Genomic DNA, 45,479 nt, shown 5'->3' on the forward strand with positions numbered 1-45,479 from the left:
CCCCCGGGGGGGGCCCCCGCCCCCCCGCCCCCGCCCCGCGCGCTGGGGGTGGGCCAGGGGGCCGTGTGGGCGGGTTTTTTGGGGGCCCGCGGCCCGCCCCCCCCGGCGGGGGCCGGAGGCTGACGCCTCCGGCCCCCGTGGCATTTGGCGCAGGTGCTTGAGTGCCTTCCGAGGGAACCGCAGGTGGCGCTGGCGGAGTGAGTGGCCAGCCCCTCACACTCCTCGGAGTTTATAGGCAAGATGAAGGGGATCGGGGCAGCCCTGCTTTCACTTTTCCGGAAATACTCCCGCCGGAGGCGTTCCTGGCTTTCATCGGAGCGAAGGGCCAGCCTCTCGCCCTGGATGCGCGGCAATTGCTGACGCAAGGGGCTAGCCTCTCGCGCCCCCTGGGATATTTGAGGCAAGATGAAGGGGATCAGGGCGCACTACCGGGCCTTGTCGCGCGCGACGCGCTCGGGATCCATGAAATGGGTCAGCATGGCCTCGGTCGCGGCGGCATAGGCCTGGTCAAGCGGCTGGGCGAGGTGGGCGTCGAGCGTGCGTTTGCCAAGCGCGATGGCCGGGGCGTGACGGGTGGCGAGGGTACGGGCGAAAGCGCGTACCTCGGGCAGCAGGTCCTCGGGCGGCAGGATGCGGTTGACGAGCCCGTGGGACTGGCACCAGACCGCGTCGAACATCTCGCCCGAGAGGGCCAGTTCCATCAGCGGGCCGCGGGGGATCTTGCGAGAGACCGAGACGGCGGGGGTCGAGCAGAAGCCGCCATTCGACACGCCAGGCAGGCAAGCGCGCATCGCGGGCGTGACGAAGGCCATGTCGCAGGCGGCGAGGAGCTGCAGACCGCCCGCCGTGGCGACCCCTTCGGCCAGGGCGATGGTCGGCCGTGGGCTTTGCGCCAGAGCCATCATCATCGCGCCGCATTCGGCGAAGAGGGTCTCGAGGTAGGCCCGGCCGTCGTCGGGATCGGCGCGGTGGGCCTTGATCTCCTTGAGGTCATGGCCGGCGCAGAACACCCGGCCGGGGCCGTGAAGCAGGATCACCCGCGCCTCGGGGTCCGATGCCGCCGCGTCGATCGCGGCCCGCAGGGCGCGGATCATCGCCAGCGACAGCGGATGCGCGGGCGGGGCGTTCAGGGTCAGCGTGAGCACACCCTCGGCGCGGTCGCTGAGCAGCAGGTCGTCAGACATGAAAAGGCCCTCCCCCCGGCACCATGCGCGGGGAGAGGGCCGGATGCAATCGGCGACGCCTCACTCGGAGGTTTCGACCACGATCAGCTCGCGTTCGGAGGCGCCCTTGGCGTGGCTCAGCGCCGCCTGGTACTCGGGGCTGTTGTAGCAGGAGACCGCCGCCTCGACGCTGTCGAAGCGGGCGACCACGTTGCGCGGGCGTTCCTTGCCCTCGAGCTGGACGAACTTGCCGCCCCGCGCGATGAATGTGCCGCCGTTCTTGGCGATGGCCGGGCCTGCCAGCTCGGCGTACTTGGCATAGGAGTCGGCGTCGGTGACGGTGACGTGTGCGATCCAGAGTGCAGGCATGTTATCCTCCCAATACCTGTTCGGCGGCCGCGATGGCCGCATCGGAATTGGCGACGTCCTGACCGCCGCCCTGTGCCATGTCGGGCCGGCCGCCGCCGCCCTTGCCGCCCAGCTCGGCCACGGCGGCCTTGACCAGGTCAACGGCAGACACGCTGCCCGTGAGGTCCGCGGTCACGCCCGCCGCCACGGCCGCCTTGCCGCCGGTGTCCGCGATCAGCAGCACCGCGCCGGAGCCCAGCCGCGCCTTGTGCTCGTCGATCAGCGGCGGCAGGTCCTTGCCCGACACGCCTGTCAGCACCTGAGCGAGGAATTGAACGCCGTTCACCGTCTTTGCCTCGGCCCCGCCAGTGCCGCCGCCGCCCATGGCGATCTCGCGCCGCAGCTGCTGAACTTCGTTCGACAGGGCGCGGCGTTCGTCCATGATTGCCTGCAGGCGGGTCAGCACCTCGGCGCCCGAGACCTTCAGCGTCTCTTCGATCCGGCTCAGCACCTTGTCGCGACCGCGCAGCTCGGCCAAGGCGGCCTGGCCGGTCAGCGCCTCGATCCGGCGGACGCCGGCGGCCGAGGCGCTTTCCGAGGTCAGCGCGAAGGTGCCGATGTCGCCGGTCTGGCGCACATGGGTGCCACCGCAGAGCTCGAGCGAATAGGTCTCGCCATCCGCGCCCTTGCCCGAGCCGCTGAGCGTGCCCATGGACACGACCCGCACCTCGTCGCCGTATTTCTCGCCAAAGAGCGCCTGGGCGCCGAGGCCGCGCGCATCGTCCGGCGTCATGATCCGGGTCTGCACGGGGCTGTTCTGGCGGATGAAGGCGTTCACCTCGGCCTCGACCTGCGCGATTTCCTCGGCCGTCAGCGCCTTGGTGTGGCTGAAATCGAACCGCAGACGATCCGGCGCATTGAGCGAGCCGCGCTGCGCGACATGGTCGCCAAGCGCACGGCGCAGCGCCTCGTGCAGCAGGTGCGTGGCCGAGTGGTTGGCGCGAATGGCGCTGCGGCGGGCGTGATCGACCTCGAGCTGTACGGCTTCGCCACGGGCGAAGCGCCCCCGATCGACGCGCACCCGATGCGCCGTCAGCTTGCCGCCGGCCATTTTCTGGGTATCGGTCACAGCGGCGACGTCGTCCTCGTCCTCGAGGCGACGCAGCAGCCCGGTATCCCCGACCTGGCCACCGGATTCGCCGTAGAACGGGGTCTGGTTCAGAACGATCCACCCCTCGGCCCCTTCGTCGAGCGCCTCGACCTGCACGCCGTCACACACAAGCGCAAGGATCTGGCCCTCGGCGATCTCGGTGTCATAGCCGAGGAAATCGGTGGCGCCGTGGGTTTCGGCAATGTCGAACCAGATCGCGAGATCCGTGGCCTCGCCCGACCCGGACCAGGCGGCGCGCGCCTTGGCCTTCTGTTCGGCCATGGCCGCGTCGAAACCGCCAGTGTCAACCGTGCGGCCCTTTTCGCGCAGCGCGTCCTGGGTGAGATCCAGCGGGAAGCCGTAGGTGTCATAAAGCTTGAATGCCGCCTCGCCCGGCAGCGCCGCGTCACCGGGCAGGCCGGCCAGTTCGTCGTCCAGCAGCTTGAGGCCGCGGTCGAGTGTCTGCTTGAAGCGGGTCTCTTCCAGCTTCAACGTCTCTTCGATCAGCGCCTGGGCGCGGCCCAGTTCCGGGTAGGCGGCGCCCATCTGGCGCACCAGCGCGGGCACCAGCCGGTGCATCAGCGGATCCTTGGCGCCCAGCAGATGCGCGTGGCGCATGGCGCGGCGCATGATCCGGCGCAGCACGTAGCCGCGCCCGTCATTCGACGGCATCACGCCATCGGCGATCAGGAAGGAGGTCGAGCGCAAATGGTCCGCGATGACCCGGTGATGGGTCTTGCCCGGCCCGTCGGGGTCGGTGCTGGTCGCGTTGGCGCTGGCCTCGATCAGGCTGCGGATCAGGTCGGTCGAATAATTGTCGTTGGTGCCTTGCAGCAGCGCCGCGACCCGCTCGATCCCCATGCCGGTGTCGATCGACTGCGCCGCCAACTCGCGCCGCGTGCCATCCTCGAACTGCTCGTATTGCATGAAGACGAGGTTCCAGATCTCGACAAAGCGGTCGCCGTCCTCTTCGGGCGATCCCGGAGGGCCGCCCCAGTACTTGTCGCCGTGGTCGTAGAAGATCTCGGTGCAGGGGCCGCAGGGGCCGGTCGGGCCCATCATCCAGAAGTTGTCGTTGGTCGCGATGCGGATGATCCGGTCTTCGGGCACGCCGGTCTTCTTCCAGATCTCGGCGGCCTCGTCGTCGGTGTGATAAACCGTCACGTAGAGCTTGGACTTGTCGATCCCCAGTTCCCTCGTCACCAGTTCCCAGGCAAAGGGGATGGCGTCGGTCTTGAAATAGTCGCCGAAGCTGAAATTCCCCAGCATTTCAAAGAAGGTATGGTGACGCGCGGTGTAGCCCACGTTGTCGAGGTCGTTGTGCTTGCCGCCGGCGCGCACACATTTCTGCGCGGTGGTGGCGCGCTTGTAATCGCGGTGCTCGACCCCGGTGAAGAGGTTCTTGAACTGCACCATGCCCGAGTTGGCGAACATGAGCGTCGGGTCGTTGCGCGGCACCAGCGGGCTGGACGGCACGACCTGGTGGCCCTGCTTTTCGAAGTAGCTGAGGAAGGTGCTGCGGATGTCGTTCAGCGTGCGCATGACTGGCCCCGGAAATCTTGGTTCGTGGTGGTTTATCCGCCCGTGCCGGGCCTGTCCATGGGGCGAAGGCTTGCTTTGCCGGATGATCGGGCCGCGCCTGGGCCGCCGCGCAGGGAAACGTTCGATCGCAGGGCCGCGCCCCTGCTTTCACTTTTCCCCAAATACTCCCGCCGGAGGCGCCTTTTGCCCAGGTCCGGAGTGAGGGGCCAGCCCCTCACACTCCCCGGAGTTTATTGGCAAGATGAAGAGGGATCTGGTGCCAAAGACAAACGGGGCGCCACATGGGCGCCCCGTGATGTCGCAAGCAATGGCGCCGGGATCAATCCTCGGTCAGGGCCTCGTCCTCACCGGCGTCGAAACCGTCGAACTCGAGCCCGTGCGAGGCGCGGATCTTGTCCTCGATCTCGAGCGCGATCGGGCTGTTCTCGCGCAGGAAATTCTTGGCGTTCTCGCGCCCCTGCCCGATCCGCTGGTCGCCGTAGCTGAACCAGCTGCCCGACTTGTCGACCACGCCAGCCTTGACGCCGAGGTCCAGCAGCTCGCCCATCTTCGAGATGCCTTCGCCATACATGATGTCGAACTCGACCTGCTTGAACGGCGGGGCCACCTTGTTCTTGACCACCTTCACCCGGGTCTGGTTGCCGACCACCTCGTCGCGGTCCTTGACCGAGCCGATGCGCCGGATGTCCAGCCGGACGGAGGAGTAGAATTTCAGCGCGTTGCCACCCGTCGTCGTCTCGGGGCTGCCGAACATGACGCCGATCTTCATGCGGATCTGGTTGATGAAGATCACCATGCAGTTGCTGCGCGAGATGGAGCCGGTCAGCTTGCGCATCGCCTGGCTCATCAGGCGGGCCTGAACGCCGACGCTCGAATCGCCCATGTCGCCTTCGAGTTCCGATTTCGGCGTCAGGGCGGCGACCGAATCGACCACCACGAGGCTCACCGCGCCGGAGCGGACGAGCGTGTCGGTGATCTCGAGCGCCTGTTCACCGGTGTCGGGCTGCGAGATCAGCAGCTCGTCGAGGTTCACGCCCAGCTTCTTGGCGTATTGCGGGTCGAGCGCGTGTTCCGCGTCGACGAAGGCGCAGACGCCGCCCTTCTTCTGTTCCTCGGCCACCACGTGCAGCGTCAGCGTCGTCTTGCCCGAGCTTTCGGGGCCGTAGATCTCGATGATCCGGCCCTTGGGCAGGCCCCCGACCCCGAGCGCGATGTCGAGGCCGAGCGAACCGGTCGAGGTCACCTCGATATCCTTGATGGCGTTCTCGCCACCGAGTTTCATGATCGAGCCCTTGCCGAATTGGCGCTCGATCTGCGCCAGCGCCGCATCCAGCGCCTTCTGCTTGTTCGCGTCCCGCTTGTTGTCCATCGTGAGAAGATCTGCCGTTGCCATGCTGTTCGGGTCCTTATTCCACATGCCGTTGCGGGCGGCAATGCTGCTGCGTTCACCTCTTGTTCGCCACACCTGCGGACAAAAAGAGAACATTACAAGTAAAATTTTCCTGTCACCACAGTAGACCGGGAAGTATTAAGGATGTGTTACCAACAGCGGGTCCGAGGCAAATGCTTGTTTTCTGGAAACAAAGGCTGGTTTTCCTGTCGGTCCCCAAGACCGGAACATCGGCCTATGCCCGGGCGCTTGCGCCTGTCGCGACGATGGTCATCACCGACCCGCCCGAGCTGAAACATGCGCCGGTCTACCGCTACAACCGGTTTTTCCGTCCCGCCTACGAGCGGGTTCTGAACGCCGAGCTCGAGGTCATGGCCGTGGTGCGCGAGCCGATCTCCTGGCTGGGGTCCTGGTATCGCTACCGGCAGCGGCCCTTCATGCAGGGCAAGGCCAACTCGACCGAGGGGATCACTTTCGATGAGTTCGTGCTGGCCTATCTCAAGGGCGACAAGCCCGCCTTTGCCAATGTCGGGAGCCAGGCCAAGTTCATCGAGCCCACGGGCAACGGCACCAAGGTGGATCACCTTTTCCGTTACGAGAACCAGGCGCGGCTGATCGATTTCCTCGAGGAGCGGCTGGGTGTGACCCTGGACCTGCCGCGCGAGAACGTCTCGCCGGTCATGGACCTGGATCTGTCACCGGAAACGGCCGAGAAGTTCCGGCGGAAATGCCCCGAGGAGTTCGACTGCTGGGAGAGCGCCGAATAGCTCAGGCCAGCTGGCGCTGCACCGTCTCGGTCAGGTCGGTCAGGGAAAATGGCTTGGGCAGGAACACCGAATGGGGAATCGGCTCCTGCCCCTCGCCGAAATTCGCCTCCGAGTATCCTGATACGAAAACCACGCGGGTGTCGGGCCTGTCCTTCAGCGCCTGGCGCACCCAGCTGGGCCCGTCCATGCCCGGCATGACCACGTCGGTGACGAAGACATCGATCTCGAGATCGCGGTCGGCGAGTTTTTCCAGCGCGGCCTCGGCCGAATCGGCCTCCACCACCTTGTAGCCGCGCATCTGCAGGGCGCGCGAGGCAAAGGCGCGCACCGGCGCTTCGTCTTCGACCAGCAGCACGACGCCCTCGCCCGAGGATGTCTCCTCCGCCTCGAGCTCGGCGGGGATCTCGACGGGCATCGGGCGGTCCGACGCGGTCTCGAGGATGGCGGGGAAGAGCAGCGTGAAGACCGTACCCTGCCCCAGCTCACTGTCGACGAAGACATAGCCGCCGGTCTGCTTGACGATCCCGTAGACGGTCGACAGGCCCAGGCCCGTCCCCTCGCCCGTGCGCTTGGTGGTAAAGAACGGCTCGAACACCTTTTGCAGCTTGTCGGGCGCGATTCCCGTGCCTTCATCGGTCACGGTCAGCTGCACGTAGTTGCCGGGCGGCACCTCGACGCGGTCCCGCTTCATCGGCTTGGACAGGACAAGGTTCTGGGTCTCGATGCAGATCGTGCCGCCCCGCGGCATGGCATCGCGGCCGTTCACCACCAGGTTCATCATCACCTGTTCCAGCTGCCGCTTGTCCGCGCGGACGCGGTTCAGCAAGGGATCGTGCCGCAGGTCGAGGATGACCTTTTCGCCCACCAGGCGGTTCAGCAGGTGCGTCAGGTCGGCCAGGGTATCCCGCAGGTCGAGCTTTTCCGGCTGCATCGTCTGCTTGCGCGAAAAGGCCAGCAACTGTCCGACCAGCGAGGCGGCGCGGTTGGCGTTCTGGTTGATCTGGACGAGGTCGGAATAGTCTTCCTCGTCGGGGGTGTGCCGCAGCAGCATGAGGTCGCAATGGCCCGAGATGGCGGTCAGCACGTTGTTGAAATCATGCGCGACGCCGCCGGCAAGTTGCCCGATGGCCTGCATTTTCTGGCTCTGGACGAATTGCGCCTCGAGCGTCTTGAGCTCGGTCGCGTCGTTCAACACGGCGATCAGCGCCACGTCGCCATCGTCCACCACCCGGCTGAGCGTCACCTGCACGAAGGTCTCGCGTTCCGTCCCGGTCAGGCGCAGGAACTCGGACCGGTGCAGACCCCGGCCATCCGCCGCCTCGGTCAGCCAGTCGGCAATCGGCCGGCCCAGCCCCTCGACGAGGCTGGCGATGGCCTTGCCCTCGACCCCGTCATCCTGCATCAGACGCCGGGCGTCGTGATTGGCGGTCAGGATCTTGCCCTCGCGCGCGAGGGTCAGCAGAGGCACCGGCAGGTTCATGAAATCAAGCCCGGCCGGCCCATCCGCCACTGCCGCGGGCAGCAGCCAGTAGTTGCGCCGCCCGGTGCCCGCCGTCACCTCGGCCAGCACGGCGCTGCGCGTGCCCTCGGCGGTGCGGATGCGGTTGATCTGGCCGGGCCGCGGCGGCATCTCGACAAAGAGATGCTCGAGCGACTTCACGCGGTGGCCGGTCAGGCGCCGGGCCGCCGCGTTCATCGACAGCACGGCCCCGCCCCGCCCGACGGCGATCATCGCCACGTCCTCTGGCGCGCCGGCGTCGGCCTTGCGCAGGGCACCTTCCTGGAATTCCTGGAACCGCCAGATGCGATGCCCCGCCTCGCCTTCGAAGACGGCGAGGCGCATGTGACCGTCCTGGGTCACGATGTCTTCATGCGCGGCACCATCCGCCTCGGAGCGGGCCTGGAGGCGCAGCAGTATGGCCGAAAAGTCGCCGTCGACGTCGCGCATGGCACGGGTCAGCCCGCCGTCGCCACAACAGTCCTCGCCAAAGCGGGCGCGGGCGGCGGCGTTGGCATGAATGACCTCGCCCTGGGCATCGGTCACCAGGCAGGGCACCACGTCACGGTCGATCACCTCGCGCCAGCCGTGTTGCGCCTGGCGATGGGGCGTACCACGGCGCATCAGGGGCAGCCCGACCGCCAGGAACACCAGGGTCACCCCGGCTGCCAGCAGGACGAAGGATGCCCCGGGAAACAGCGCGCCCGCGGGCATGACGGAGGCCCCGGCCATGACCACCGCCCCGGCCCCGCCGAGGATCGCCGTCAGGACCGCGACGCGGCCCGGTTTCGGTGCCGCGTTCGCCCCGCTCAGAGTCCCTGTGCCCGTGTCCACGCCGTTGCGGCCTCCTTGATTCGCCAAGAAGCATTACACGGGCGGACGGTTACCAAGGTGTTAACCGAAGCCTCGCCATGCCCGCATCAAGTGCGTAGCAACGCCATCATACACGCGTCAACTGTGCCATGTAGAACCCGTCGCCCTCGGGGCCGGGCAGGAACTGGTGCTCCTGTTCAAGCCGCCAGCCCGGATGGGCGGCCAGGAAGGCCGCGACGCGATCCCCGTTCTCGCGCCGCAGGACCGAACAGGTGACGTAGGCGATACGGGGCGCAAGCGATTGAATTTGCGACAGGATCATGTCCTGAACCGCGTTCAGGCGATCGAGGTCGGCGGGGGTCAGGCGCCACTTGCCCTGCGGGTCCCGGCGCCAGGAGCCGCTACCGGAACAGGGGGCGTCGGCGACCACGATCTCGTAGCCGGGCGCAGGGGTTTCGACCTGGCGCAAGGTCACCCCGGCGCGGGCGGCGCGGGCGGGAATGTCCACCATGCGGCGCGGCTCGGCATCGTGGACATCGACCTTCGCGCCGCGCGCGGCCAACGCCAGGGCCTTGCCGCCGCCGCCGGCGCAGTAATCCAGGACATGGGCACCGGGCGTCAGCTCCAGCCGGGCCACGACCGCCTGAGAGGCCGCGTCCTGAAGCTCGACCAGGCCGTCGGCATAGGCCTGCGACTGCGCGATGGCGCGGGCGCCCTCGGTGACGCGCAGCGCTGTTTGGGAAAGCGTCGCGATCTCGGTCTCGATCTCCTCGCGCGCCAGCGCCGCGCGGGCCGTGTCGCGGTCGGTCTTGCCGAGGTTCGCGCGCAGGAACACGGGGGCCCGGGCGCGCAGCGCCTCGGCCACCGCGTCGGCCTCGTCGCCCAGGCTGTCGTCCCAGTCGGCCAGCAGCCACTCCGGCAGGTCAAGCCGGTCGGCGCGGGTCGCGATCTCTCCGGTTTCCCAGGTTTCGACCGGCGCCGGGGCATGGCCCGCGCCGTTCAGCAGCGTGTCCAGATCGGCCCCCTGCTGGCGCAGCAGGCCGATCATCACGCCGCGCCCTGTGCGCGCGCCGCCCAACGCAGCCGAAGAGGCCAGCATCCGCAGCGCGTCGAAGACATGGTCGCGGATCGCCGCGCGGTCCTTGGAGCCGGCAAAGCGATGCCCCCGCGCCCAGCCCTTGAGCGCGGGTTCGGCGGCGGTGCCATCCAGGATCTCGTCCAGCACCTCCATCGCCGCGGCGATGCGCGCACCGGGGGTCATTGCTGAGCCATCACGTGAAGACCGCCCGCCAAGCCATTGATATCACGACAGGCGATAGTTCGGGCTTTCGCGCGTGATCTGCACGTCATGCACGTGGCTTTCCTTAAGCCCCGCGCCGGTGATCTTGACGAAGGTAGCGTTGGTCCTCATCTCTTCGACCGTCGCGTTGCCGGTGTAGCCCATGGCGGCGCGCAGGCCCCCGACCAGCTGGTGGATCACCGCGCCGGCAGACCCCTTGTAGGGCACCTGCCCCTCGATCCCCTCGGGCACCAGCTTGTCGCTGGCGGCGTCCTTCTGGAAGTACCGGTCGGCCGAGCCGCGCGCCATGGCGCCCAGCGAGCCCATGCCGCGATAGGCCTTGAACGACCGGCCCTGGTAGAGGATCACCTCGCCGGGGGACTCGTCCGTGCCGGCGATCATCGAGCCCACCATGGCGCAGGAGGCGCCGGCGGCGATGGCCTTGGCGAAATCGCCCGAGAACTTGATGCCGCCATCGGCGATGACCGGCACGTCCCCGGCCGCCTTGGCGCAATCCATGATGGCGGTCAGCTGCGGCACGCCCACGCCCGCCACCATCCGCGTGGTGCAGATCGAACCCGGCCCGATGCCCACCTTGACCGCGTCGGCGCCCGCGTCGATCAGCGCCTTCGTCGCCTCGGCCGTCGCGACGTTGCCGGCTATGATCTGAACCTCGTTCGACAGGCGCTTGGCACGCACCACGGCGTCGATCACGCCCGCCGAATGGCCATGGGCCGTGTCGATCACCACGATATCCACGCCGCTGTCGACCAGCGCCTGCGTCCGCTCAAAGCCCGCGTCGCCCACGCCCGAGGCCGCGGCCACCCGCAGCCGGCCCAACGCATCCTTGCAGGCGGTCGGGTTCAGCACCGATTGCTCGGTATCCTTCAGCGTCAGAAGGCCCGTGAGCTTGCCATTGGCATCGGTGACCAGCAGCTTCTCGATCCGGCGCTCCTTCATCAGGTTGATGGCTTCCTCCCGGTCGGCGGGTTCACGCAGGATGGCCAGGTTGTCGGATGTCATCATGCGCGACACCGGCGTGCTGTCCGAGGTGGCAAAGCGCATGTCGCGGTTGGTGACGATCCCGACCACGCGGCCGGCCTCGTCCACCACCGGGAAACCGGTGAAATTGTAGCGCTCGATCAGCGCCTTGGCATCGGCCAGCGTCTGGTCGGGGCGCAGGGTGACGGGGCTGTAGACGATGCCGCTCTCGAACCGCTTGACGCGGCGGACCTCGCGGGCCTGCGCCTCGACGTCGAGGTTCTTGTGGATCACGCCGATCCCGCCCGCCTGCGCCATGGTGATCGCCATGCGGCTTTCGGTCACCGTGTCCATGGCCGAACTCAGAAGGGGGATGTTCATCGAGATGGCGCGCGTCACCCGCGTGCGCGTATCCGCCGTGGACGGCAGCACGCTCGAGGCGGCGGGAACAAGCAGAACGTCATCGAAGGTCAGGGCCTCACGAATCTCCATTGGGGCAACTCCGGCGGAAGGGATCGTTTGGCGCTTCCCTATTGCATGGATGGCCCCTGGGGGAAAGCGCAAATGCCGCCCTGCGGCGATGCGGCGACCAAGGGCGTTTCAGCGCGCTCAAATGCCGGGATTGGGCTTTCCGTTCCCGCCGCGTGCTCTATCCTGCGCGCAACGGAAATAGAGGCGCGCACATGAGCAAGGATCCCCTGGTCGTTTTTACCCCCTCGGGCAAACGGGGGCGGTTCCCCTCGGGCACGCCGGTGCTCGATGCCGCGCGCAAGCTGGGGGTGGACCTCGATTCGGTCTGCGGCGGGCGGGGCATCTGCTCCAAGTGCCAGGTGCAGCCGAGCTATGGCGAGTTCTCCAAGCATGGCGTGACGGTGGCGCCGGATGCGCTGTCGGGCATCAACGCGGTCGAGGAACGCTATGACCGCATCCGGGGGCTGAAGCCCGGGCGGCGGCTGGGCTGCCAGGCGCAGATCCTCGGCGACGTGGTGATCGACGTGCCGCCCGAAAGCCAGGTCCACCGGCAGGTGGTGCGCAAGGCGGCGAGCGCACGGGCCATCACCATGGACCCGGCCACGCGGCTGCATTACGTCGAGGTGGCCGAGCCAGACATGCATGTCCCCACCGGCGATTTCGAGCGGCTGTCGACAGCGCTGCGCGAACAATGGGGCGTCGAGGGGCTGCGCGCCGACCTGGCCGTGCTGACGACCCTGCAAAAGGCGCTGCGCAAGGGCGCATGGAAGGTCACCGTGGCCGTGCACACCGACGGCGGCGCGCCCGAGCTGCTGGCCGTCTGGCCGGGCCTGCACGAGGGCGGGATCTACGGGCTGGCGGTCGACGTAGGCTCCACCACCATCGCGGCGCATCTCACCTCGCTCGAGACCGGCGAGGTCGTCGCCTCGGCCGGGATCATGAACCCGCAGATCCGCTTTGGCGAAGACCTCATGTCGCGCGTGAGCTATGCCATGATGAACCCCGGCGGCGATGCCGAGATGACGCGCGCCGTGCGCGAGGCGCTGGACAAGCTGGCGGCCGAGATCGCGGTCGAGGCGCAGGTGGACCCCGCAACCATTCTCGAGGCGGTCTTCGTCTGCAACCCGGTCATGCATCACCTGCTGCTGGGGATCGACCCGGTCGAGCTGGGCCAGGCCCCCTTTGCACTGGCCGTGTCGGATTCCCTTCGTCTGCCGGCCAAGTCGCTGGACCTCACCGCCCTGCCCGCCCAGGCCCGCGCCTATATCCTGCCCTGCATCGCGGGCCATGTCGGCGCCGATGCCGCCGCCGTGGCCCTGTCGGAAGAGCCCGGCAAGTCCGAGGACCTGGTGCTGGTCGTCGACGTCGGCACCAATGCCGAGATCCTGCTGGGCAACACCACCCGCGTGCTGGCCTGTTCCTCGCCCACCGGCCCGGCCTTCGAGGGGGCGCAGATCTCTTCCGGCCAGCGCGCCGCGCCGGGCGCGATCGAGGCGATCCGGATCGACCCGGTCACGCGCGCGCCGCGCTTCCGCGTGATCGGCTGCGAACTCTGGTCCGACGAGGACGGCTTTGCCGAGGCGACCGCCCAGACCGGCATCACCGGCATCTGCGGGTCGGGCATCATCGAGGCGGTGGCCGAGATGCGCCTGGCCGGGCTGATGGACGAGAACGGCCTCAACGGCTCGCCCGAGGCGACGGGCTGCGACCGGATGCTGGCCGAGGGGCGGACCTACAGCTACCTCGTGCATGACGGCAGCGCCGACGGCGGCCCGGTCTTAACCGTGACCCAAGGCGACATCCGCGCGATTCAGCTTGCAAAATCCGCGCTTTACGCAGGCGCGCGTCTGCTGATGGACGAGATGCAGACCGAGACCGTGGACCGCGTGGTCCTCGCCGGGGCCTTCGGCGCGCATATCTCGCCGCTGCATGCGATGGTGCTGGGGATGATCCCCGACGTGCCGCTGGACAAGGTGTCGAGCGCGGGCAATGCCGCCGGCACCGGAGCGCGGATCGCGCTGTGCTCCGTGGCGGCGCGGCGCGAGATCGAGCGGGTGGTGCGCGAGATCACCAAGGTCGAGACCGCGATCGAGCCGCGCTTCCAGGAGCATTTCGTGGCCGCCAACGCGATCCCGCACAAGACCGCGCCCTTCCCCGAACTGCACAAGATCGTGCAGATCCCGAACGTCGCCTTTGGCGCAGCGTCCGAGGCGACCGGCCGGCGGCGGCGCCGCCGCTAACCGCGATGGGCGTACACCCGGGGGCACGGATGCCCCCGGGCGACACTGTCCACGCGGGCCTTGCGGCCAAACCGGGGTTCTGGGGGCACGTGGATCAGCCCTGCGGACGATTGAGCGAGGCCAGCAGCCGGCCCGCGCCCATCGCCAATTGGTCGGGATGCCCGAATTCGTCGACCAGGACAAAGGACGAGCGGCCCTGCTCGAACAGCGCCACCGTGCGGCCGCGGTACTGGAAGGCGGTCATCGGGTCGTCCGCATCCTCGGGGCTGCGCGCCACGGCCATCAGCAGCAGCGGGCCAAGGTCGGGCGTATCGACCGCGATGGCCACGGCAGGCCGGTCCGGGGTGGCGACGATCTGCACGTCGCGCACGATCCAGTCCACGGGCAGCGGCGGCAGGTCGACGCCCAGCGCCGCGACGATCTCCTGCACGTTCAGTTCTGCACTTTCGGGCTGCGAGACCATCCAGTGCCGGATCTCGAGCGCGGCCTGCGCGTCCAGCGCCGCCTCGACCAGCGGCTGCGGCTGGGCCGGGCCCCGGCCCTGCCAGGCCATGTTGCCGCCCCAGCCCGCCGCGAACAGCACCACCGCCGCGGCGACCGGCGCCATGCGGCGCAGCAGGCGCCGGCCGCGCAGGCGGTCCTGCAGGCGCCGCGCCTCGGCCTCGAGCTGCGCGGGGGCAGCGCCCGGGGGCGCGCCCAGCGCCATGCGCAGCCCGGCGGCGTTGCGCGCATCGGCCAGCAGGTCGGCGGTCTCGTCCGGCCGCTTTGCCAGGTAATCGGTCACGGCAAAGGCGCGGCCCGGCTCCAGCCGCCCCTCGAACAGGGCCAGCAGGTCGGCCTCGACATCGACATCGGTCACGCGCCTATCGCTCATCGCGTCCTCCCACGATCCTGAGGGGCGACGCGACCGGCGCGCCATCCTCGAAGGCGCGCAGGGCGGCCCGCGCCCGGCCGACCCGTGACATCACCGTGCCGACCGGCACGCCCAGCACCTGCGCCGCCTCGGCCGCGCCCATGCCCTCGACCGCGACGAGGTGCAGCGCCTCGCGCTGGTCGGCGCTGAGCGACAGGAAGGCGCTGCGCAGCTGTGCCAGCCGCGCCGCCATCTCGCCCGACGACTGCACGTGGCCGGGCCGGCTGTCCGCCCAGGCCCGGTCGCGCGCCTCGCGCGCTTGCGCGCTGCGTCGGAGGTCGATGAAGAGGTTATGCAGGATCGCCATCAGCCAGACCCGCACATCGGCCCCTTCGCGAAAACCCGCCCGCCGTTCCTGCGCGCGGACAAAGGTCGCCTGGACCAGGTCATCCGCCGCCTCGGGGTCGCGCGTCAGCACCCGCGCGTAGCGGCGCAGCGCTGGCAATTGCCCGACGATATCAAGATCGTCCCGGGCCATCAGGCGGATCTGTCCCTACGCCGGCAGCTCATGCGGAGGCCTCCTGCCGCCCCTGCAAACCCGCGCGGTAATCCGATCCGGCCTCGCCGACAAAGCGCGCGTTTTCCTCGCGCAGGCGGGCAGCCGCGTCGTCGTAAAGGAACGGCAGGAAGGCGAACCTCCGCCCCTCGGTCACCTTGCTGACCTTGTGCAGCAGCGAGCAGGAGAACACCACCGCCCCGCCCGCCGGCGCCTTGAAGCCGCGCTTGCCGTACTCGGGGAAACTGACCTCTCCGCCCTCGAAATCGTCGTTGAGGTTGACCGACACGGCAAAGCGGCGATGCGCCGTGCCCTTGGTCGTGTTGTCGCGATGGGCCGAGAAATGCCCGCCGTCCTCGGACGCGTAGCACGACACGATGTAGCGCTCCATCCGCGTCACGTCGAACTCGTGCACCTTCTTGATCTCGGGCACGACGCGGCGGCGGAACCGGGCCTGCAACGCGCCGATCAGGGCGCGGTCGGCGATCTCGTAATCCTTGCGCCGCTTGAAGCCCGGGTCTGTGATACCCACGGTCTTGCCGTCGACCTCGCGCATGAAGCCGCTTTCCTCGCCGCCCTGAGCCTCGTAGAGCGAGATCAGGTGGCGGCAGAGCTCGGGCTCGAGCACCCGTGGCAGGTACAGGACCGGCGCCATCAGCTCGACCCCGGCAAACCGGCCCGGCGGCGGCTGGTCATCGAGCACGCGCATCACCTCGGCGATGTCTTGGCGGTCCTTGCGGAACGGCACGGTGGCGATCACGCGCATGGTGGGGTCGATCACCACCCATTGCCGCACCAACGAGATGGGCCCGGGCCCTGCCTCGGCTTCGGGCCGTGCGACGCCGTAGAGGCGCGAGGCCTTCAGGTCGAAGTCCCAGAAATGGCGGTAGCCGGGGATGCGGTTGCGCACCCGCCCCGTGGCCTCGTCATCCGGGTCGACGCTGACGCCGAAGAAACACGCCCTGTCGTCGTTGAAGATGTCGGGCCGATCATGGGCCGCCTGCACCGCCGCCTGGGCATGGGCATCGGCCGCGCTGCCGTAGAAACACAGCACAAGGTAGCGCCCCGCCGCACTGTCGAAGGCATAGCGCGGGTTGGACACGCTGCGCTGGATGAAGGTCGGGGCCGGCTCTCCCGGGGTCAGCAGCGTCGCCGAGGCGATCTTGAGGGGGTCCGTCATGCACATCTTCCCTGAGGTTTCGCCGAGCATACGATGGCAAAGGGCAGTTTCATCCCGGTCGTCGAAGATTTTTTTGCCCGTCTTCGGTGGTGTGCCCCTCTGGGGTCGGCGCGCGCGGTCGCAGGAGGCGGCTTGGCCAGGGTCGCGGGTGCGTGGCGGCCCAACGAGTCCGCTGGTCGCCTGACGCGACACTCATGCCATTTTGGACGAGCGTCCGCACCAGGGTTGGAAGGGACTGAAACATCGCGCCGACGGTCTCGCGTTTCACATCACGACTGGAGGTCCCGCAGCGCCGGCTGACCTCCTGGAACCACATCTGCTCGGCCGCGCTGGACGGCAGCCCCGTGGACGGGTGCCGCGCCGAGATGTGGCACTGACGCGGGGAGCGCTCAAGCTGCTGCACCCGCGCTCGGACGCCTTGGTCGTGCCGCGCCCGACCGCTGCGGGCGACGGGCTGCTGAAGCATCTTCCAATCAAGGCAGTTCGATTTCCGCACGCGGGCCGCAGCCGCGAAAGGTCTTGGCTGGGCAAGCGAGGCAGGGCCGCGGCCCTGGACCGGCATCTCTTCCCTAGGCGCCACCGCCCGTGCGATCCGAAAGCCCGCATCGAACGGCAGGAAGCCGAAGCCAAGCGTACTGCAGACGATGACCGCGTTATCGCGATCGTTTGCGATTCCGACCACCTCGAGGCGCGGCACCCTGGCCCACGCCCCGGGACTGCACAGAGTGTCGGTGCCGGTGTCCCCGACTTAGCCCGAGGTGCCGGCATCGCCGACATTCCCGATCGGGCAAAGGGTACCGGGCCCTTCCCCGACCACACCGAGATCCCTGTCCCCGTCGCTGTCCTACAGCTCGGGCTCGCCGTGAGTTCGGGGGCAAGCATCGGGAACGGACCTGCCACGCCGGTCTCAAGCGCAAAGACCGGCGCCACGGCCGCGTCGTTCTGGCCCGCGACGACGATCCTGAGCGTCCCCTCGGCCGCGCCGCCGTCCTTCCCGGCCGTGTCGCGCAGGATCTCGCTTCCCATGGCCCTCGCAGCCGCCCTTGGTACCGAACGAGACCGCGCCATCGACCATTACGTCCCTGCGCGGGCGGTTCGCGGTGCCGGGCCCGGTCGCACGGCCGAGCCCCGGCAGATCCGGGCGGCCGGGGCCAGCAGGCGAGTCGCCCCGACCTGCGAATCGGTACGCTCCGGGCCGCCGGGCGAATCAGTCAGGACCGCCGGCAGACGCACCGCTGGGCTAGGTCGCGCCGCTGAGTTCGTTCAGGATCATCCAGGACTTGAGGAGCTGAACAGCCGAGTCGGCGGCGATCCGCCGCCGCCGCAGCTTGAGCGTCAGAGAAGCCTGCACCGCTGCCTCGAGCACGGCGGGCAGCTTGATCGCCGTGTCGGTTCCGACGTCCGCCAGCTCTTCCGCCGTGAGCTCGAACTGCGCCCCGAGCGCCAGGACCCGCCCCCCCGCTGCCGGGCCGATCGGTTCGAGCAGCAGAAGGTTGTGAAACATTTCGCCCGACATGCGCCGGTTCTTCAGGACGACCTGCGTGCGGCGCGCCTCGGTCAGGGCCGCGCGCACCTCGGCCCGCGCCGCGTCGTTCTCGAGGTCGGCCTGCAGGAACCGGCAGTTCTGACCGAGGTGGCTGTCGTCGCATCCGGTCATCTTCCGGAAGGCGTCGTTCATGAAGATCAGCGGCTGGTCCTGGGCTGACAGATCTGACAGTGTCAGGGCATAGGGCACGCGATTGAGCGCGTCTTCTAGCGTGCCGAAATTCGGTGTTGCCGGTGCCATTTTATTGTTAATCTCCAATGCGCCTTTTCCCTTGGTTCCTGCCAATCAAATACTGAACGTGCCCGAAAAAACCATGCCCCAAACTCCGATCTTCGTCGCGGTCGGCGCCTCTGCCGGCGGCCTCGAAGCGTTCCAGCAACTCGTCAAGGGTCTGCCGGATGAACACGATCTGATCATCGTCCTGATCCAGCACCTGGACCCGGACCACGAAAGCCTGATGCCCGAGCTGATCGCGGCCCGGACCGGGTCCAAGGTGCGCAGCGTCGCCAACGGAATGACGGCGGAACCGGGGACGATCTACCTGATGCCGCCGGGCTACGAGATGCAGATCAAGGGCCTGACCTTCGAGCTGGTCGAGTTCGCCAAGCCGCGCGGCCTGCGCCGCCCGATCGACCGCTTCTTTCATTCGCTGGCCCACGAACACGGTGATCATGTCTGCGCCGTGGTCCTGTCGGGCACCGGCAGCGATGGCGCCAACGGCGCGCGCGAGATCAAGGGCCAGGGCGGGCTGGTGCTGGTGCAGGACCCCGCGCAGGCCAAGTACGACGGCATGCCGCAAAGCGTGCTGGACCTGAGCGGCGCCGATGTCACCGCCCGGGCCGAGGACATCATCGAGGTGGTGCAGGACTATTTCAGCCTGCGCGGCGACGTGGTGGGCGAGCTGTCGACCGACCAGGAATTCCTGGCCCGCATCCTGCGCCACGTCCGCTACCGCACCGGCCACGACTTTTCCGACTACAAGGAAGCGACCATGCTGCGCCGGGTGGCGGTGCGCATGTCCGTGCTCGACCTCGCCTCGCCGCAGGATTACATGCGCCACATCGTGGAGTCCAAGGGCGAGGCAGAGCTGCTGTTTCGCGACCTGCTGATCAACGTCACCAGCTTTTTCCGCGACCCCGAGCATTTCGACACCCTCAGGCAGCAGGTGGTACCCGATCTTGTCGAGACCGCCGAGGAAGCCGGCGACATCCGCGTCTGGGTGGCCGGCTGCTCGACCGGCGAAGAGGCCTATTCCATCGCCATGCTGCTGGCCGAAGAGATCAGCCGCGTGGGCAAGCTGGTGAACGTCGTCATCTTCGGCACCGACATCGACGAGCAGGCGCTCGCCATCGCGCGGGCCGGGCGCTATTCCGACACCCTGGTCGACGCGGTGCCCGAGCCCCTGCGCGAGCGCTATTTCCGCGCCACCAGCGATGGCTACGAGGTCGGCCCGCGCCTGCGCGAGATGGTCCGCTTTTCGCGGCACAGCTTCATCAAGGACCCGCCATTCTCCAAGCTCGACATGGTGTCCTGCCGCAACGTGATGATCTACCTTCGCGACAACCTGCAAGAGCTGTCGTTGCGGGTCTTCCACTACGCGCTCGAGGAACGCGGCTACCTGTTCCTCGGCCCAAGCGAGAACCCCAAGACGGTCGCGGATCTCTTTGCGGAAAGCCAGTCCCGCGCACGCATCTTCCGCCGCAGGCCCGGCGGGGCCAAGCCGCTGAACCTGGGCCTGATGTCGAACCACGTCGGCGGCCGGCCCTCGACCTCGCGGGCCGAGCAGCGCGAGGCGGATGCGCTCAGCAACGTCGAGCGCACGGTGCTGAACGAATTCGCCCCCGCCTATTTCCACGTGAGCCCGGGCGGAGAGGTCATTTATACCTCGGCCTCGGCCAGCCGGTTCCTGGCGGTGCGCGGCGGCAAGCTGACCACCAACCTCTTCAGCCTCGTGCGGCCCGAGCTCGAGTCGGTGTTCCGCCGCGCCGCCCGCATCGATGCCAAGTCCGGATCGACCAGCGAGCTGGAGTTCCAGGGCGAGATCGCCGGTCGGACCGAGCGGCTGGTGATCGCCAGCCGCCGCATGGAGGACGGCAGCCAGCTGTTCGTGATCCGCGACCAGTTGCAGATCGTCGAAGGCCGCCCCCGCATCGACGCCGAAAGCGATGGCCGCGACAGCCAGTACCTGCGCCAGCTCGAGGAAGAGCTTGACAGCGCCAAGCAGGAAATCCGCACCACCGTCGAGGAACTCGAGACATCGAACGAGGAGCTGAAAAGCTCGAACGAAGAGATGATGTCGATGAACGAGGAGCTGCAATCGGCGAACGAAGAGCTGACCACGATCAACGACGAGCTGCAGGAAAAGCTGCGCGAGCTGAACCAGCTCAACATCGACCTGAACAACTTCGTCTCGAGCGCCCGGGTGCCGACCGTGTTCATGGACGACGAGCTGCGCCTCAAGCGCTTCACCCCCGAGGCCCGGCTGTTCTTTTCCTTCTCTGAGGCGGACCTGGGCCGGCCGATGACCGACCTCAGCTCAGAGATCGACCAGGACCGTCTGCTGGCGCTCTGCGCGCAGGTGATCGAGACGCAGGTCGAACTGTCCGAGGAATTCGAGACGCGGAACGGCGAGACCCATCTCGTGGTGCAGGTCATGCCCTATTCGCCGGACGGTCACCAGGGGCGCGGCGCCGTTGTCACCCTGCAGGACGTGACGACCCTGCGCGCGGCCGTCGAGACCGCCGAACAGGCCAAGGCCGAAGCGCAGCATCAAAAGGACGAGGTCGAGCGGGTCTACCGCACCAGCCCGCTGGCCATGGGCCTGATCGACCCCGACATGCGTTACGTGCGGCTCAACCAGAAGCTGGCCGAGATCAACGGCGCGCCGCTGGAAGACCACATCGGCCGGACCGTCCGCGAGATCATCCCGGACGTGGCCGACCAGACCGAGGCGCTGGTGCGCCAGGTGCTCGAGACGCGCGAACCGATCCATGGCCAGCGCGTGACCGGCAGCAATCGCAGCGAACCGGACGTGACCCACATCTGGGAAAGCGACTGGCTGCCCTTCTACCGCGGGGACGCGCTGCGCGGCGTGTCTGTCACGGTGCGCGAGATCACCGACGAAGTGACGATGGCCGACAACCTGCGCGAGATCATGCGCGAGCTCGAGCACCGCGTGAAGAACATGCTGGCCAACGTGAATGCGCTGGTCAACCGTGCCGCGCGGGATGCCACGACGGATGCCGAGGTGTTCAGGGTGCTGGGTGACCGCATCCAGGCGCTGGCCAAGACGCATGCGCTGCTGACCGCGGAATCCTGGTCCTATGCCGACCTGCACGACCTGCTGGCCGCAGAGACCACCCTGATCTACGGCGCGGACCGCGTCGGCCTGTCCGGCCCGCCGATCCGCGTGACGGCCGATGCGGCGCTGGCCATCAGCATGGCCTCGCACGAGCTGTCGACCAATGCCGCGAAATACGGCGCCTTCTCGGTCGAGGACGGTCGCGTCGACCTTGCCTGGTCCCGGATCACCGATGCCGAGGGCGACCGGTTGCGCATCGAATGGCGCGAAAGTGGCGGCCCCCGGGTCGAGGCGCCGGAACGCAGCGGATTTGGCAGCAAGCTGATCAAGTCGACGATCGAGGGGAACTTGCCGGGAAAAGTCGACTATTCCTGGGAACCAGGCGGGCTCCGCGTGGTTGTCAACGTAGATTTCTCCTCCGTGTCGCCTGCCTAACAAGGAAGTCCATGTTCGAAGACTGCAAGATACTCTACCTCGAAGATGAAATCCTGATTGCACTGGACACCAGCGAACACCTCGAGACCCTGGGCTTTGACAGCGTCGTCATGGCGCACCGGCTGGACCAGGCCCGCGAGGCGGCGGCGACCACGACCTTCGACTTTGCCCTGCTGGACATCAACGTCGACCGGGGCCAGACCAGCCTCTCGCTTGGCGAGGATCTGAACCGGACCGGCGTGGTGGTGATCTACGCCTCGGGCAGCAGCGAAAAGGCCACGGACCTGCGCGCCGACGGCTGCCTGTTCCTCGACAAGCCCCTGTCCCTCACGGTGCTGACCGATACGCTGAGGCAACTGCAGACGGACAGGTTGACGGCCTAGGGGCGGCTCGGTCAGCGGCCCCGCCTGCTGCCACCAGGCGGCTGCCCGCAACATCTTGGCAATGCATTTTGTTGGATCGCCAATTCGGTGCGGGGCTGGGGACGACACCTTGCCCCCGCACCTTCTTCGTCGTCGGCGCCGGGGTAGCCTGTCATGCTGGGATGCCCAGCGTCTTGGCGCGTGACGGCAGTCAAGCCAGGCCAACCGCCGGGTCAGGAAAGCCGCCTCACGGTCAGGGCAAGTGGCGGAGGGATTGCAACGAATAACGAACTCTCTCCGTTCTTGGCAGCGACGATGCTGATGGCTGGTCCCTTTCCGCATCGCCGGCGTGAGTGCAGCCCGGAAATTGGGCGCGCACCCTTCGCCTGCGCGCAGGTCAGCGCGGGAGCGCGGCGTGGACAGGGACAAGAGTGCGCGCGCTGCCATGTCCATGTCCTGGACTTCGACCGCAAGGTTCGCCCACCTGGCGCAGCGCAATACCTCGCTCATCCGCCGCCTCGGTTCAGCCGCCGTCGTTGACCACACAGGAACCTGTGCCCGCGCGCCTTTCGGTCAGCCCTCGCGCTCACGGACAAGACTATGGAGTTCATCGATCAAGCATGAGACTGCGGGAAGATCCAGCGAGCTCTTGCGGATGTAGGCCGCGGTGCGATTGCGTTCGATCGGAGGATCGGTGCGCAAGACGCGCAGTCCGCTGGATTCGACCAGGCCCGAGATTTGCAACGGGGCCAGCATCTTCAGCCCCATGTGGCGCACGACGTCGAGCGCCGTGGCGAAAGAGGTGGAGCGTGCCGCGATATGCGGCGTGCCGAGGCGGTGGGTGGCGTAGTAGCGCCGCAGGATCGGCACGTTGGTCGTGGCTGCGCTGTGCGCGACCCATTTGAACTGGGCCATGTCTTTGGGCTGAAGCATACCGCGTGCGCAGACCGGATCGGTCGCCAGCAGGAACACCGCGAGCTCCACGTGAGAGACCGGGATCACCGCGATCAGGTCGTCCATCTCGACTGTTTCCATCGGGCCCAGCACGACGTCCAGATCACCGTCCATCAACATCGGCAGGGTGACGGCGTTGAGATCGGAGACCATGTCGTAAGTGAGCGCAGGGAAATGTGCATGCATCCGCGCCATCAGGGGCGCCACGTAGAGCAGGCTGAAGAATGGCGCGGCCCCGATGCGCAGCGTGTCGAGCCCGGCGCCGGCGATGGCGCGCACCTCTTCCATGGCCTGGCGGTATTCCTGGTCGATCCGGCGGGCGCGGGCGAGAAACTTTTCGCCCGCTGCCGTCAGCGACATTCCGCGCCGGTGTCGTGTGAACAAGCGCGCGCCCAACTCGCTTTCAAGGTTCGAGAGCCGCTTGGTCAGCGATGGCTGTGCGAGCGCGATCCGGTCGGCCGCCTTTGACAGGTTTCCCTCGGCGGCGATGGCCAAAAAGGCCCGGAGATTGCGATCCACGTGGCATTACCTTTCTCTATCTCACAACCACTTAAAATCGATTTTACAGGAATGATCAATCGCGCCAGTTTGTGCGCAACACGTCTGGGAGGATCTTATGCGCACAATCTTCGTTCTGTTCGATTCGCTGAACCGGACGGCTTTGGGCGCCTATGGCAAAAGCGCAATTCCGACCCCGAACTTCGACCGTTTCGCGGCGCGCTCGGTGACATTCGACACGCATTACGTCGGCTCGTTGCCCTGCATGCCCGCGCGGCGCGACATGCACACCGGGCGCCTCAACTTTACCCACCGCCCCTGGGGCCCGCTGGAGCCCTTCGACAATTCCTATGCGCGCCTGCTCAGCACGGCCGGGGTCTATTCGCACCTGATTTCCGACCATCTGCACTATTTCGAGAACGGTGGCTGGGGCTATGCACAGGCCTTCGACAGTTGGGATTTCGTCCGCGGCCAGGAATACGATCCGAAAACCGTGATGACCGTGCCGCCGGTGCAGCGCATCCGTGAAAGGTTCGACTCTCGCCACTACCCGACAGACGGCATGGAAGAGGGCAAGACCGCGACCCGCTGGAACCTGCAGCAAGACGTCTGGAAGCGCAGCCGCCATGCAATCAACCGGATCGAGCCGTGGGAGGAAGACGAGTTCCCGACTGCCAGGTGCTTTGCGCGTGCGTTCGACTTTCTTGATCGCAACAAGGCCAATGACGACTGGTTCCTGCAGCTCGAGTGCTTCGACCCGCATGAGCCCTTCGACGCGCCGGACCGCTTCAAGGAGATGTTCGCCACCGGCTACAACGGCCCCGTGCTCAACTGGCCGCTTTACGAACGGTGCACCGAGAGCGCCGAGGAGGTGGCCGAGATCCGGGCGAATTACGCGGCACTCGTCGCGATGTGCGATGAGTATTTTGGCCGGTTGCTGGACTGGATGGATGCCAATGACGCCTGGCAGGATACGACGCTGATCCTGACCACCGATCATGGCTTCCTGCTGGGCGAACACGAGTGGTGGGCCAAGAACCGGATGCCCTACTACGAGGAAATCTCGCATATCCCGATGATGATCGCGCATCCTGACCATGCGGCGCGCGGCGGTGCACGGGTCGGCGCGTTGACCCAGACCACCGACCTGATGCCGACCATCCTCGGGTTGCACGACGTGCCCGTTCCGCCCGAAGTGCGGGCGCATTCGGTCCTTCCCTTGCTGGACGGCGGCACCTCGGGGCGGGAGACGGCCATCCTGGGCATGTTCGCAGGGCCGGTCTGCGTGACCGATGGGCGCTTTACCTATTTCCTGTTTCCGGGCAGCGCTGATCCGTCGTCGCTTCCGCTTTACACGTTGATGCCGTCCCATCTGGAAGAGATGTTCTCGATCGCGGAACTGGCGAGCGCGGAGATGTCGGCGGGGTTCGACTTTACCAAGGGGGCGCCGCTGATGCGGGTCACGATGCCCCGGGCCAACGGCTCCTCGGGCATCGACATCGGCGCGAACTGGGCCAAGGGCAACGTGCTGTACGACCTGGCTACCGATCCGGGCCAGGTGCGCCCGGTCAAGGACGCGCGCACCGTAGACCGGTTGACGGCGGCGATCCTCGAACATTTCGCGGCTCACGACGCGCCCGACGAGCTTTATCGACACTACGGGCTAAGCCAACCCGGTCTGGCGGCGCAAGGCACCAAGGCCAACGGTTGATAGGAATACTGGAGGAGGAAACCATGAAGACCATTCTGAACAGCGCCATTACGGCGCTCGCGCTTTCGACAGGCGCGGCGGCTGCGCAGGACTTTCCGCAGCGCACCATCGAGCTGATCTACCCCTGGGGACCGGGGAACGCCATGGCGGTCAGCCAGATCCTCGCCAAGGCAATGTCGGACGAACTCGGGGTGTCCGTTCCGGTGATCTCGACACCGGGTGCTGCCGGGACCAAGGCGTTTCTGACCGCGATGAACAAGCCCGCTGACGGCTATACCATCATCGACGGCTACGTTGCCCCGCTGGTGTTGCAACCCGTGCTCGGCAAGGCTGACTGGACCTACGAGGATTTCATCCCGCTGCACTCGGCCTTCTCGAACGCCTTCGCACTTGGGGTGCGGGCGGGCGAGGACCGCTGGGCGACGTTCGAAGAGATGATGGCCTACTGCAAGGAACATCCCGGCGAGCTGCGCTATACCTCGGGGTCGCGCAACAACCTGCCGCACATGGTCACGGCAAAGGCGCTGCAGGGCTATGATTGCGTGGCCCAGAACATTCCCTATTCCGCCAATGCCGAGGGCATGTCCGACCTCAAGAACGGGGTGCTCGACTTCGGCATCGTCAACGTGGGCGAGTTCCAGCAGGCGGGCGACCAGTACAACATCCTGCTCGTGCTCTCCGAACTGCCGGAATCGGCCGAAATCTTCGGTGGCGCCGCCTCTATCACCGATCTGGGCATCGACCTCGGGCTTTCCGGCCTTGCCCCGATGGGCTGGGATTGGTGGATGGTCACCAAGGACACCCCGCAAGACCGCGTCGATGTGCTGCGCGATGTCATGGCCAAGGCGCTCGCCCGGCCCGAGGTGCAGGACAAGATCAAGGCGCTCGGCTTCGTGCCGCTGAAGTGGGACTACGATCAATATGCCGAGATCGTCGGCCCGGTCGCCGGTCAGCTCGAGGCCATGGGCAATGCGCTGAAGTGGGAAGAGGAACAACTCGCCAAGCAATGACGGCCGTTGACCGAACCAGGGAAGGGAGGGCGAAGATGAACATCACACCAAGACAGGTTGAATGGCTGGTCATTGCCCTCCTTGTCGGCCTCGTCGCGCTGGTCTTTCAGCAGGCGGCGACCGACATGGCCGCGCAGGGCATCGCCCCGGGCGGCCCCTATGACAATGCCGCCGCCTATCCCAAGACGGTCGCCGTCGTGCTGGGCCTTCTGATCGCGGCGCAGGCGGCCGTGCAGCTGTTCGGCGCTGCTCCGCCCCAGGATGAGGATGGCGGCGTGCCGCTGCGCAAGCTCGTCCGACCGGCGGCGCTGATCTTCATTTTCGGCCTCTACCTCGGAACCCTCCCGCTGCTGGGCTACCACGTCGCAACGCCGCTGATGCTGGGCGCGCTCATGGTGCTCTGTGGCCTTCGCCGCCCGCTCGCCATTGCCCTGCCCGCGCTGCTGGTGTCCTTCGGCGCGGCTTACGTCTTCGAGGCCTGGCTCAAGATCGTCCTGCCGGGCGGCCTGTTCCACCTCAACATGGTGTGGTGAGATGTTCGCAGACGCGCTTCTTGCCGGACTTGACCTGTTCCTGACCCCGCAATCCATGCTGCTTACCGTGCTGGGCGTGGTCTTCGGGCTGGTGATCGGCGCGCTGCCCGGTCTCGGGCCGCTGATGGGCATCGTCCTGATGCTGCCTTTCGCCGTCAGCCTGCCCCCCGTCGCGGCCATGGGATTCCTGATCGCCATAGCTGTCGGCGGCTCTTGCGGGGGCTCCGTATCGGCGATCCTCCTTCGCATTCCGGGCACGCCACTCGCTGCGGCGACGTTGTTTGACGGCTACCCCATGGCGCAAAAGGGCCGCGCGGCGGATGCCATCGGCATCGCCATATCGGCCTCGGCGCTGGGCGGTCTGTTCGGTGGCGTCGTGCTGATCCTCACCGCGCCGCTGCTTGCCAGCTTCGCCTCGAACTTCGCACCGCCGGAATACACCATGCTTGCGCTGACCGGCCTGATCGCGATCGCGGTGGTGTCCGAGGGCTCGTTGCTGAAGGGGCTGATCACCGGCGCCATCGGTCTGCTGATCGCAACCATCGGGACCGACGAGTTTTCCACGGGCTACCGGTTCACCTTCGGCATCTTCGACATGCTGAACGGCTTTCACATCGTCGCGATCGTGGTGGGCATCTTCGCGATCTCCGAGATGGCGTCGCAGGTCATGGGCGGGGGGCTGAACGAAAAGCCCGATGTAAAGGCGGTGAGACCGGGCTTCCGCACGGTCTGGATGACGCTGAAGCACTGGAAGAACCTGCTGCGCTCCTCCACCATCGGCGCCGCCTTCGGGGCGTTGCCCGGCGTGGGCGGCACCATCTCGTCCTTCTCGGCCTATGCCGTCGCCAAGGCGCTTTCGAAGCCTGAAGAAGGCTACGGCGCTGGCGCCGAGGGCGGGGTCGTGGCGACCGAGAGCGCGAACAACGCCACCGTCGGCGGGGCGCTGGTACCGACCCTGGCGCTGGGCATCCCCGGTGAGGCGGCGACGGCGGTGCTGATCGGGGCGATGCTGATCCTTGGCTTCTTCCCGGGCCCGGCGCTGTTTGCCAACCAGCCCGACATCGCCGGCGGCGTGTTCCTGGTTTACCTGTTCTCCAACGTGGCGCTGCTGTTTGTCGGCATCCTCGCCACCCCGGTTTTCGTGTGGGTGCTGAAGCTCAAGAAAAGCTATCTGATCCCGGTCGTCCTGCTGCTCTGCGCCGTCGGCACCTTCGCGCTGCAAAGCTCGGTGTTCGATTTGCGGGTGATGCTGGGCTTCGGTCTGCTCGGCATTCTGCTCCGTGGCGCTGGCTATCCACTGGCGCCGCTGGTCATCGGTGTGATCCTCGGTCCGCTGCTGGAGAACAACCTGCGCCGCTCGCTGCTGATCTCGCGCGAAGGCTACTGGATCTTTCTCGACCGCCCGGTGTCGGCCACCCTCGTGGTGATCAACCTGCTGCTTATCGGGGGCGCGACGTTTGTAACGATGCGCAGCCTGCGCCGCCGCAGGCAGGCCCCGCTGGTGGCGCGCACCAATGACGCGGGGCGTTGAGCCATGGCGGATGGACGCAAGGAAAGCCCGATGACGCCCCCACCCGACCGCAAGAGGTCGTTCAGGCGCCTCTGGCAGCGCATTGCCACCCGGCTCTGGCTGTCCAACACCTACGATCCGGCGCGACACTACATGCGCGGTCCCGGTCCGGCCAGCCAGCGCGGCACCAATGACTGACCGGGTGCCGGCCACATCGCCAAAGCCCTGGGGTGCGTGGTCGCCCGCCGATCTTGCCGCGGAACGTGCGCGACGCGAAGCCCTTGGCCAGAAGGCAGCCGAGGCGGCCCCGGCAATGGCGCACGAAGACCGGCTCACTGTGGGGGGCCTCCCTGCCCTGCTCTGCACGCCCGCGGGTGCCAGGTCGACGGTGCCACATATCTTCGTGCATGGCGGCGGCTGGGTCTTCGGCTCGTCTGTCCAGAGCCTTGGCCTGATTCGCCGCCTCGCCGCGCAAGCAAGACGCCCCGTCCTGTCCATCGACTATCCACTGGCGCCTGAACGGCCCTACCCGCACGCGATCCATGCTCTCATCGCTGTCCTGGACGAGTTCGAAGCCGGCTCCGGCATTGCCGGTGTCATTGCCGCAAGTGCCGGTGCGCAGGTCGCCATACACGCCTTGGCCAGGGCCAACTGCCGACATGGTGCCGGGGCCCTTCTGTTCTGCGGCGCCTTCAGACCCGACACCACCGCCTGGTCACATGGCGCCTTCGGCAGTCTGGAGGGGCGGCTGACCTCGGCGGCGATGCAGGCCTTTCTGACGGCTTATGCGATGCCGCCCGACACCCTTCCCCCTGTTCCGGACCACGTGCCGCCGATGTTTCTGTCCGTCGGGGATGCAGACCCGCTCCTGGCGGACACTCTCGACCTTTATTCCCGGGTCGCCGCACGCAGGGCTGGGGACCACCTGCAGGTCATTCCGGGCGCGACACACGGCTTCATGAATGACTGGCATCTGGATGCCGGTATCGACGGGGCGCTTGGGACCGCGGTCGACTGGCTGGAAGATCGTGTCGCCAGCGTGCGCGCCGGCGCGGGCTGAAGCCATTTTTGCGTCGGTCACGGTTTCGGGCCCGCGTCCTCCGCAGCCTCGTCCGGCGCGGGCTATCGGGCATGACGCGGATGATTTCCAGCGCCCACGTCGGCATCAAGGCGGCGAATGCCCGGGTCCTGTCCACCCCGTGGCAGCGCTGCCGCCGTCGCCCGGAGACCAGGTTCCCGCGCTGGGTCCTGAAGCCTCCTCGGATCCAGCGTTACTCAGCTACCCGTCACGCCAGGGCCCCGAAGGATCGGAGCAATGCCGCTCCTGGCCGGGCGGCTGCCACGGTGCAGGACTGCAAGTCATTCTCCGATGCCTGGGCGACTGCTTCCAGGGCGCGGTCCGGGGGCGCCTGGTTTCTTTGCGTCGTTTGCCCCGGCGACATGGCGGGTTTCCCTTGCGCCTTGCTGCCCTGCTTCCGACCGGGCCGCGTAGAGATCGCGCAGCTCGGACTCCTCCACCCGGTCTGCCTGCATGACGAGACGGATCATCGGGTCTGCCAGCATCTCCTCAAGGAAGCGGTCCGTGAGGGCCTGTCCGGTAAGCTTGTCCCGAGCGATCGCGTGTTCCAGCTCGGCCCGCGGCACGGTGAGCGTCCGGTCCAGCCCGGGGTGCGAGGCCCTGGAATGGAGGCGCACAAGAACCGATGATGTCGTGGCGCCCGGCGCGACCCGGTCCACAGGCCCATCCGCCCGCGACTCGATCTGGTATTCGCCAGGCGGCAGGGTTTCGTTGAACCCCGCAAGCTCGAACGGTTGCAGGAATTCGGTGGTCGTCTTGATCGATGCGATCATCTCGATGCTCCAGTGCTAATTCAGATTTGGGTGCCGGCAAGGACAGGCGACCGGGCCGGCCTGCCGGCATGACGGGCGCGCAGGGCGGCACGGTCGGGGTTGCCTGGTGTCAAGAGCCCGTCGGCGCCGCTGCAGGGTCAACCTGGGCGTCGCTTGTCCAGACGTCGAACCGGGCCAGGACGCTTGGCCCGAATGTCTGCGTCAAAGGGACGTCGGCGGCGTCCCGGCCTCTGGCAATAAGGATCCTGCCCAGGCGACGGCTGTTGTTGCGGGGATCGAAGACCCACCACCGGCCGTCCAGGAAGACCTCCATCCAGGCTGCGAAATCGTCCGGTGCATGAGGTTCCGGTTGGCCGAATTCGCTCAGGTAGCCAGTACAGTAGCGTGCCGGAATGTTCATGCAGCGACAGAAGGCGATGGCGAGATGGGCGAAATCCCGACAGACGCCATGCCGACCGGCCAGCGTTTCGGACGCCGTGCGGGTCGCGCTTGCCTGCATGTAGTCGAACGAGACCCAGGTATGCACGTAATCGCAGATCGCCTGAACACGCGTCCAGCCGGGCGCGGTATCTTCGAACAGCCGCCAGGCGTCTTCCGACAGAAGATCGGTGTCGCAGTAGCGACTGCCGAGCAGGTAGACCAATGTCTCGAAAGGCAGATCCTCGACGGCCTGCTGCGCGGCGCCGGGTGCGACCGGATCGGGCAGTCCCGTGTCGCGGAATATGCCGTCGGTGCACAGGGTGAAATCGCCCGCCGGCGCGACCATCCGCGTACACCAGTTCCCGAAACCGTCGCGATAGCTTTCCAGCGGCACGCTTGGTTCGGTCACCAGGTAGTCGGCACGTTCCAGGTCGCCAAAGCGCGAGTAATGCACGTTCAGCATGGCGATCAATGGCGTCGGCTGGGCCAGCTGGTAGCGCAGGCGGCAGCCGATCCGCATGCGAATGCCCGGCGCGCTGCCATGGCCCTGAGAGGATACCCTATCGTCCAAGTACGCACTCCCCGTCAGAAGGTTGAAAGCCGTCTCCGCACCGCCAGCGGTTTCCGGACCGATCCAGATGCGCGTTCGCGGGAAGGTCGATCGCGACACAGGCCGCGCCGGCCTGCGCGAATCCCCGTTCGCAGCGCCATCCCGGCCCGTAGGCGGCCGGGTCCAGGAAGGCATTGGCAGGAAGCGCCACCGGGTCGCAGCGGCCTCGGGTCTCGACGAAGCCACGCTCGCAGGCCCATTCCGCGCCATACTCGGCATTGGTGAGATAGCCGTTCTCGGGAACCGCGATCGGCACGCAGGCGCCGTCCGACGGCGTGAAACCGCGGTCGCAGGTCCAGCCGGTGCCGGACGGCTGATCGGTGAGGTAGGCGTGGTCCGGCAGGACGATCGCCACGCAGCTCGCCCGGTCACGCCGATATCCGCGATCGCATTGCCAGTCGTAGCCAGTGGACTTGAGGTAGGCATTCTCGGGCACCGGGACGGCTTGGCAGGACGTGCGCCCCACCTGTTCGTAGCCGTGCATGCACGCCCAGCCCGTCCCGTAGGATCGCCCGGTCGGATAGGCGTTCTTCGGGATGTCGAGTGTCGCGCATTCCGCGCCGTCCACCCGGTAGCCGGGCAGGCAATCCCAGCCACCGCCGTAGCTTCGCGCCTCCGCGTTCGCGGGCACGGGGCCGGTGCCGTCCTGCGCCAGGGCGGGCAGCGCCAGGCAGGCGATCATCATGGCCAACGCGAGCACGATGGGCCCTCGGCGCGTGACGTTCGGTGTTGCACGCGCGATGGCGTTGCTCATCCTTCGTCCACCGTTGCGACGGGCTGCTCGGGCATCGAGTCGACGTCGAGCGAGGCCAGGCAGGCCTGCGCGATGTCACGATCCGGGGACTCCGCACCGGGCACGGTCGCCCAACCGGCTTCGATCAGGGCATCCCGGCGCTGGTACCGCGACGCGTCGCGGATGGTCGCCAGCTTGGCCAGGCGGTCGGGATCGGACTGTGCCATGTCGAGGCAGACAGGCACCATGGCCGCCACGACGTCGTCGTGAGACATCGTCATGGCCCTGTCCTGTGCCGTGCCGCCGGTTACCCAGCCGCCCCAGGTAAAGCCGCCGATGGCGACGACGATCGCGCCGATCGCGGCACCATAAAGACCAGGCTTGAGCCATTCGGGAGTGTTCATGAATTATCCTCCTGCGGAGAAAGCGCCGCATCGCTGTGAAGACGTGTCCGGGTCGCAGTCGGCTGCCGGTTCAGCGCGATCTTGTCGACGCCGCGAGGGGTGCCGGCAGTCCCAGGCTTTCAAGCCGTGAGGCGCGGCAGGCCCCGAGGCCGATTTCGTGGAACGTCATGCGTGTCCTTGTCCGGACCAGGTGGTCCGGTGTCGCCGTCCGGCAAAGGATCTGCCAGGCCGGCTGGGGTGTACCCGGGGCAACAGGGCCCGACACGGTATTGCGCCAAGGCCCGCCCTGAGCGGGGTCCCCCCGACGTGATGTGGGAAAACGGGTCGTCACGACCGGGGGCGGCGCCTGGCGCCGCCTGCTCACGCGGCATAGCGGTGACGTCCTCCAAAGGTGGGATCGAACGACAGGGATTTCAATGGCATCCGCCTCAGAACGAAATTAAATTTCCAAACTGCGCGACTTCGCTTGTGTTCCGCGCGGCGAAGGCGCATGTGTGGCGAGCTAACGTTTTTCTCTGCGACCCTCTGCTTCCGTTCATCCGGCTTCAGTCGTTCTCTCAGTCTGACTTCGCCGGGCTGTCGCATATCGTGGACAGCATCAAGAACAGGAGACCACGGATATGGCCACTGGCACCGTGAAATTTTTCAACGCATCCAAAGGCTTCGGCTTCATCGAAACGGAATCGGGCGGCAAGGACGTCTTTGTCCACATCTCCGCCGTCGAGCGCGCAGGCCTGACCGGCCTCGCCGATGCGCAGAAGGTGACCTTCGACGTCGAATCCGGCAGAGACGGCCGCGAAAGCGCGACCAATCTCGCGCTCGCTTGAGCGAGCCGACCGGGCGCTCCCCACGGAGCGCCCGGACACCATGACTGACCCCCGTTCCAGCACCGAAGACCTGCTTGATGCGCGCCACTGGTCGCGTATCCTGACCCGGTACCGTGCACCTGACGCCTCTCGCAGCGTCCTGGAACTGGTCGTGACGCTTGCGCCGTTTCTCGCGATCTGGGCCGTTGCCTGGTGGTCGCTGTCCTACAGCACGGCGCTGGCGATCCTTCTTTCCCTGCTCAACGCGGCCTTCCTTCTGCGGCTCTTCATGATCCAGCACGACTGCGGCCACGGATCGTTCTTCCGCAGCCGACGCCTGTGCAACTGGATCGGGCGCGCCATCGGCGTGGTCACCCTGACGCCCTATGACGTCTGGCGCGAAACCCACGCGATCCACCACGCCTCGACGGGCAATCTCGACCGGCGCGGGATCGGCGACATGCCGACGTTGACGGTCGCCGAGTATCGCTCCAAAGGCATGATCGGCCGGGGCCTTTACCGCCTGGTCCGTCACCCGCTGTTCCTGTTCGGTGTCGTGCCGTTCTACACGTTCTTCCTGCAGAATCGGCTTCCGATCGGGCTGATGCGGTCCGGGTGGAAATACTGGCTAAGCGCCATGGCGACGAACGCGGCGATCGCCGCCTTCCTGACGGCCCTTGTCTGGGTCAGCGGCTGGGCCGTCGTTGTCTGTGTCGTCTTTCCGACGATGCTTCTCGCGGCGATGATCGGCGTGTGGTTCTTCTTTATCCAGCACCAGTTCGAGCACACCACCTGGAGCGATGATGCCGACTGGGACGTTCAGACCGCGGCCCTCGAGGGCAGTTCGTACTACGATCTTCCGCCGGTCCTGCGGTGGATCACCGGAAACATCGGCGTCCATCATGTCCACCATCTTGCCAGCCGGATCCCGTTCTATCGTCTGCCCGAGGTGCTGCGCGACCATGACGCGCTTGCATCGTCGAACCGCGTGACCTTGCGGGACAGCTTTGCCTGCGCGCGTCTCGCGCTGTGGGACCAGACCGAGCGCCGGCTGGTGACATTCGCGGAGGCACGACGCGCGCCGGCGTGAACCGCGCATGCGCTCACCTTCCCAATCCTCATATTCGGAGACAGCCATCATGAACCCTTTCAGCACGGACGCGCGGACGGCCAAGGGCCGCGAGCTCTTCAAGGACAAGCCGAAAAAGAAGGTGGCGTCGAAATCGTCGGACATACCGGACGCGATCCAGCTGGGCGAACACGGCCGGTACCAGATCAAGTCGGGTCGCCTGTCGGGGGAATACGTGGCCCGCGCCTTTCCCAAGGCCCCGTCGAATGCGCGCGGCCTGATCGCCGAGGCGAAGGGCGCGACCGAGGAAGCCGCGGTTGCCGCGCTGCACGACATCATCGACGCGCGGGAAGTCCGCAGAAGCGCTGACCGTCGTGTCGATCCGGTGACGGGGCTGTCGATCCCGAGCTCGGAGGAATATGCCGAAGCGCTTGGCCAGGTCACCCTGTCCGGCCCGCAGCGCGCGATGCTGACGGCATTGGCCTGGGCGGACGATGGCGGGTTGACGGACACGCGATTGGCCAGCGCGGGCGGCTACAAGTCGCGGGCGTCCGCCAACCGGGCCTTCGGGGCGGCGGGGATGCTGATCGCCAACTACCTGACTGTCGACGTCCCGTCCGAGACACCTCCGGGCGACGCCGGGGGAGCCGGCATCCTGGGCTATCGTGGCAAGCCGAAGAACGACGAGGATCCGGGAAACTGGGTGCTCCATGCCGAGGTGCGCGAAACCGTCAGGTTGACGTTCTGAACGCACCCTTAGCACGGTACCAGGCGAGGGCCCGGGTAACCTGGGACCGAACTGGCGCTTTGCATCGGAGGGTTGGCTGGATCACCCGGTGTGTCCCGCGCGCTTCCGACGGACAGAGCCTGCGGAAACCGGATGAGGCCGCGCCGAACAGTGCGCCGATGACGGGATTGGCGCCCAAGAGACGCGTCACGTGACAACCTGGCAAAGGTCGACACCCCGTTTCATTGGGTGACACTGCTTTTCCGGGTTTCCAGGGCGGTGCCACATTGACGCGCCGATCCCCGAAATGTTCGGTTCGGCCGCCGCCGGTATCCTCGCGATCGCTGCCGCGGTGGTGATGAACATCGGTCCGCGCAAAACGGCTGCTGACGCAGAAACCGCCTGAACCTCTTGGCCGGTGGCGCACTGCCACCGGCCAGGATACACACTTGCCGAGAATTCCGGCTTACCATCAAAGACACACGACGGTTTACGCAGGAGAGTCGGGCATCGCGCCCGCGCCGACCGAGCAACGCCCCGGAATCTCTCAGGCACAGGTACTGCCCGAACCGACACTCTGGAGAGGGATGCACCTGCATCCGCCGAAGGAGGAAGCCGCAGCCGCGGTGAAGCTCTCAGGCAAAAGGACAGAGGGGGGATGCGCCGGCTTCGGCGCATTCAAACCAAATGCCAGAGTGGAACACATGAAGTCTATCGCCGTCATCGGCGCCGGGATCACCGGCGTGACCACCGCGTCTAGCCTGACGGATCGAGGCTATGACGTCACCTTGTTCGATCTCATCCGCTATGCGGCAATGCAGACATCGTTGCCAACGGCGGACAGTTGTCAGCCTCCAATGCCGAGACGTGGAACCGCTGGTCGACCGTCTTCAAGGGGATGAAATAATTGATGACGCGGGGCGCGCCGCTCCTCGTCAATCCCAAGCCCAGCTGGCACAAGTACAGCTGGATGGCCGAATTCGTCGCTGCGATTCCGCAGTATCGGGCAAACACGGTCGAGACCACCCGCATGGCGATTGCCGCGCGCGGCCTGTTGCGCGAAAAGGCCGAACGCCACGGTTTCGAATTCGACTGTGAGAACCGCGGGATCCTTCACATCTTCGCCGACAAGGCGGAGTTTGATCACGCCGCCGAGGTCAACACGCTTCTCGCAAAGGGGGGGCTGGAACGCCGTGCCGTGGCCCCAGAGGAAATCCGCCAGATCGAGCCCGCGCTGAGCGGCGCGTTTTACTGCGGCTATCACACTGAAAGCGACTTTACCGGCGACATCCACCGCTACACCACCGGTCTTGCCACTTCCATCGAGCGCGGCGGGGCGGTGCTGCGGTTCGGAACGGATGTCGAAGCGATAGCCATCGACGGGAACGGGGTGCGCCTGACCTGGAGCCGGAACAACGAAAGCCAGATCGAGGTGTTCGATGCCATCGTTGTCTGTGCCGGAGTGGAGAGCCGCAATATTGCGACGCAGCTCGGCGACCGGGTGAATGTCTACCCGGTCAAGGGGTATTCGATCACCGTGCGGCTGGACGATGAGGAAAGCCAACGCGCGGCTCCTTGGATCAGCCTTCTGGACGATGCGGCGAAGGTGGTGACCAGCCGCCTGGGCAAGGATCGGTTCCGGATCGCGGGCACGGCTGAATTCAATGGCCATAACCTCGATATCCGGGATGATCGGGTACGTCCGCTTGTGAAATGGTGCGAACGGTTCTTCCCCGGTGTCAGCACCGAACACGCCATTCCCTGGGCGGGCTTGCGGCCGATGATGCCGAACATGATGCCGAAGGTCGGCCCGGGGCGCCGCCCGCGCGTGTTCTACAACACGGGTCACGGCCACCTGGGATGGACGCTCTCTGCTGTCACCGCAGAGATGATTTCTGACCAGATCGCCGGCGCGATGCCGGTCAGGACTGCGGCATGATCGAGGAGATGGACACATGATTATCCCCACCTATGACGACATGCTGGCGGCGCATGAGAGGATCAAACCCTATATCCGCCGCACACCGATCCGAACGTCAGACTGCCTGAACGAGATCGCGGGGTGCGAGCTTTACTTCAAGTGCGAGAACTTCCAGGAGCCCGGCGCCTTCAAGGTGCGCGGCGCCGCAAATGCGGTGTTCGGGCTGGACGACGAACAGGCGAAAAAAGGTGTCGCCACCCATTCTTCCGGCAATCATGCCTCGTGCCTCAGCTACGCCGCGATGAAGCGAGGCATTCCCTGCAACGTGGTGATGCCGCGCACCGCGCCGCAGGCGAAAATGGACACGGTACGCCGCTATGGCGGCAGGATCACCGAATGCGCGCCGTCGACGTCCTCGCGTGAGGCAACCTTTGCACAGGTCCAAGCGGCAACGGGCGGTGACTTTGTTCATCCCTATAACGATCCGCGTGTCATCGCCGGCCAGGGCACCTGTGCCAGGGAATTCATCGAGCAGGCCGACGGTCTGGACATGGTCGTCGCCCCAATCGGTGGCGGCGGCATGATCTCGGGCACCTGCCTGCCGCTGTCGACGCTTGCTCCTGAAACCAGGGTCATCGCCGCGGAACCAGAGCAGGCCGATGATGCCTTTCGCAGCTTCAAGGCTGGTCACATCATCGCGGACGATGCGCCCGTGACCATTGCGGACGGGCTCCTGGTCCCACTCAAGGACCTGACCTGGCATTTCGTGTCGAACCACGTGTCCGAGATCTGCACGGCTTCGGAACAGGACATCATCGAGGCGATGAAATTGACCTGGAAGCACCTGCGCGTCGTCATGGAACCCTCAAGCTCCCTGCCGCTGGCCACAATCCTCAAGAACCCCGACGCCTTCAAAGGCAAGCGCGTCGGCGTCATCATCACCGGTGGCAACGTCGACCTGGACAAATTGCCCTGGATACTGGGCTGAGAAGGAGATCCTCCATGACAAACACGATTGATCTGGACGCCTACGAGGTTGGCTTCGACATCCCCGCCAAACCCGGTATGGATGCCGACGATATCCAGACACCCGCGCTGGTGCTCGATCTGGATGCGCTGGAACGCAACATCAAGAAGATGGGCGACTATGCCAAGGCGCATGGCATGCGGCACCGCGCGCATGGCAAGATGCACAAATCGGTCGATGTGCTGAAACTTCAGATGGAGCTGGGCGGTGCCATTGGCGTCTGTTGCCAGAAAGTGTCCGAGGCCGAGGTCTTTGCCCGGGCGGGCATCAAGGAAATTCTCGTCTCCAACCAGGTTCGCGACCCGGGCAAGATTGAACGGCTGTCGCATCTGCCCAAGATCAGCGGCGGCGAGGTGATCGTCTGCGTCGACGATGCGGACAACGTGGCAGACCTGTCGGCGGCCGCGAAAAGGCACGGGACCGAACTGGGTATTTTCGTCGAGATCGACTGTGGCGCGGGTCGCTGTGGCGTGACCACGACGCCCGCGGTTGTGCAGATTGCCAAGGCCGTTCTCGCGGCTGACAACCTGACCTATCGCGGCATCCAGGCCTATCAGGGCGCGATGCAGCACATGGACAGCTTTGACGACCGCAAGGCAAAACTCGACGCGGCCATTGCGCAGGTGCAGGACGCCGTCGAGGCCTTGAAGGCCGAAGGTATCGAGACAGACATCGTCTCGGGCGGCGGCACGGGGTCATACTACTTCGAGTCGAACTCGGGCCTTTACAATGAACTCCAGTGCGGCTCCTACGCGTTCATGGATGCCGATTACGGCCGCATCCTCGACAAGGACGGAAACCGGATCGACGCGGGCGAATGGGAAAACGCCTTCTTCATCCTGACAAGCGTGATGAGCCACGCGAAGGCCGACAAGGCGATCTGCGACGCCGGCCTCAAAGCCCAATCGATCGACAGCGGACTGCCCGTCATATTCGGGCGCGACGATGTGGAATACGTCAAATGCTCTGACGAGCACGGCGTGATCGCGGATCCGAACGGGGTATTGAAGGTCAACGAGAAACTGCGGCTGGTTCCGGGTCACTGTGACCCGACGGCCAACGTACATGATTGGTATGTCGGCGTCCGGAACGGCAAAGTCGAGACCCTCTGGCCGGTCAGCGCGCGCGGAAAGGCCTATTGAATGTGGATTGTTCCTGAACACGAAATCGCGGACCTCATGACCCCCGAGGTGGCGTTTGACACCGTCGAAGCGGTCTTCGGCGCGATGGCGCGCGGCGAGGCCCGCAACTTCCCCGTCGTGCGCGAGGCACTCGGGCACGAGGACGCTCTCTACGGCTTCAAGGGCGGCTTCGATGCCGCCACGCCGACGCTCGGGCTGAAGGCGGGCGGCTATTGGCCGCACAACCACGCGCGCGGCATCATCAACCACCAGTCCACGGTGTTCCTGTTTGATGCGGACACCGGACGCGTGTCGGCCGCGGTCGGGGGCAACCTGCTGACCGCGATGCGCACGGCGGCGGCGGCGGCCGTCTCGATCAAGTACCTTGCCCCGGACGGCACGCGGGTTCTGGGCATGATCGGTGCCGGCCATCAGTCGGCGTTCCAGATGCGCGCCGCCGCGCGGGCGGGCGCCTTCGAGAAGGTCATCGCCTGGAACCGGACCCCCGAAATGCTCGGACGCCTCGCCGACACGGCTGCCGACCTCGGGTTGCCGTTCGAGGCGGTAGAGCTTGACCGGCTGGGTGCGGAAGCGGATGTGATCATCTCGATCACCTCGTCCTTCGCGCCGATCCTGATGAACGCCCATATCACTGGACAGACCCATATCGCCGCCATGGGCACCGACACCAGGGGCAAGCAGGAACTGGATACAGCCTTGGTTGCACGGGCGCGTCTCTTCACGGATGAAATCGCTCAATCCGTCGGCATCGGGGAGTTCCAACACGCCACAGCCCGGGACCTGATTGCCGAGGCCGACATCGCGACAATTGGCGATGTCGTGACCGGCACCCACCCGGGACGTGGCAACGCCGAACTGACCATCTTTGACGGCACCGGTGTCGGTCTGCAGGACCTTGCCGTCGCCAGCGCGGTCGTGGAGCTGGCAAAGGCGCATGGAAAGGCCATCGACATCGAAATCTGAGTTGCGGCGCGGGCAAAGACCGGGAGAGGCAAGCGCTTGATTTTGAGGGTCGTGGCAGGGTCTTGGCTGTGGCGACCCCGAACTCCTCGACGAAACAGGGTGTGCGGCGGGTCCATACTGTGTGCCCCTGGCGCAGCGCCTCAGAACTTGCTGCGATGGGGAATTCTTGGGCCGTACAAGCGCGGGCGACCAGCAAAGGTCTCCGTTCCGTTCCATGTCGCCGAACGGGACCCGGATCGAATGTCTTGGGGTGCAAGTCCAGAAAAGTTCGCCAAGTCCGCAGCTTACGAGCGTCGAACCAAACTGGCGCAATCATGACGTCGGGAAGAAATCACACCGGAGAGATTGGGTTTGGCCATTTCATACGGCAAGCGGTGCTCAGCCCCAGTCGCGTATCCCCCGGAAAACAAGGGAAACGTCCGGCCCTCGCCGGATCGGGAGAACGCTTTCGCGGGCGCAAGTGGCGGCGGGGACGGGCCTGGGATCGGACCCTTTTCACCTCCACCGACGCTGTCTTCTTACATCAAGCCAATGTCGCCCAGCAGCCCGGCGGTCGAGGTCACGCCGTCGAAAGTCAGCGTTGCCCCGGTGTCGAGCGTCAGCACCAGGTCGCCCGCCGCCGTCGAGGCGCGGGCGTCGAGTTCTCCTTGCGTCAGCGCGCCGCCCCAGAGCGCCGCGGTGAAGGTCAGGTCGTCTGCGCCCACCTCGTAATCGCTGAGCAAAACGTCGCCCATCCCGTCGCCGAAGACAAAGCTGTCGTTGCCCGCCCCGCCGGTCAGCGTGTCGTTTCCACCCAGCGACTGGATCGTATCCCAGCCGCCGCCGCCGAAGACCTGGTCGTCGCCGAAGGTGGTCTGGGCGTCGTCCATCCAGACATCCGCCCCCTTGCCGAGGATCGCGTAGTCCGCCCCCTTGCCGCCATAGACCAGGTCGTTGCCGTAAAGCGTGTCGGCCTGATCGCCGCCATAGAGGCTGTCGAACCCCTTGCCGCCACGGATGTAATCGGACCCTGTGCCGCCGTAGAAGACGTCGAACCCGTTGCCGCCGTAGATGCTGTCATCGCCATCCTTGGCCCAGACCGTGTCGTTGTTGAACGGCGCCTCCTGGGTGTTGTCCTCGAACACGTCGTTGCCCGCACCAAGATATGCGTGGTCTTGCCCGAAGCCACCACGCACGGTGTCATTGCCATCGCCGCCCAGAAGGGTGTCGTTGCCTGCGCCGCCGATCAGCAGATCCGCGCCGAGTAGGCCTTCGAAGTAATCGTCGCCCCCTGCACCGTTCAGCGTGTCACTCCCTGCACCGCCCGCAACCGTATCGCGGCCGGCCTCGCCGGTCTGGTCATTGTCCCAGAACACGTCGTTCCCCGCGTTCAGCAGGACCCGATCCCGCCCGTTGCCGCCCCAGACGACGTCGTTGCCGGCCCCGGCATCGATCTCGTCGGCCTGGTCGCCGCCTCCGATCCAGTCGTCCCCGTTGCCTCCGAAGAGCGTATCGGCCCCGTCCTTGCCCCAGATCGTGTCGCGCCCCTTCAGCCCCCTCAGCACATCGTCCCTGCGCCCTCCGACCAGAAGGTCCGTACCCTCGGTGCCGGACTGGTTCAGCGCCCTGTCACCGATGGCGCCTGTCGTGGCGCTTTGGACCCGTTCGGCGGTGCCGTGCCCGTCGACATAGGTGACCACCGCCGCGAAGGTCGCGCCCAGGTCCGAGAGCGCGAGGTCGATGGTGCCTTGACCCGACGCATAGGGTGTCCCGTTGCGCAACCAGGAAAAGTTGAGCGTGCCCAGGCCGTCGGCATCGAACAGGGAGCGCGTGTCCGCGGTCAGGCTGGAACCGACCACCGGGTTCCCCGAAAGCAACACAAAGCCGGGCGCGTCGTTGACGTTCTCCACCACGGCGGTCTGGGCGCTGCTCACATGGCTGCTGCGCCCGAAATCATCCACGTAATACGCCCGGGCCGCGATACGCTGGCCGACATCGGCCTCGACCAGCTGGTAGGACGCGCCGGTCGCCCCTTGGATCGGGGCACCATTGCGAAGCCAGCCGATCTCGGGTGCATTGGGGTTCGGTGCATCGTCGCCGGGGTTGTTCAAGCCATCCCCGTCAGCCAGAGAGGACGCGTCGGCGGACAGGAATTGCCCCTGTCGCGCAGTCCCCGATACCTGCACGTTTCCGGTTGCAGGCAGATCGCCCGGCAGGTTGTCGAAGATCAGGACAGAGCCTTCAGGCAGCTCCATCCGACGGCTTCCCGCCGATCCCTCGCGCAAGACGATGGCCGCACGGTCCTGCGGTGTCAGCGCTTGCAGGTCGATGCGGTCGATCCCGATCGCAAAGTCGAGAATCCGATCCGTGCCCATGCCGCGTGTCACCACGAAGACGTCCGCCCCCAGGCCCCCTGTCAGGGTGTCGTTGCCGGCTTCGCCGATCAGCGTGTCGGCCCCCCGTCCGCCAGACAGCAGGTCGGCTCCGGCACCGCCGCGGAAAACCTGCGCGCCGGCATTCCCGGTCATGATGTCGCCGAAGGCCGTTCCGGTGACGGCATCAATTCCCCAGAACGTGTCGGTATCGCCGAACCCGTCCTGCGCGGTGCCCTCCCCCTCGCCCGAGAAGGTCACGACAACGCCTGCCGCCCCCCCCATCTCGGCATCATGGGCATAGAGCAACAGGTCCATCCCGCCAGCGCCCGACACGGTATCGTCTCCGCCAAGACCGCTCCAGACGGCGGGCGCGGTGTCGTCGCCCGAGTAATCCTCCATCCGGTCGTTGTCATTCGTGCCCTCGACCATGTGCACGTAGCTGGCCCTGTCATCCACCAATCCGGGGGTAAAGCTTGCCGCGATGATTGCCCCATCGTACTGGCGCTGGATCGCCATGCCCCCTGTCCCCGACAGGTCACGATAGCTGAGGTCGATCCCGTCGCCCGCCGCGAACAGCGCCGCATGACCGATGACGAGGTCGTCGCCAAGGCCGGGCAGGACAAAGTCGCCCTGCCCTTCGGCCGACACCATGCCCAGAGAGCCGTCAAGCGTGTCGTCCCCGTCGCCGCCGATCAACGTGTCCTGTCCCGCGCCGCCTTGCAGGCTGTCATTTCCGGCCTTGCCATCCAGTTGGTCATTGCCCTGCAGCCCGAAGATCGTGGCTTCGCCGTCCGCACCGCTCAGGAAATCGTCAAGCGCCGTGCCGGTTATGGTCGCCCGGTCATGCAGCTCGTCGAGCGAATACAATCCGTCGTCGAACAGGAAGAACTCGACCGATGTGAACCTGTGCGTGTAGGGGCCGCCGATATTGGGCCATGTGATCGTTGTCACGCTGGCGTCAAACGCGTCCACCTCCGGCGTGGCGGCCTGCCGTGTCGAATAGATCCGCGCCGTGTCCGAGCCGGTGCCACCGTCGATGAGGTCATTCCCGCCTTCGCCGCTCAGGAAATCGTCACCCGAGCCGCCGATCAGGGTGTCGATTTCCGCCCCGCCCCAAAGCGTGTCATTCCCGGCACCGCCTTCGAACCGGTTTCTGTTGCTGAAGGATGGGTCGATGAACTCACGGGCATCCAGCACATCGTTGCCGTCGCCGCCCTTGACCGTGTCATTGCCGTAGTACCCCCACAGGAGATCGTCACCGGCGCCCCCTTCGATGTAATCATCGCCGATATTGCCGGATATGGTGTCGTTGCCTTCTTCGCCAAACAGAACGTCGTCGCCGTCAAAGCCCGAGATATAGTCGTTGCCGTCGCCGCCGTAGATCGTGTCGCTGCCGCTCCAGCCGTAAAGTTCGTCGTCGCCGCCCAAACCCACGATTGAATCGATGCCCCGAATCCCGCTGAGGAAATCCGGACCTTCGGTGCCGACCAGGTAATTTGGCTCAAGCAGGTCGGGATAGAGACCGTCCGGATCGTCGATCCCCAGGGTGTAGATGCCGTCAAGGAACTGGAAATACTCGACATTGACATAACGGTCTCGTCCAACGCTGTACTGCTGGATCACGACCTCGCCGTTCACCACGTCAAGCGCGACGTCGCCCTTGTTGGCATTGATCAGGACCCAGTCGGTCCCCGGTCCTCCGTCAATGAAATCGCTGTTGGACTGGCTCAACGACCCGACATCTCCGCCGTTCAGCGTGTCGTTACCCGCACCGCCGTATAGCTCGTCGGAATCCGACCCTCCGTTCAGGTAATCGTTCCCGTCGCCTCCGAACAGGAAGTCACCTCCCAGGCTACCCGAAAGCGTATCGTTGCCCTGCAGTCCGAAAAGAGCGTCTTCGGCGAAAGTTCCCGTCAGGTGATCCGCGAAATCCACGAGGCCCGGCGCCTCGTCACCGTATTGCGAGACTTGGAACAGGGTTCCCAGGTCGAACGCATCGCGGGCGTATTGCTCGATCTGCTCGAACGTGTCGCGGATCGAGTCAAGCGCGGTCGCGATCGTCGATGCGATCATGCTCGCCACTTGCATCAGATCGTCGATCGTGTCGAGAAAGGGCTGGAGGGGCGACAGCAACTGGTCTTCCAGAAAGTCGAACAGCCCGTTCAAATCGATCCCGACGGCTTTGAGCGCATCGATCACAATCCCCTCGATGAGGTCGAAGAAGGCGCTCAGGGCATCCGAAACGGCCTTGATCGCGTCCAGCAGATTGATGCTTCGCGTGAACAGGTACCTTGGATCCGGGATGTCGAAATCCAGCGCGCTCTGAATGGTCCCCGCCAGGTTCTGAACGACGGTCATCACGCCATCCGCGACAGCGACCGCATCCTTGACGCCCTGAAGGTCAGGCATGCCCTCGGTCAGGTCGTCGACCGCCTCCTGAACCTTGGCAAGCGCGGCTTCGACCGGCGTGACCAGCGCTTCGCGGTTGGTGCTCCAGACCGACAGCGCGTCGGCCCGCGCGTCAAGACGGGTCGAAAGCTCGGTTGTCCCGCGGACCGCCTGACCCGCAAAGCTCGCCTGGATCGCGGCGGCCTCGTCCTTGCCGACGGTCGCCACGTCGACAATCCCCTGCAGGGCGTCGGCAAAGGTACCGTGGTAGGTCCCGACCGTTTCGACCGCATCGGCAGCCGGCTTCAACCGCTGGTCCAGGGTTCCCATCTTGTCTTCGAATTCCGCGAGGGTATCGTGTACTTTTGTCGCGATCCTGTCAGCGTTTCGGACCACCGTGCCGATGCCGTAGGGCAACGTACCCAGCACGGTGACGACCGGGTCCGGCAGATCGAACAACTTGGCCGCCGCTCCGAAGACGTCCTCCAGATTTCCCGGCACGCCGAGGGCCGTATCGACCCGATCGAGATATGTTCCGAAGGTGTCAGAGGCGGTTTTGACCAACAGGATGTCCCGGTAGACATAGTCGCTTTGGTAAACATACTCAGAAATCGACATGGCCATCCCCCGGGTGCGCTCTTTCCCATTGTTGAAACGGTACCATTTTGAGTGCGACATGTCGCCGCAATTTGTCAGATTCAAAAATTGCAATCAGTGCACGAATATCTTCCGGCGCCCTCTATCCAGTTCCATCGTCACGATCTTTTCTTCGTGTCCACGAAACCGGCAGCAGGCCATGGAGCCGAAACGCGAAGATGGCCGCCTTCTTGGCCCCCATGAAGTCTGTCGAACGTGGCGCCTTTGGGAAGGTCTTGAGATCATCGACCGTCTGTCGTGTTAGTGTCCGCGCACGTGGTGTAATTTCTGCGCCTTCATAGGTGTAATCCCGGGTGGCCATCGAGGTGTATGGTCG

General features: G+C 66.1%; 35 protein-coding genes, 2 pseudogenes and 1 riboswitch. Of the genes and pseudogenes, 19 read left to right on the forward strand and 18 right to left on the reverse strand.

Going from position 1 to position 45,479, the window contains the following annotated elements; translation table 11 throughout:
* Positions 1-425: 425 nt before the first annotated feature.
* The 4 genes from MF270_RS26580 to recA all read right to left on the reverse strand — a co-directional run bounded on the left by MF270_RS26580 (position 426) and on the right by recA (position 5,596).
* A complete protein-coding gene (locus tag MF270_RS26580; protein ID WP_238368651.1) occupies positions 426-1,184 on the reverse strand; it encodes an enoyl-CoA hydratase-related protein in 759 nt (252 codons plus the stop codon).
* A 60-nt stretch (positions 1,185-1,244) separates the two neighbouring features.
* Complete coding sequence (locus MF270_RS26585; protein ID WP_238368652.1) at positions 1,245-1,532, reverse strand: DUF1330 domain-containing protein; 288 nt, start codon at positions 1,530-1,532, stop codon at positions 1,245-1,247.
* Position 1,533: 1 nt separating this feature from the next.
* Entirely contained in the window at positions 1,534-4,203 is a 2,670-nt protein-coding gene (alaS, locus tag MF270_RS26590) for an alanine--tRNA ligase (RefSeq protein ID WP_238368653.1), read from the reverse strand.
* Positions 4,204-4,522: 319 nt separating this feature from the next.
* Positions 4,523-5,596 (reverse strand): recombinase RecA, encoded by a 1,074-nt coding sequence (gene recA, locus MF270_RS26595; protein WP_238368654.1) that lies wholly within the window; start codon positions 5,594-5,596, stop codon positions 4,523-4,525.
* A gap of 170 nt (positions 5,597-5,766) precedes the next feature.
* Here recA and MF270_RS26600 point away from each other — a divergent pair, with 170 nt between their 5' ends.
* Entirely contained in the window at positions 5,767-6,360 is a 594-nt protein-coding gene (locus MF270_RS26600) for a sulfotransferase family 2 domain-containing protein (RefSeq protein WP_238368655.1), read from the forward strand.
* Position 6,361: 1 nt separating this feature from the next.
* On the opposite strand, the gene MF270_RS26605 is transcribed toward MF270_RS26600, so the two are convergent.
* The 3 genes from MF270_RS26605 to guaB form a co-directional block, all read right to left on the reverse strand.
* Positions 6,362-8,590 carry a hybrid sensor histidine kinase/response regulator gene (locus tag MF270_RS26605; RefSeq protein WP_238368683.1) on the reverse strand — a complete coding sequence of 743 codons (2,229 nt, stop codon included), beginning with the start codon at positions 8,588-8,590 and terminating at the stop codon, positions 6,362-6,364.
* 208 nt (positions 8,591-8,798) lie between these two features.
* A complete protein-coding gene (locus MF270_RS26610; protein ID WP_238368656.1) occupies positions 8,799-9,932 on the reverse strand; it encodes an RsmB/NOP family class I SAM-dependent RNA methyltransferase in 1,134 nt (377 codons plus the stop codon).
* A gap of 42 nt (positions 9,933-9,974) precedes the next feature.
* Entirely contained in the window at positions 9,975-11,423 is a 1,449-nt protein-coding gene (guaB, locus tag MF270_RS26615; RefSeq protein ID WP_238368657.1) for an IMP dehydrogenase, read from the reverse strand.
* Between the two features lie 191 nt (positions 11,424-11,614).
* Between guaB and MF270_RS26620 the strand changes: the two genes are divergently transcribed.
* Positions 11,615-13,642, forward strand: a complete 2,028-nt coding sequence (locus MF270_RS26620) for an ASKHA domain-containing protein (protein WP_238368658.1) — start codon at positions 11,615-11,617, stop codon at positions 13,640-13,642.
* A 94-nt stretch (positions 13,643-13,736) separates the two neighbouring features.
* On the opposite strand, the gene MF270_RS26625 is transcribed toward MF270_RS26620, so the two are convergent.
* The 4 genes from MF270_RS26625 to MF270_RS26640 form a co-directional block, all read right to left on the reverse strand.
* Entirely contained in the window at positions 13,737-14,516 is a 780-nt protein-coding gene (locus MF270_RS26625; protein ID WP_238368659.1) for a hypothetical protein, read from the reverse strand.
* Positions 14,506-15,033 carry a sigma-70 family RNA polymerase sigma factor gene (locus MF270_RS26630; protein WP_238368660.1) on the reverse strand — a complete coding sequence of 176 codons (528 nt, stop codon included), beginning with the start codon at positions 15,031-15,033 and terminating at the stop codon, positions 14,506-14,508. The genes MF270_RS26625 and MF270_RS26630 overlap by 11 nt, the downstream gene beginning before the upstream one ends.
* A gap of 28 nt (positions 15,034-15,061) precedes the next feature.
* Complete coding sequence (locus MF270_RS26635; protein ID WP_238368661.1) at positions 15,062-16,231, reverse strand: 2OG-Fe(II) oxygenase; 1,170 nt, start codon at positions 16,229-16,231, stop codon at positions 15,062-15,064.
* Between the two features lie 1,240 nt (positions 16,232-17,471).
* Positions 17,472-18,017 carry a PAS domain-containing protein gene (locus tag MF270_RS26640; protein WP_238368662.1) on the reverse strand — a complete coding sequence of 182 codons (546 nt, stop codon included), beginning with the start codon at positions 18,015-18,017 and terminating at the stop codon, positions 17,472-17,474.
* A 73-nt stretch (positions 18,018-18,090) separates the two neighbouring features.
* Here MF270_RS26640 and MF270_RS26645 point away from each other — a divergent pair, with 73 nt between their 5' ends.
* Positions 18,091-21,513 (forward strand): CheR family methyltransferase, encoded by a 3,423-nt coding sequence (locus MF270_RS26645; protein WP_238368663.1) that lies wholly within the window; start codon positions 18,091-18,093, stop codon positions 21,511-21,513.
* 11 nt (positions 21,514-21,524) lie between these two features.
* Positions 21,525-21,896: a response regulator gene (locus MF270_RS26650; protein WP_238368664.1), complete on the forward strand. Its 372-nt coding sequence runs from the start codon at positions 21,525-21,527 to the stop codon at positions 21,894-21,896.
* A gap of 552 nt (positions 21,897-22,448) precedes the next feature.
* On the opposite strand, the gene MF270_RS26655 is transcribed toward MF270_RS26650, so the two are convergent.
* Positions 22,449-23,348 carry a LysR family transcriptional regulator gene (locus MF270_RS26655; RefSeq protein WP_238368665.1) on the reverse strand — a complete coding sequence of 300 codons (900 nt, stop codon included), beginning with the start codon at positions 23,346-23,348 and terminating at the stop codon, positions 22,449-22,451.
* Between the two features lie 97 nt (positions 23,349-23,445).
* Here MF270_RS26655 and MF270_RS26660 point away from each other — a divergent pair, with 97 nt between their 5' ends.
* The 7 genes and pseudogenes from MF270_RS26660 to MF270_RS26690 all read left to right on the forward strand — a co-directional run.
* Entirely contained in the window at positions 23,446-25,038 is a 1,593-nt protein-coding gene (locus tag MF270_RS26660) for a sulfatase (RefSeq protein WP_238368666.1), read from the forward strand.
* 23 nt (positions 25,039-25,061) lie between these two features.
* A complete protein-coding gene (locus MF270_RS26665; protein ID WP_238368667.1) occupies positions 25,062-26,048 on the forward strand; it encodes a Bug family tripartite tricarboxylate transporter substrate binding protein in 987 nt (328 codons plus the stop codon).
* 35 nt (positions 26,049-26,083) lie between these two features.
* Complete coding sequence (locus MF270_RS26670; RefSeq protein WP_238368668.1) at positions 26,084-26,581, forward strand: tripartite tricarboxylate transporter TctB family protein; 498 nt, start codon at positions 26,084-26,086, stop codon at positions 26,579-26,581.
* A 1-nt stretch (position 26,582) separates the two neighbouring features.
* The gene (locus tag MF270_RS26675; RefSeq protein ID WP_238368669.1) at positions 26,583-28,112 is read left to right on the forward strand and encodes a tripartite tricarboxylate transporter permease; all 1,530 of its coding nucleotides are present in this window, start codon (positions 26,583-26,585) and stop codon (positions 28,110-28,112) included.
* Positions 28,113-28,142: 30 nt separating this feature from the next.
* Entirely contained in the window at positions 28,143-28,289 is a 147-nt protein-coding gene (locus tag MF270_RS26680; protein ID WP_238368670.1) for a hypothetical protein, read from the forward strand.
* A gap of 115 nt (positions 28,290-28,404) precedes the next feature.
* Positions 28,405-29,151: an alpha/beta hydrolase gene (locus MF270_RS26685; protein ID WP_238368671.1), complete on the forward strand. Its 747-nt coding sequence runs from the start codon at positions 28,405-28,407 to the stop codon at positions 29,149-29,151.
* Positions 29,152-29,174: 23 nt separating this feature from the next.
* Positions 29,175-29,306: pseudogene (locus tag MF270_RS26690) on the forward strand (IS256 family transposase); the annotation flags it as partial.
* A 144-nt stretch (positions 29,307-29,450) separates the two neighbouring features.
* Here MF270_RS26690 and MF270_RS26695 read toward each other — a convergent pair.
* The 4 genes from MF270_RS26695 to MF270_RS26710 all read right to left on the reverse strand — a co-directional run bounded on the left by MF270_RS26695 (position 29,451) and on the right by MF270_RS26710 (position 32,109).
* The gene (locus tag MF270_RS26695) at positions 29,451-29,942 is read right to left on the reverse strand and encodes a hypothetical protein (RefSeq protein ID WP_238368672.1); all 492 of its coding nucleotides are present in this window, start codon (positions 29,940-29,942) and stop codon (positions 29,451-29,453) included.
* A gap of 109 nt (positions 29,943-30,051) precedes the next feature.
* Complete coding sequence (locus MF270_RS26700; protein WP_418887899.1) at positions 30,052-30,888, reverse strand: transglutaminase-like domain-containing protein; 837 nt, start codon at positions 30,886-30,888, stop codon at positions 30,052-30,054.
* A 34-nt stretch (positions 30,889-30,922) separates the two neighbouring features.
* Positions 30,923-31,726 carry a hypothetical protein gene (locus tag MF270_RS26705; protein ID WP_238368674.1) on the reverse strand — a complete coding sequence of 268 codons (804 nt, stop codon included), beginning with the start codon at positions 31,724-31,726 and terminating at the stop codon, positions 30,923-30,925.
* Entirely contained in the window at positions 31,723-32,109 is a 387-nt protein-coding gene (locus MF270_RS26710) for a hypothetical protein (RefSeq protein ID WP_238368675.1), read from the reverse strand. The genes MF270_RS26705 and MF270_RS26710 overlap by 4 nt, the downstream gene beginning before the upstream one ends.
* 620 nt (positions 32,110-32,729) lie before the next feature.
* On the opposite strand from MF270_RS26710, the gene MF270_RS26715 reads away from it, so the two are divergent.
* The 8 genes from MF270_RS26715 to bhcD all read left to right on the forward strand — a co-directional run bounded on the left by MF270_RS26715 (position 32,730) and on the right by bhcD (position 39,764).
* Positions 32,730-32,936, forward strand: a complete 207-nt coding sequence (locus tag MF270_RS26715; RefSeq protein WP_238368676.1) for a cold-shock protein — start codon at positions 32,730-32,732, stop codon at positions 32,934-32,936.
* Between the two features lie 40 nt (positions 32,937-32,976).
* On the forward strand, positions 32,977-34,005 hold the full coding sequence (locus MF270_RS26720) for a fatty acid desaturase (RefSeq protein ID WP_238368677.1): 1,029 nt from the start codon (positions 32,977-32,979) through the stop codon (positions 34,003-34,005).
* 49 nt (positions 34,006-34,054) lie between these two features.
* A complete protein-coding gene (locus MF270_RS26725) occupies positions 34,055-34,732 on the forward strand; it encodes a hypothetical protein (RefSeq protein ID WP_238368678.1) in 678 nt (225 codons plus the stop codon).
* Positions 34,733-35,278: 546 nt separating this feature from the next.
* Positions 35,279-35,372: riboswitch (glycine riboswitch) on the forward strand.
* Positions 35,373-35,415: 43 nt separating this feature from the next.
* Complete coding sequence (locus tag MF270_RS28480) at positions 35,416-35,613, forward strand: FAD-dependent oxidoreductase (RefSeq protein ID WP_418887897.1); 198 nt, start codon at positions 35,416-35,418, stop codon at positions 35,611-35,613.
* Between the two features lie 68 nt (positions 35,614-35,681).
* Positions 35,682-36,650, forward strand: a complete 969-nt coding sequence (locus tag MF270_RS26730; protein ID WP_418887898.1) for a D-amino acid dehydrogenase — start codon at positions 35,682-35,684, stop codon at positions 36,648-36,650.
* Positions 36,651-36,666: 16 nt separating this feature from the next.
* Positions 36,667-37,620: a beta-hydroxyaspartate dehydratase BhcB gene (bhcB, locus tag MF270_RS26735; RefSeq protein WP_238368679.1), complete on the forward strand. Its 954-nt coding sequence runs from the start codon at positions 36,667-36,669 to the stop codon at positions 37,618-37,620.
* Positions 37,621-37,634: 14 nt separating this feature from the next.
* On the forward strand, positions 37,635-38,801 hold the full coding sequence (bhcC, locus tag MF270_RS26740; protein ID WP_238368680.1) for a 3-hydroxy-D-aspartate aldolase BhcC: 1,167 nt from the start codon (positions 37,635-37,637) through the stop codon (positions 38,799-38,801).
* A complete protein-coding gene (gene bhcD, locus MF270_RS26745; RefSeq protein ID WP_238368681.1) occupies positions 38,802-39,764 on the forward strand; it encodes an iminosuccinate reductase BhcD in 963 nt (320 codons plus the stop codon).
* Between the two features lie 518 nt (positions 39,765-40,282).
* On the opposite strand, the gene MF270_RS26750 is transcribed toward bhcD, so the two are convergent.
* Positions 40,283-45,124 (reverse strand): hypothetical protein, encoded by a 4,842-nt coding sequence (locus tag MF270_RS26750; protein WP_238368682.1) that lies wholly within the window; start codon positions 45,122-45,124, stop codon positions 40,283-40,285.
* Positions 45,125-45,245: 121 nt separating this feature from the next.
* A pseudogene (locus tag MF270_RS26755) lies at positions 45,246-45,479 on the reverse strand (hypothetical protein); the annotation flags it as partial.

Origin of the sequence: Mesobacterium pallidum (genome assembly GCF_019966535.1) — a bacterium.
Lineage (GTDB): Bacteria > Pseudomonadota > Alphaproteobacteria > Rhodobacterales > Rhodobacteraceae > Mesobacterium > Mesobacterium pallidum.

Bases quoted from the DNA above. Each gene is read 5' to 3' on its own strand.
- MF270_RS26580 (WP_238368651.1), bottom strand. From the start codon at position 1,184: ATGTCTGACGACCTGCTGCTCAGCGACCGCGCCGAGGGTGTGCTCACG.
- MF270_RS26585 (WP_238368652.1), bottom strand. From the start codon at position 1,532: ATGCCTGCACTCTGGATCGCACACGTCACCGTCACCGACGCCGACTCC.
- alaS (WP_238368653.1), bottom strand. From the start codon at position 4,203: ATGCGCACGCTGAACGACATCCGCAGCACCTTCCTCAGCTACTTCGAA.
- recA (WP_238368654.1), bottom strand. From the start codon at position 5,596: ATGGCAACGGCAGATCTTCTCACGATGGACAACAAGCGGGACGCGAAC.
- MF270_RS26600 (WP_238368655.1), top strand. From the start codon at position 5,767: ATGCTTGTTTTCTGGAAACAAAGGCTGGTTTTCCTGTCGGTCCCCAAG.
- MF270_RS26605 (WP_238368683.1), bottom strand. From the start codon at position 8,590: ATGGCCGGGGCCTCCGTCATGCCCGCGGGCGCGCTGTTTCCCGGGGCA.
- MF270_RS26610 (WP_238368656.1), bottom strand. From the start codon at position 9,932: ATGACCCCCGGTGCGCGCATCGCCGCGGCGATGGAGGTGCTGGACGAG.
- guaB (WP_238368657.1), bottom strand. From the start codon at position 11,423: ATGGAGATTCGTGAGGCCCTGACCTTCGATGACGTTCTGCTTGTTCCC.
- MF270_RS26620 (WP_238368658.1), top strand. From the start codon at position 11,615: ATGAGCAAGGATCCCCTGGTCGTTTTTACCCCCTCGGGCAAACGGGGG.
- MF270_RS26625 (WP_238368659.1), bottom strand. From the start codon at position 14,516: ATGAGCGATAGGCGCGTGACCGATGTCGATGTCGAGGCCGACCTGCTG.
- MF270_RS26630 (WP_238368660.1), bottom strand. From the start codon at position 15,033: ATGGCCCGGGACGATCTTGATATCGTCGGGCAATTGCCAGCGCTGCGC.
- MF270_RS26635 (WP_238368661.1), bottom strand. From the start codon at position 16,231: ATGACGGACCCCCTCAAGATCGCCTCGGCGACGCTGCTGACCCCGGGA.
- MF270_RS26640 (WP_238368662.1), bottom strand. From the start codon at position 18,017: ATGGCACCGGCAACACCGAATTTCGGCACGCTAGAAGACGCGCTCAAT.
- MF270_RS26645 (WP_238368663.1), top strand. From the start codon at position 18,091: ATGCCCCAAACTCCGATCTTCGTCGCGGTCGGCGCCTCTGCCGGCGGC.
- MF270_RS26650 (WP_238368664.1), top strand. From the start codon at position 21,525: ATGTTCGAAGACTGCAAGATACTCTACCTCGAAGATGAAATCCTGATT.
- MF270_RS26660 (WP_238368666.1), top strand. From the start codon at position 23,446: ATGCGCACAATCTTCGTTCTGTTCGATTCGCTGAACCGGACGGCTTTG.
- MF270_RS26665 (WP_238368667.1), top strand. From the start codon at position 25,062: ATGAAGACCATTCTGAACAGCGCCATTACGGCGCTCGCGCTTTCGACA.
- MF270_RS26670 (WP_238368668.1), top strand. From the start codon at position 26,084: ATGAACATCACACCAAGACAGGTTGAATGGCTGGTCATTGCCCTCCTT.
- MF270_RS26675 (WP_238368669.1), top strand. From the start codon at position 26,583: ATGTTCGCAGACGCGCTTCTTGCCGGACTTGACCTGTTCCTGACCCCG.
- MF270_RS26680 (WP_238368670.1), top strand. From the start codon at position 28,143: ATGACGCCCCCACCCGACCGCAAGAGGTCGTTCAGGCGCCTCTGGCAG.
- MF270_RS26685 (WP_238368671.1), top strand. From the start codon at position 28,405: ATGGCGCACGAAGACCGGCTCACTGTGGGGGGCCTCCCTGCCCTGCTC.
- MF270_RS26695 (WP_238368672.1), bottom strand. From the start codon at position 29,942: ATGATCGCATCGATCAAGACGACCACCGAATTCCTGCAACCGTTCGAG.
- MF270_RS26705 (WP_238368674.1), bottom strand. From the start codon at position 31,726: ATGAGCAACGCCATCGCGCGTGCAACACCGAACGTCACGCGCCGAGGG.
- MF270_RS26710 (WP_238368675.1), bottom strand. From the start codon at position 32,109: ATGAACACTCCCGAATGGCTCAAGCCTGGTCTTTATGGTGCCGCGATC.
- MF270_RS26715 (WP_238368676.1), top strand. From the start codon at position 32,730: ATGGCCACTGGCACCGTGAAATTTTTCAACGCATCCAAAGGCTTCGGC.
- MF270_RS26720 (WP_238368677.1), top strand. From the start codon at position 32,977: ATGACTGACCCCCGTTCCAGCACCGAAGACCTGCTTGATGCGCGCCAC.
- MF270_RS26725 (WP_238368678.1), top strand. From the start codon at position 34,055: ATGAACCCTTTCAGCACGGACGCGCGGACGGCCAAGGGCCGCGAGCTC.
- MF270_RS28480 (WP_418887897.1), top strand. From the start codon at position 35,416: ATGAAGTCTATCGCCGTCATCGGCGCCGGGATCACCGGCGTGACCACC.
- MF270_RS26730 (WP_418887898.1), top strand. From the start codon at position 35,682: ATGGCCGAATTCGTCGCTGCGATTCCGCAGTATCGGGCAAACACGGTC.
- bhcB (WP_238368679.1), top strand. From the start codon at position 36,667: ATGATTATCCCCACCTATGACGACATGCTGGCGGCGCATGAGAGGATC.
- bhcC (WP_238368680.1), top strand. From the start codon at position 37,635: ATGACAAACACGATTGATCTGGACGCCTACGAGGTTGGCTTCGACATC.
- bhcD (WP_238368681.1), top strand. From the start codon at position 38,802: ATGTGGATTGTTCCTGAACACGAAATCGCGGACCTCATGACCCCCGAG.
- MF270_RS26750 (WP_238368682.1), bottom strand. From the start codon at position 45,124: ATGTCGATTTCTGAGTATGTTTACCAAAGCGACTATGTCTACCGGGAC.